Genomic DNA, 57,234 nt, shown 5'->3' on the forward strand with positions numbered 1-57,234 from the left:
TCCTAAGCAGGGTTTGGGGCAGGCACGCCCCAACAAGAAGCTGTCCCAAAAGGGCAAGAATTTTCAAGAATTGAAAATTTGTGGCCACGGGACGATTCTTGCTCTCACGAAAACCCATATTTTTTGAAAAAACGCTTTCCGCAGCCAAAGGAGGATGCACCATGAAAAAAGAGATCGAAGCCTTTGTCAACGCAGCCAACGAGCAGGAGTTGGAAGCCGCATGGAACAACCTCTCGGCAGAGGAACAGCGAGTTTTCGAGCAACTCATGGAGGAAGACTCACCCGAAGATGCACTGGCATTTTTCGCCCAGCTGTATGACGATGCCCCGAAAGAGCAGACCAGCGAGACTGTGAGCATCTCCGAAAATGAAATCTATTTCAAGCGGAAGCCCTTGACCGAAGAGCAGAAGAAACACGGCTCTTATGTGGACGAGAACGGCAACCTCCATGTCAAGAACCTGTCCGCTTTCTGGATTCCGGAACTGACCACCACGGAGAAAGTCGGCCACACCACCTACACCGTGACCGGCAGCTATGAGGGCAAGGAATCCTTTTTGAAGAAGCTGGAGCGCATTGTTGCCAAGAACGCCCAGCAAAAATTTGAAGATGAGGGTGCAGACGAATGACAACTGCGCCCAATTCTGCTATACTTGACCCGGTAACCAATCCTGTACTGACAGTTGCTCCACAGAGTAAGGAGGACACAACAATGTCTGGAGCAACGAATAAGATCACTGCACTTTACTGCCGGCTGTCGCAAGAGGACGCACGGCTCGGCGAAAGCCTGTCCATTGAGAACCAGAAGGCCATCCTTCTGGAATACGCCAAAAAGAACCACTTCCCGAACCCGGTATTCTTTGTGGATGATGGCTACTCCGGCACGAGCTATGACCGTCCCGGCTTCCAGAGTATGCTGACCGAGATCGAAGCAGGGCATATAGGAATCGTTATCACGAAGGATTTGTCCCGACTGGGACGCAATTCTGCCTTGACAGGTCTGTACACAAACTTCACTTTTCCCCAGTGTGGCGTTCGCTACATTGCCATTAACGACAACTACGACACCATTGACCCAAACAGCGTAAACAACGATTTTGCGGGCATTAAGAACTGGTTCAACGAGTTTTACGCCCGTGATACCAGCCGCAAGATTCGGGCTGTTCAGAAGGCCAAGGGAGAGCGTGGAGTACCGCTGACGGTCAATGTGCCGTACGGCTATGTGAAAGACCCGGAGAACCCGAAACATTGGCTTGTTGATCCGGAAGCGGCTGCGGTCGTGAAGCGCATCTTCTCCATGTGCATGGAAGGCCGTGGCCCGACCCAAATTGCAAACCAACTGTGGGTGGACAAAGTTCTGACTCCTACCGCCTACAAGTTGAGCCATGGCCGGAGTACAAACGCACCTGCCCCGGAAGACCCTTATCGCTGGGATAAAAGAGCAGTAAGTTTGATTCTGGAACGCCGGGAGTACACTGGCTGCACAGTCAACTTCAAGACCTATACTAACTCTATCTGGGATAAAAAGAAACATCTGAATCCTGTGAAAAATCAGGCTATCTTCTCGGATACACATGAGCGCATTATCGACGATGATGTGTTTGAAAAGGTTCAGAAGATTCGTAATCAGCGTCACCGCATGACCCGGACAGGCAAGAGCAGCATTTTCTCCGGTATGGTCTACTGTGCTGACTGCGGTTCCAAGATGCAATATGGTTCGTCCAATAACAGGGACTTCAGTCAAGACTTCTTTGATTGCTCTCTGCACAAGAAGAACGGGAGCAGGTGCAAGGGACACTTCATCCGGGTAAAGGTTCTGGAAGGCCGTGTGCTGAACCATATCCAGCAGGTGACAGACTACATCCTTTGCCATGAAGACTACTTCCGCAAGGTCATGGAGGAACAGCTTCGGGTGGAAAGCAGCGAAAAGCTGACTGTCCTGAAGAAGCAGCTTGCCCGAAATGAGAAGCGAATCGCAGATCTCAAACGGCTGTTCATGAAAATCTACGAGGACAACGCCAGTGGAAAGCTGAGCGATGCCCGCTTCGACATGATGAGCCAGAGTTACGATGCCGAGCAGAAGCAGCTGGAAGAGGACGGTCTCTCTATCCAACAGGAAATCGAAGTACAGGAACAGCAAATTGAGAATATTGAAAAGTTCGTCCAGAAAGCGCACAAGTACGTCCATATTGAAGAACTCACCCCCTATGCTCTCCGTGAACTGGTGTCGGCTATCTATGTGGATGCCCCGGATAAGTCCAGCGGAAAGCGGGTGCAGCACATCCATATCAAGTACGATGGGCTGGGGTACATCCCTCTGGATGAACTGGAAGCAAAAGAAAAGGCATGACCGAAGTCACGCCAAATCTTCCCCATTTAGGGAACTTTTGCAAATACTGTTTTATGGGAACTCTGCTGGTGGACGCGCCCTGTTTTTTTCTTGGAAAACTTTAAGACTTCTTCCGATTTTGCAGAGTGGTTGCCATAGCAACCGACAATCCTGTGGGAATCTGCTAAAATGCTCTGCGGTTAGTTATGCATAACTAACTACCAGAATTTTTTATTATTTTAAGGAGTTTCCCATGAAAAAGATTACACGTCGTTCTTTTCTCGCTGCTATGGCTGCTGTCAGCGCTGCCAGTGTCCTGACCGCCTGTGGTGGTTCCGGCAACGCAGCTTCTTCCACTGCCGCTTCCGAATCTGCCTCTGTTTCAAGCGAAGCAGTCTCTTCTGCGGCTTCTGCCGATGAGACCGGCACCCACACCGTCATCGACCACGGCGGCAATGAGGTCGAAGTCCCCAACAAGGTCGCTCGTGTGGTCATCGACCAGATCCCCATCCTGTCCACCTACATGGCCTATTTTGAGGGCAGCGCACCCTATATCGTGGGCTATTGCGGCTCCTTCAAGTCGGTCATTTCCGACACCGTGCTCAAGAACATCGCCCCGGAGCTGATGGAATCCAGCGACACGGTCTATGCGCAGAGTGACCTCAACATTGAGGAGATCATGAAGCTGAACCCGGATGTCATCCTGTACAATGCAGGCAATTCCTCCCACGCAGAGACCCTGAAGGCCAGCGGTATTCCCTCGATCGGCTTTGCCACCGTGGGTGCTTCCACCGAGGCTGACCCGCTGGAGCGCTATGAGGAGTGGCTGAAACTGCTGGAGGATATCTTTGGCGAACCGGGCAAGACCGAGGCCTTTGTGGCTGCCGGTGACGAGATCGTGGCCGATGTGGAAGCCCGCATTACGGATATTCCTGAGAGCGACCGCCCCAGCGCCCTGATCCTGTGGAAGTACTCGGACGGTGTGCCGCAGGTCTCCGGAAACGGCACTTTCGGTACCTACTGGATGAAGCATCTGGGCGTGACCGACAAAGCGCTGGAAGCCACCGGTTTTGCCCAGACCAGCATGGAACAGGTCTACAGCTGGGATCCGGACATCCTCTTCCTCGATGGCCCCGGCCTGCAGCCCCTGCGCACGGAGAATGTGCTTTCCGGCAACGTGGATGGTGCCGACTTCTCCACGCTGACCGCCGTGCAGAACGGCCGCGTGTACAACACCACCCTCGGTATGTGGAACTGGTTCACCCCGAACCCGGATGCCCCGCTGGTACTGGCATGGCTGGCCTGCAACACCTACCCGGACGCTTTCGCAGATTACCCGCTGGGCGATACCATCAAGGAATACTACAAGACCTGGTATGGCTATGATGTGACCGATGACGAGCTGGAGGAAATGCTGCTGTACTGATGAAGGACACCATCTGGATCAAAAAAGGCCGCTTTACCCCGCTGGCTATCCTGCTGATGCTGGCACTGCCGTTGACCACCTCAGTAATCTGCCTGTGCTTCGGACGCATGAATGTCCCGGTCGGGGAAGTGCTGACCGCCCTGCGCACAGCTCTGACCGGCGGCAGCGCGGCCAATGTGCAGAACTATTCCATCGTCATCAACCTGCGTCTGCCGCGCATCCTCATGGCCATCATCGTAGGTGCAGGACTGACCTGTGCGGGCAACACCTTTCAGTCCCTGTTTTCTAATCCGCTTGCCACGCCGGACATTTTGGGCGTGACCAGCGGCACCTGTGTGGGTGCAATTCTGGCCATCATTCTGTCGTGCAGTATTCTGGAAACACAGCTCATTGCGCTGGTGTTCGGTCTTGCGTCCGTCTGCTTTACCCTGAAAATTGCAGGCAAGAACGATGGCCGCTCCATGGTCTATCTGGTTCTGGCCGGAACCATTGCCTCCTCGCTGTTCAATGCAGTCGGGTCGCTGCTCAAATATACGGCTGATCCGCAGGATAAACTGCCGGAGATCACCTACTGGCTGATGGGCAGCTTTACCAGTGCCAGTTACCAGAAGATCCTCATCGGCTGCCCGCTCATCATCGCAGGCATCGCTGTCATTTACCTGCTGCGCTGGCGGCTGAACATCCTCTCCCTGAGCGATGACGAAGCCCGCGCCAGCGGCATCAACATCAAACAGACCCGGATGCTGTTCATTCTGGCTTCCACGCTGATTACCGCCTCGGCGGTATCAATGTGCGGACAGGTGGGCTGGATCGGGCTGCTGATCCCACACTGCGCCCGGATGCTGGTGGGCAGCAACAACCGCTATGTCGTGCCGGTGAGCCTGAGCCTTGGTGCCAGCTTCATGATCCTAATCGACACGCTGTCGCGCACCATCAGCATCATTGAGCTGCCGCTTTCCATCCTGACCGCCATCATCGGTGCGCCGGTGTTCATCTCTCTGCTGAATAAGACAAGGAGCAACCTGCGATGATCTTGCAAGTACAGAAAGGCTGTTTCGGCTACCCCGGACAGCCTGCCATACTGGAAAATATCGACCTGACACTGGAAGAGGGACACATTCTTGCCATCCTTGGACCCAACGGCATTGGCAAGACCACTTTGCTCAAATGTATGATCGGTCTGCTGCCGTGGCACAGCGGCAAGACCCTGCTCTATGATAAGGATATCCACACCCTGAAGCCGAAGGAAGTGTGGAGCACCATTTCCTACATCCCGCAGTCCCACGGGTTTGCCTTCTCCTATACTGGGCTGGAGATGGTCCTGCTGGGTCGCAGCGCCCATCTGGGTATGTTCCAGCAGCCCGGCAAAGAGGAACTGGAAATGGCCGAAGCCATGATGGAGCGGGTGGGCATCTCTCACCTTGCCAACAAGGACTGCAACCGGATGAGCGGCGGCGAACTGCAAATGGTGCTCATTGCCCGTGCCCTCATCAACGACCCCAAGCTCATTATTCTGGACGAGCCGGAAACCGGTCTGGACTTCCACAACCAGATCCTTGTCCTGAACATGGTGGAGCGGCTGGCGCATGAGGAAGGCATCAGCGCCATTATGAACACCCATTATCCCACCAACGCCATGAGCGTGGCAGACGAAGCACTGATGCTCAACCGCAAGGGTGAATTTTTCTACGGCCCGGCCGCCGCCATCCTGAACGAACAGAACATTTCCTATTCCTTTGATGTTCAGGTCATCGTGGACGAGTTGAATTATCAGGGACGCGCCGTGCGCAGCATTGTGCCAGTGGCCTTGCGAGGGAATGCCGTATGAAGATGCCATTTACGCTTTCCCAGCTGCGTCCCATCCGGGAAGCCATGACAGTTTCCCGCCCAGCAAAACTGGGCGAGAGTGTACCTGTTACCTGGTTCTCGCTGGGCGGCGGCACCTCAATCACCCCGGAGTATTACGACTGCACTACCCTGTATCTGTGCGGGGAAGGTGGCGGCATATTTCTTCTGGGTGGAGAGAGCCGCACTGTCCCGCTGCATCCCGGCCAGCTGCTGGCCGTTCCGCCCAAAACGCTCTGTGGCTGTCTGACCGACAGCGGCATGATCTATACTGAAATCATTCTGAAAAAGGAGAACTTCACCATGAACAACATTCTCAAAGCAGGCCAGCCCACCGAACTGAAAGATCTCATTTCTTACGAGGACGGCAGCATTGCAAACCTCGACCTCGTCCACGCCGACAACATGAAATTCGTGCTGATGGCCTTTGACGAGGGCACCGGCCTGACCCCGCACCGTGCACCCGGCAACGCCATCCTGACCGCGCTGGAAGGCAAGGCCATCATCGGCTACGAAGGACAGGACTATGAGCTGACCGCAGGCCAGAGCTTCCGTTTTGATAAAAATGGCCTGCACAGTGTCACCGCACAGGGCAAGTTCAAAATGAGCCTTCTGCTGGTGATCGAATAAGCGATTTTCTGTTTCATAACTGACGCAAAGAACCCGTCTAGACGTACCAGACGGGTTCTTTGCGTCTGCCAGATTCAGCAGTAGTAGAGGAACGAACGCAGGCGGCTCCATGCAGTTTCATCCCAGTCGTTATCAAGGGAAAGCTGGAACAGTGGGGCACTGCAGGCATCGTGCAGGCCGCGCATATCCAGAATCATAGCGGTATTTTCATACCGGGGTGCAAGGGTCAGCACTGCATTGGTACGGTCAGAAAGCTCCACGGCCTTGGCGTACCGATATCGACCGTTCCCGCCTGAAAAATTCGGCAAGGCAGAGTCCGCAATGAGGAACAGTGTTTCAGCGTCTTCCGCAAAGGCACTGTGCGCTCCAAGTTCATTCCCAAGGGTCTGCATCTGCCTCTGCATCTGGTCAAGCCAACCAGCCGATGGTTTGTTTTCATCCAAATTGTCTTTCCACAGAAACCAGAGTGCCTCGCTGAGCGGGGCGCGGAGCAGCTGGCTGCCTTCGGCTTCCAGCGCAGCAAGTACGCCGTTGTCCAGTTCTGTCAGGCAGAGCGGCGTACCCACGGCGGCAAGCCTGCGGCCCGTGGCGGGGCATCTGCCGATCTCTACCGCGGCCTTGTGGAGCTGTGCCCAGCCGGGCAGTGTATCCCATGCAGCAGCAATTCCGGCGCGCATCGCCGCCGGGGCGGCATACAGGATATCTCCGGCCAGCAGTGCACGGAACAGGGCATCCCGGTCCTGCGCCGTTGCAGGCAGGGTTTCCAGCATCGGGCTGACCAGCTTGGCGCTCTGGTTTCCTCTGCGGTCCAGTACTGCCCGGATGACGCGGGCATACTGACCATCCGCTTCTGCGCCCTGCGTCTGCGGGATCAGGAACTGTGCCGGTGCCGGTTCTACTTCCTGCTGTGCAAGGATGCCGCCCAGCAAAGCAGGGAAGGGCAGATATTCCTTTGCACTGGTCTCGGCACGTCCAAGGCTCAACGCATGAGCGCTGAGATGCGGCAGTGCATGGGCATCCACCCCCTGTGCACGGAAATATCCGGTCAACGATGCCGTGTATTCGCCCAGCGGCGGCAACCAGAGCGGAAAATCCTTTTCCGGCACCGCCGGGAGATGACAGGGGCGGATATCGACCTGCTCCAGCACAAAGTCCTTGGGCAGAACTTCCACCGGGCGGTGGTTCAGGCTGTTCAGGAAGGCTTCAATGCGGGTGATGACACCCACATTGGAAAAGTGCTCGTCCACTTCGATCTGCAAGTAGGGCTTATCCCCCATTTCCTGCTTGAACAGATGGGACAGCATGGTATCCGGGCCGCAGCCGTGGTTGGTCAGATACACCGCATACAGGTTCGGATGATGAGCGATGAGCTTTGCGCCGGACAGGATGTGCTGTCCGAACGGATAATACAGATTTTCGTATTCGTCCGCAATGTCCAGCGCATGGCCGGGCAGATGACTCAGGGTAATGACCTTGTATCCGCGTTCCAGCAGCAGTTCCGGGATACCCATGTTCAGGATGGGGTCGGAAACGCCATAATTCCGGGTGATGAGCACCAGAATTTTGTCCTCCGGTTTCAGGGTCGCCAGCAGTGCTTTGCCCTGCTTTTCCACTGCGGCAGTATGGCGGCGCACCGCCATGGCACCGCTGAGCAGTGCTTTTGCGCAAAGCGGCTTCGGGATACCTAGTACTTTGCCCAGCCCCAGCATGGCGGTGGCCATGGCTTCCTGCCCGAAGTCCAGATCAAATACCGGACTGAGCAGAGTGATGCCCTTGCTTTCGATGTCCATTGCCTTTGCGATGGACAACGCCGCCGTCTGCATATAGACGCAGCCGTAGTTGTGCTTCACCCGGCTCTTTTCGTGCTTCATGGTGTGGATGCTGGGCAGAAAGATATAATCCACCTTCTGGTCGATGAGCTGCTGTATGTGGCCGTAGATCAGCTTGACCGGGTAGCAGGTCTCGCTCTGTGCCAGCTGCTGGGAAAGCCGGATGGTTTCCTCGCTGGTCGGGTCGGTCAGGACTACGTTGAACCCCAGCGAGGTAAAGAATGCATTAGCCATGGGGAAGAACTTGTGGATCATCAGCACAAAGGGCACGCCCACCGTCTTTTTGCGAGGGTCGCGTTTCCCCGTGTAGCCTTCCAGAAGCAGGTTGTCGGCCTGCCGGTAAAAATCAATGTTTCTTTGGGTCTCGGCGCTGCGGCTGTCCTCTGCGGCCTGTGCCGGGCTGTCAAACCCGACGAACTGACTGGACGTATCGCCCACCGCTTCCTGCGCCAGCAGGGCCGCGCCGTATGCGCCGCTGATGGAGAACACCGGGCTGACCCGGACCCGGCTGCCATAGGCCGCCTGAAAAGCCGCCACGATGCCGGGATTGTAATCCACACCGCCCTGCAATACGATGTGCTGTCCGACCGGTTTGGAGCCGACCACTTTGTGCAGGTAGTTCTGCACGATGGCGTGGCACAGTCCGGCCGCAATATCTGCCTGTGGAACGCCTTCGGCAGCGGCAGAAGCAATGGCGGTTTCAATGAATACCGTGCAGCGCTCGCCCAATGCGGCCGGGTGCTCTGCGGACAACGCCAACTGGCCAAATTCAGCCAGCGGAATCCCCATGCGGGCGGCCTGTTCCTCTACAAAAGAACCGGTGCCCGCTGCGCAGATCTTGTTCATCTGGAAATCCACGACTTTGCCGTTTTTCAGGCTGATGTATTTGCTGTCCTGCCCGCCGATCTCAAAGACAGTATCCACCTCCGGCACCCAGTGCGCAGCGCCCTTTGCCTGCGCGGTGATCTCATCCCGTACGGCATCGGCACCGATGCGCTTGCCGACACGCTCCCGCCCGGAGCCAGTCACGCCCACCGCCGTAAAGCGCACCGCACCGAACCGTTCCCGGATGCTGGCCAGCCCCTTGCGGACAGCTCCTTCCGGGTCGCCTGCGGTGCGCAGATACTGGAAATCCACCAGTTCACCCTCCGGCCCCACCAGAACAAGGTCGGTGCTGGTGGAACCGATGTCGATGCCCAGCGCACAGCCCTTCTCCGGGAGGATACCGGTGGCCTTCGGCTCAGAAAGATCAGTGCCGGGCAACAGTTCCAGTCTGGGAAGCCCGGTTGTCGTGGAGCGTGTTGCCATTGCATCGTTCAACAACGCATCCAGCTGTGCCAGTGTAAATGCACCTTCTGCCTTGCATGCTGCACCGATGGCCGCTTCAAAACGCGCTTCTTCCGGGACGATCAGTTCCTCTTCGGTCAGGTCGAACACATCCCGGATAGCCCGTATCACGCCGGAGTTGCAGGTCACGCCGCCGCAGAATACCACTGGTTTGCAGACCGGCAGCCGCCGCACAATGGTCGCCTTGTAGTTATGGATCATTGCATAGCACAATCCCAGCAGGATATCCGGCGTGGAAACACCTTCCTGCTGGCGGTGAATGATATCCGTTTTGGCAAACACTGCGCAGCGTCCGGAAAGCCGCGGAATGCTCTGCGCCTGCTCAACCAGCGCAGAATAATCCTCCAGCTTGCAGCCCACACGGGACATCTGATCCTCAAAAAAGGAACCGGTGCCGCCTGCGCAATGCTCGTTGGCCGCAAACTGCGGGGTCCGGCTCTGGACTTCCGTGATGAACCGCGCACCCTGACTGCCGATTTCAATAATCGAACCGGCCTGCGGCACAAGCCTGCGTACACCTTCCACGATGGCAGGAATCTCTCCCAATTCTGATAGAACCGGACAGCGTTCCAGTAGTGCCCCGGCATTATCACCTGTCACACAAACGGCAAGTGTCTCGTCCCTGCCAATAGCAAGTTCCGACAAGCCCTGCCGCAGGCACAGAAGTGGTCTGCCGTGATGCACGGCAAGCCAGTACTTCTCCACTGTTCCGTTCTGCATCAGCACGATTTTGACCGTGGAGGTGCCAAGATCCATTCCCAAAGAATACATGGGACAGCTCCTTTCAAAAATCAACCCTGTTGCTTTGAGGGTTTGACATTTCAAACTTCATTCCGTATAATAGAGCTGTCGTAAATTAGACAGCTCTAACCAGAGTTTAACACAACTACCTCGATGTGTCCGTTGTTATGGCAACGGACGGAATGATTTTGGAGCATGGAAAAATATTATTCGATTTTACAGCAGTGCGGAATGTTCCACGGCATCCAGCCGCGCCGCTACCGGGATGTTCTGGACTGCCTGCACGCAAGCGTGCATCAATATCCCCGCAATACGCATCTTGTGGAACTGGGTGAGCAAAGCCACAATACAGGCATCCTGCTGGATGGCACAGTGGAAGAGTTTCTGTATGATGAAAATGGAAATCAGGTCAGCATCTGCCGGCTGGCAAGTGGGCAGATTTTCGGGGCCGAACTGGCCTGTACCGGCTGGAGTACCAGTCCGGTCTGCCTGCGGGCCGACTCAGACTGTACGGTGCTCCGGTTGGATTTCAGTGCGCTCATGTCCCAGCAGACCATGACCTGCCCCTGTCGGATGCAGGTGACCGCTAATCTGATGCAGGATATGGCGCAGCAGCTTCTGTTCTTCAATACAAAGGTGCGCATTCTTGCCCAGAAGCATCTGCGGGATCGGCTGAAAATTTATTTGCAGACGCTGACACCGGACAGCAAAGGGTGTTATCATCTGCTGTACAGCCGCACCGAACTTGCCGACTTCCTCTGTGTAGACCGCAGCGCGCTTTCCCGCGAATTGTGCCGGATGCGGGATGAGAAGGTTATTGAATTTTCCGGGGCAAAAATCAAGATCCTGGATCATGATTTTCTCCGTCACTGAGTTTCAAGCTGAAATAAAAGGAAGGCAGGGTGTTCTTTTGATGGAACACTCCGCCTTCCTTATCGTGTGTGGATTTTTTTAGGGTGCGTCCTTCGGAGCGCACCCTGTTTTTGCGTTTAATCCTCTAGTCTGTGGCTTCCTGCCACATTCCTCAGATACTCCTCCGGTTCACCGTTGAGAATCAGGTCTGCATACGCCAGAGGGTCGTTATAGATGAGATACTCTAACTCCGACCTCTGCGCCATGGTCACATCCAATTCATCCTCGACCCCAGTGCAGTCAATGGAGATTCTTCTCCCATCCCGGAGCAGCAGTTCCACGCAGCCGGTGTCCATGTTGAATTTGCAGGTTCTTTCATCGTACTTCATACTCGTGTCCTTTCTGCCTTACGACACTCTTACAGTGGTCTGTCGTGCTTTCTTATGATAAGGTCTAGGACGTTTTTCGATGGAAGCAAGGGATTCGTTCTGTTTTCCGAAGAATATAAAAAATCCGAACCCTTCCCCTATCGGAAAAAAGTTCGGATTTTGTTGTTGTGGTGCGGATAAGAGGACTTGAACCTCCACCGAGTTGCCCCGATTAGAACCTGAATCTAACGCGTCTGCCAATTCCGCCATATCCGCATATTCTGTTTTGTTCATGGGCCGTTCGGCTCGGAACATTAGTTATTATACCATGGAATCCGGAATTGTCAAGCGCAATTTCAAAAAAAGTTGTACTTTTCGGCAGAAAGCAGAAAAGTAACGAAAATACGCGCTAAAATTGGTCAGAAAAGCAAAAAATCAGACCGAAAACCTTTCGGCTTCCGGTCTGATTCCTAGCAGGGTGCCTTGTGGGACTCGAACCCACGGTCTCCAGATCCACAATCTGGCGCGTTAACCGACTACGCTAAAGGCACCACATAATATGCGCCCGAAGGGACTCGAACCCCCGGCCCACTGCTTAGAAGGCAGTTGCTCTATCCACCTGAGCTACGGGCGCACGTTGTTATCCCATGGGGTACTTATCTGGCGGCAGTGTGCGTTTGGCACACGCTGCGAGAAGTATAATACCATACGCATAGGCTTCTGTCAAGCGGAATTTCAAATTTTTTTGGATTTTCCGGCGCAGGGGGCATTCTGGGGTCACAGCAGCCACATTCCGGCGGCCCCAAGGGCAAAGCCGAGCAGAACACCGGCGGCCACATCCCGGACATAGTGCGCCCCGGCAAGCACCCGCAGGGCGCAGATGAGCAGGGCCACCACCACCATGCAGGCCCCGGCGGCGGGGTAGAAGTAGCACCACACAGCGGCCAGCACGGCGGCGCTCAGGGCGTGGCGGGAGGGGAAGGACTTGCCGTGGGTCTCCTTGGGCACCAGCGGCGTGAAGCCGGGCTGCTCATACGGGCGGGGAAAGTTCAGCCTGGCCCGCAGGAGCGTGCCGCCCAGAAAGACGAAGGCCGGCACAAAGACTGCCCGGGCGATGAGCTGCATAAAATCCAGAGCGGCGGCGCGGTTTGCGGAGAGCAGCCGGAACCACCGCACATTCAGCAGCACCAGCAGCAAAGGGTAGCAGGCAAAGGGCACGGCAGGCAGCCAGCGGTTCAGAGCGATCACCAGCTTTTTCAGGGCGGGGCGGGCCTCCAGCCAGCGCAGCAGGGCCTGGTAGCGTTCCGGAGTCATGGTATCCCTCCCTCAAAAACAGGTGTCCAGATAGTTTTCAACATCAAACGGCTCGGGTGTGGAATCTTTGCGCAGGTAGAGCGGGTGATGGGGATGGCCCTTTTTGCTCCGCTTGCCAAAGGTGACCCACGGGATGTCCCGCTCTCTTGTCAGGGCCACCATCTCCCGCATCAGGCCGGGCAGGTAGTCCCGCTTTTCGATCAGGGTGCCCCATGCGGCCCACATGGTGGGCTCGGTCTCGGCCAGAACGGCCCGCAGCCAGCGCAGGTTCTCGTCGCAGAGGGCGCGGTCCGGCACCCGGTCCATGTCGTTGGGGTCGGTGGCGCGCTGGGGATATACGTTGAACATGATCCAGCTGTCAAAGCCGTTGGCGTTGGCCAGCCGCTCCACACTTTTTAAGGTGGGGTCCAGCGCGCCGGGCTGGGCGGTGCTGGGGTTGATGCCGATGCACACCAGCGGGTGCCTGCCCACCCGGCCCAGCACATAGCGGTAGGGCAGGTAGGTGTGGGGCTCGTAGTACCAGATGCCGCCGGGGTATTCCCCCGCTTCCAGGCGGGGGAGCTGTTCAGTCTGCATGAAAATGTACCTCACAAATATGGTTTCCTATTTATCGTACCTGAAAAATTTCTGTAAATCAACACCTTTGCCGGAGAAAGTCTCCCATAAATCCGAATTTCATGCTATACTGTCCTTAGACCTGTGCCGCAAACACGGCGGCATGGGCCGGGAAAGGAAAACAGGAGCCATTGAAGAAGGGAGTTCTGCTATGGCCATGATAGAAGATTATAGAAGCGCCCTGCGCGCGGGCCAGCGTGCCTACCGCGCCTGCGTGGCACGCGGCCAGTCGCCGTACCTTGCGGTGCTGGATGATATCCTGAACGGGGTGAACATCGTTGCCCAGGAACCGCTGGGGCTGGTGGATATCCCCGCCGAGAGCATTGTGGGCACCAAGACCAGCGGACGGCACACAGCCTTTGCGGCCAACTTTATGCCCCTGCTGGAAGAGGACACCGAGTTTGCCATCAAGTGGTCGAATCTCTGCGAGGCCCATCTGGAGGAGGGCATCCACACCCCCATCATTGCCTACGAATACCTGAACAAGTTCTATGTGCAGGAGGGCAACAAGCGGGTATCTGTCCTCAAATACTACGAGGCGGTCACCATTCCGGGCACGGTCACCCGGCTTGTTCCGGCCCGGAACGACACGCTGGAAAACAAGATCTACTACGAGTTTCTTGATTTTTATAAGCTGAGCAAGATCAACAATGTTCAGTTCTCCCGGCTGGGCGGCTATGCAAAGCTGCAGACACTGGTCTGCAAGGCCGCCAGCGAGGTATGGTCGGATGACGACCGGCTGAACTTCTCGGCCCTGTATACCATGTTCAGCCAGCAGTTCTATGCGCTGGGCGGCTCCGCCCTGGGGCTGACCCCGGGCGACGCGCTGCTGGTGTACCTCTCGGTCTACCGGTATTCGGATGCCTGCCAGTCCACCCCCAGCCAGGTGCGGGAAAACCTGGCCAAGCTGTGGGATGAGATCAAGATCCTGACGGAGCCCCACGCCGTGGAGCTTTCGCTGGAGCCAAAGCCCGGCAGTGAGCCGCTGCTGAACAAGCTGAACATCTTCAGCAAGCCCAGCCAGCTCAAGGTGGTGTTCCTGCACGAGTACAATGCTAAAAATAGCGCCTGGGTGCGGGGCCACGAAAAGGGGATCGAGGCCCTGAAAAAGGAATTCCCGGACCGGCTCATCATCACCAACCGGGAAAATGTCTCCCCCGAGGTGGACGCGGAGCAGATCATGGAAGAGGTGGCCCACGACAACGCGGACGTGGTGTTCACCACCAGCATCCGGATGCGGCCCGCCTGCCTCAAGGTAGCGGCCCAGCACCCCAAGACCCGGTTCCTGAACTGCTGCCTGAACGCGCCCCATCCGCTGGTGCGCACCTATTACCCCCGCACCTATGAGGCCAACTACCTGCTGGGAATGCTGGCGGGTATCCTGAATCTGACCGACCGGGTGGGCTATGTGGCGGCCAACCCCGTTTATGGTGTGCCTGCGGCCGTCAACGCTTTTGCCCGGGGCCTGCGCACCGTGCGGCCCAACAGCCATATCCTGCTGCGCTGGGCCTGCCTGCAGGAGCCGGGAAAGCCGCTGGATTTCTCCGACTGCCCGGATATCGAGCTGTTCTACGCCTGCAGCCCCTTTGAGCCCACCGGCAGCGCCAGGGAATACGGCCTGTGCCGCCGGATGCCGGATGGCAGCATCCAGCCGGTGGCGCTGCCGGTCTGGAAGTGGGAAGTGTTCTATATCGGCATCATCCGCTCCATCTTCGAGGGCACCTGGGACAGCGGTTCCAGCGGCAAGGCCATCAACTACTGGTGGGGCTTCCACAGTGACGCGGAGCGGCTGGATTACTACGAGACCCTGCCCAAGGGCACGCAGCAGCTGCTCGATCTGCTGGAAAAGAACCTTGCGGCCAACGAGTTCCCCATCTTCCCGGCGGGCATCTTTGCGCAGGGGCATATCCCCAAGGCACCCACCGCAGACACCTATACCCCCAAGGAGCTGATGGAGATGGACTGGCTGGGCGAGTGCGTGGAAGGCAGCCTGCCCCGGTACGATCAGCTGGATGTCAGAACGCTGGGCCTGCTGGAGATCAACGGCCTGAGCAGCCTGAAAGAGACGACGCTGTAAAAAGCTCAACAGAACGGAGTGTTGCGGACGTGAAGATACTTGCAATTTCCGATACCCCCTCCAAGGCACTGTGGGACTACTGCTCCCGGGAACGCCTGGCCGGGGTCGATCTGATCCTCTCCTGCGGGGATCTGCCAAAAAAATACCTCGAATATCTGACAAATTTTACAGCGGCCCCCATTTTGTATGTCCACGGCAACCACGATGGCCGCTACCGCACGGAGGGCGAGCCGGGCGGCTGCATCTGCGTGGACGATCAGGTGTATGTCTGGAAAGGGCTGCGCATCATGGGGCTGGGCGGCAGCATCCGCTACAACCGCGAGGAGACCTTCCAGTACACGGAGCAGGAAATGCGCCGCCGGGTGCGGCGGCTCTGGTTCAAGGCCCACCGGGCGGGCGGCATCGACCTGCTGCTGACCCATTCCCCGGCGGCTGGCCTGAACGATGGCGACGACCGGGCCCACAAGGGCTTTGCCTGCTTCAACGACCTGCTGGAGGAGTACCAGCCCAAGTGGTTCGTGCACGGGCATGTCCACCTGAACTATGATGCCAACCTGCCCCGGGTGTGCACCCACGGCCAGACCACGGTCATCAATGCAACGGAGCGCTATACGTTTGAGATCCCGGACCCGGACCCGGTGGTCCGGAAGCGCTTTTTCTGGAATGACCCGGCATTTCCCACCAAAAACTGAAAAAGGAGAAACACTCAATGGAACAAAATGAGAAGCTGCGGGCGCTGGAGACCCTGCAGAAGAAGCTGTACGCCTACAACTGCGCCTCCAACAGCCTGTATCTGGACGCTGTGACCGTGGCCCCCAAGAACACGGCCGAGGGCCGGGGTGTGGCCCTGAGCATTCTGGCCGGTGAACTGCAGAAGCTGATGACCGCCCCCGAGACCCTTGCACTGGTGGAGGAACTCTATGCCCGGCGGGAGACGCTGGACACCCTCCACCGCCGCGAGGTGGAGGAGCTGCGCCGCAGCTGCCGGCAGCTCACCCGCATCCCCGCCGAGGAGTATATGGCATACAGCGAGCTGACCAACCGCGCCAGTGATGTCTGGCACAAGGCCAAGGAAGAAAACGACTTTGCCTCCTTCTGCCCCATCCTGCAGGAGCTGGTGGAGTATAACCGGAAGTTCGCGGGCTATTATGATGCGGAAAAAGCGCCCTATGATGCCCTACTGAACGAATATGAGCGGGGCGTGGACACTCAACAGCTGGACGTGTTCTTTGACACCCTGCGCAAGGGGCTGGTGCCCCTCATCCGGGCCATCAGCGAGAAGCCCCAGATCGATGACAGCTTCCTGCATCTGGAATATCCGGTCGAGCAGCAGAAGGCGTTTGCGGACTATCTCATGGAGGTCATGGGCCTTGACCGCGGCCACTGCGGTCTGGGTGAGACCGAACACCCCTTTACGCTGGAGTTCAATAACAAGGATGTCCGCATCACCACCAACTACGACCTGCACAATGTGGCCTCCTCGATGTATTCCGTTCTCCACGAGGGCGGCCATGCCCTGTATGAGCTGGGCATCCGGGATGACCTGCAGTACACCTGCCTGACCGGCGGTGTGTCCATGGGCGTGCACGAGAGCCAGTCCCGCTTCTACGAGAACCTCATCGGCCGTTCCCGCGCCTTTATCGGGGCCATCTATCCCAAGGTGCAGGAATTCTTCCCCGCACAGCTGGGAAATGTGACTGCAGAGCAGTTCTACCGCGCCGTGAACAAGGTGGAGCCCAGCCTCATCCGCACCGAGTCCGATGAGCTGACCTACTGCCTGCACGTCATGGTGCGGTACGAGATCGAGAAGCAGCTCATTGCGGGCACCCTGACGGCAAAGGAGGTCCCTGCCGCGTGGGCAGAGCTGTACAAGGAGTATCTGGGCGTGGAGGTTCCCAATGACCGCGAGGGCTGCCTGCAGGACAGCCACTGGTCGGGCGGCTCCTTCGGCTACTTTCCGTCTTATGCTCTGGGCAATGCCTACGGTGCCCAGATGCTCCACAATATGGAGCAGGAATTCGATGTGTACGGCGGCGTGGCTCACGGGGATCTCTCCGCCGTCACCGGCTGGCTGCGGGAAAAGGTGCACCAGTACGGCCACCTGCTGGAGCCTGCTGAAGTCGTCAGAAACGCCTGCGGCACCTTTGATGCACACTACTATCTGGATTATCTGACCCAAAAGTATACGGAACTGTACAACCTGTAATTAACCCGCACAAAACAAAGCCCTCCCGGCCAAATCGGCTGAGAGGGCTTTGTTTATATCTAATGCCGTCCGCCCATTACTGCTGTGCGAAGATCTTTACTTCATCCTTGTCCATAAAGGCGGCACCGGCGAAACCGGAAGCCTCCAGCTGGCCCAGCTGCTTGCCCAGCTTCTTGGCCTGAGGCAGAACGGTGACGTTGTAGGTGTCGCGCAGCTGTGCGGCTTTGGCCAGCACGGCGGGGAAGTCCACATCGCTGTTGTAGAGCAGGGCGATCTTCTGCTTGGCACCGGGGATCTGATAACCCTGCTCCAGCAGGATGCCGCAGACGCGCTCGAAGCCGATGGAGAAGCCCACGGCGGGCACCTTGGTGCCCAGGAACTTGCCGATCATGTTGTCGTAGCGGCCGCCGCCAGCCACTGCACCGCTGAACTGCGGGCAGGTGATCTCAAACACCATGCCGGTGTAGTAGCCCTGGCCGCGCACCAGGCTGGGGCAGTAGGCCACATCGAAGCGGCCGTTGGCCATGGCCTTTGCGGTAGCCAGCACATACTTCAGGTCATCGGCAATGGCGGGGTCGGCACAGCGGGAAGCTACGGACTCCAGTGTCACATCACCGGCGGCAATGAAATCGGCCAGCGCGTTGATGGCAGCTTCGGGCAGCTGCTTCTCGGTCAGCTCGGCCTTCACGCCCTCGGCACCGATCTTATCCATCTTGTCAAAGGTGATGCAGACAGAGTCCAGTGTGTCGGCGGCAAAGCCCATGCTCTCCAGCATTCCGCGCAGGATGCGGCGGTCATTGATGTTCACGGTGAAGCCGGTAAAGCCGATGCCCAGCAGGGCGCGGGCGGTCACGTCGATCAGCTCCACCTCTGCGTTGGGGCTCTCGTCGCCCAGAATGTCGATGTCGCACTGGACAAACTCGCGCAGGCGGCCCTTCTGGGGGCGCTCGGCGCGGAACACGCGGTCGGTCTGGATGACCTTGAAGGGGTGGGGGAGCTTGTCCTTGTTGGCAGCGTAGAAACGGCTCAGGGGCAGGGTCAGATCATAGCGCAGGCCCATGTCGGAGAGCTGCTTGGGGTCGCCGGATCCCAGCGCGCTGGTCAGCTTGTCTCCACGCTTCATCACCTTGAAGATGAGGTTCAGGTTGTCGCCGCCATCGGATTTGTCCAGGTTCTCCATATCCTCCAGCATGGGGGTGGAGATGCGCTCAAAGCCGGAAGCACGGTAGGTCTCCAGGATCTTGCCCTGGATGTAGTCGCGCAGGGTCTGCTCAGCGGGCAGCAGGTCCCGCATACCCTTCAATGCCTGTGTTTTCATAGTTGGTTCCTCTCTATCAAGTGCTCGCCCTCTCAGGCCGCTCCGCGTCCAGCTCTCCCAAAGGGAGAGCCCTTGGCAAAACCGTAAACTTTGTGTGGACTGCCAAAGCCTCCCACTTTGGGGGAGGTGGCATCGCGCAGCGATGACGGAGAGGGCGAGGCCGTGTTTAGTTGTTACTTTATCCATTATAAAGGAATCTGCCGTTTTGTCAATTGAAATGGGTACACTGTAAGGGAAAAACCATTCGGAGGGCAGGCAATGAAACAGCAATTTGCAGCAAAACACCCCTGGGCGATCCTGGCGGCGGGGGCGGCCATTCAGATCCTGACGGGCCTGCCTGCGGCGTGGGGCGTGTTCCAGCAGCCGGTGATGGACGAGTTCAGCCTGACCGAGGACGGCGCGGGCTATGCGTTCGGCATCCTGATCGCGGCGTTCGGGGTGGGCTGCGTCATCGGCGGTTTTTTGCAGGATAAAAAAGGCCCGCGCTGCGCGGCGCTGTGGGGCACCGGCCTGCTCTGCGGCGGGTTCTTTGCGGCGGCCCTCCTGCCCGGGGAGAAGGGGGTATGGTTCTGGGCAGTGTTCAGCATTCCGGCGGGACTGGGCACGGCGTTTCTCTACCCGTCCATCCAGTCCTGCGCCCAGAAATGGTACGCCGGGCGCAAGGGCCTTGCCACGGGGGTCATTGGCGGCGCGGTGGGCCTGAGCGGTGCGTTCCTGACCGGATTCGTCCGCACGGCGCTGAAGGGCTTTGGCCCGGTGCAGGGGATCCGGGGAGCGTTCTGGGCGCTGGGGGCGCTCACGCTGCCGGTCTGCCTTATGGGCAGTGCCCTGCTCACCGACCCGCCCCCGGCAAAGCAGAAGCCCGAAGAGCAGGGCAGGGGAAAGGGCACCCCGGCCCTCGACCTTGCCCCGCTGCAGATGCTCAGAACAAAACAGTACTGGCTCTGCGCCGGGGCGGTCTGCTGTTCCACCCCGGCGGTGCTGCTGTTCAGCCCCATCATCTTAAAGCTGGGCATGGAGCGGGGCCTGGACGAGGGCGCTGCCCTGTGGAGTGTGGTGCTGGGCAGCGTGGGCAGCGCGGCGGGCCGCTTACTGATGCCCCTGCTCAGCGACCGGATCGGCCGCCGCCCCACTGACCTGATCCTGTTCGGCGTGTCGCTGGGGCTTTCAGCGGCCTTCCTGTTCGCACAGGGCTGGCTCGTTGTGGCTGTGTACGCAGGGCTCACCTTCTGTTATTCGGCGCTGGCGGCGGTGCTGCCTTCCCTCTCCACCGACCTGTTCGGCCTGCCCCACGCCGGGGTGAACTACGGCTTTCTGGCGCTGGGACAGAGCGTGGGCAGCCTTGCCTTTCCCTTTGCGGCGAACCTCTGGGGCCTTGCCACCGGACGGCACTGGCTGGCCATGGCAGGCGCGGCGGCGGGCTTTGTGTGTATCTGGGCGCTCCGGCCTGTCAGGGCCCAACAGCCGCCCAGAAAAAACTGAACCGGACAGCGCAAGATATTCCTTTTGACAAATATGATAGAAATGTGACGAACTGGGCAGTGAAAGCGGTGAAAGTGCTAGTTAGCTACGAATAACCGTTAAAAATGCTTGTGAAAAAATCCGCAAAACGTCTTGCAAATTCCGCCAAGGTTCTCTATAATAAAACTATGCGTGGTAGTACCGGCGTGGCCGGTCAATGCAAACGGCAGGACACCCCCTGCCAATGGCATCAATTTGTCAAAAGGAGAGTATGATTATGACCTATTCGCAGCAAGTACAGAATATGTGCCCGATCACCAAAGGTCCTAAGCATGGTCCGGCTCCCATCCCCGAAGAGGGCGCATGGGTCAAGGCCTATGAGATCAAGGACGTCAGCGGCTACACCCATGGTGTGGGCTGGTGTGCACCCCAGCAGGGCACCTGCAAGCTGTCTCTGAACATCAAGAACGGTGTCATCGAGGAGGCTCTGGTGGAGACCATCGGCTGCTCCGGCATGACCCATTCCGCTGCTATGGCTGGCGAGATCCTGCCCGGCAAGACCATTCTGGAAGCTCTGAACACCGACCTGGTGTGCGATGCCATCAACGTGGCAATGCGCGAGCTGTTCCTGCAGATCGTCTACGGCCGCAGCCAGACCGCTTTCTCTGAGGACGGTCTGCCCATCGGCGCAGGTCTGGATGACCTGGGCAAGGGCCTGCGCTCCATGACCGGCACCATCTTCTCCACCAAGGCCAAGGGTGTCCGTTACCTGGAGCTGACCGAGGGCTACATCAACAAGCTGGCTCTGGATGCCAACGATGAGGTCATCGGCTATCAGTTCGTCAAGCTGGGCAAGATGATGGAGGATATCCGTCACGGCAAGACCCCCAACGAGGCTTACGAGAAGAACGTGGGTACTTACGGCCGCTTCAGCAAGGAGCAGGGCGCTGTCAAGTACATTGACCCGCGTGAGGAATAAGAGAGGAGGAACAACTCATGGCAACTTTTGAATCTATGGATCGCCGTATGCCGAAAATTGAGGCATGCCTGAAGGCCAACGGCCTGGAGTCTCTGGACGCTTGCAACGAGATGCTCCTCGCTAAGGGCATCGACTGCGACAAGATCGTCCGCGGCGTGCAGCCCATCTGCTTTGACAACGCTGTCTGGGCATACACCCTGGGCACCGCCATCGCCGTCAAGCGCGGCCTGACCGACGCTGCCGAGTGCGCTGCTGCCATCGGCGAAGGTCTGGAAGCTTTCACCATCCCCGGCTCTGTTGCTGAGCAGCGTCAGGTCGGTCTGGGCCACGGCAACCTGGGCGCTCGTCTGCTGAGCGAGGACACCACCTGCTTCGCTTTCCTGGCAGGCCACGAGTCCTTTGCTGCTGCTGAGGGTGCTATCGGTATCGCACGCACCGCAAACAAGGTCCGCAAGACCCCCCTGCGTGTTATCCTGAACGGCCTGGGCAAGGATGCCGCTTACATCATTTCCCGTATCAACGGCTTCACCTATGTGCAGACCGAGTACGATATCCCCACCCAGACCCTGAAGGTCGTCAAGGAGATCCCCTTCTCCGAGGGTGAGCGCGCTGCTGTCAAGTGCTACGGCGCTAACGACGTTATGGAAGGCGTTGCCATTATGAAGAAGGAGGACGTTCAGTGCTCCATCACCGGCAACTCCACCAACCCCGTCCGCTTCCAGCACCTGGTTGCAGGTACCTATAAGAAGTGGGCCATCGAGAACGGCAAGAAGTACTTCTCCGTTGCTTCCGGCGGCGGCACGGGCCGTACCCTGCACCCCGATAACGTGGCTGCAGGCCCCGCAAGCTATGGCCTGACCGACTCTCTGGGCCGCGTCCATGGTGATGCTCAGTTCGCAGGTTCCTCCTCCGTGCCCGCACACGTTGAGATGATGGGCCTGATCGGCATGGGCAACAACCCCATGGTCGGCGCTACCGTTGCCTGCGCTGTTGCTGCTGCACAGGCCAACGCCTGATCTTTTCCTAGTTCGGCAAAGGGGGCTGCCTTCCGAATGGGCAGCCCCCTTTTTATGCTGAAATATGTTCGCGCAGGCTAACTGCCTGCAACATTGGTTCAACTGAGAAGGAAAAAGAAGAAACCATGAAAAACACGAAGATGAAACAGAGCATTGCAGCGCTGGCCATGGCTGCTGTCGTTGCAGTGAGCCTGCTGGGCTACGGCTGCGGCAGCAAGCCCGCCTCCACCACCGGCGCGGGTGCTACCGGCGATTTTACCGGCACTGCCAAGGGCTTTGGCGGCGATGTTACCGTTACCCTGACCCTGACCGACGGCAAGATCACCGGCTGCACCGCTGAGGGTGCCGATGAGACCAAGGGCGTTGGCTCCAAGGCAATCGAGCAGCTGCCCGCTGCCATTGCCGAGAGCGGCAGCATTGCCGTGGACGGCGTGTCCACCGCAACCATTACCTCCAATGCCATCAAGGAGGCAGCCGCTGCTGCCATCACCGCTGCTGGTCTGAAGCCTGAGGATTTCCAGACCGCTGTGGAGAACAACGCTGAGCCTGCTGAGGATTCTACCGTTGATACCGATATCGTCATCGTGGGCGCAGGCGGCGCAGGCATGACCGCTGCCCTGACTGCCACCAGCGAGGGCAAGAGCGTTGTCATCGTGGAGAGCCAGCCCGTGGTGGGCGGCAACTCCGTGCGCGCTACCGGCGGCATGAACGCCGGCAAGACCGTGTATCAGGATGAGAACGAGTTTGCCGAAGGCGCAGGTGTCGAAAAGACCCTGAAGACCGCTGCTGAAAAGTATGCTGACAACGAGACCATCACCGCTCTGGCAAAGACCGTCTCCGAGCAGTGGGCTGCCTACCAGGCCAACCCCACCGGCTACTTTGACAGCGTTGAGCTGATGGAGCTGGATACCATGATCGGCGGCAAGGGTGTCAATGACCCTGCTCTGGTGGAGACCCTGTGCGCTAACAGCGCTGACGCCATCGACTGGCTGGACGAGCAGGGCATCACCCTGCACAGCGTTTCCAGCTTCGGCGGCGCATCCGTCAAGCGCATCCATCGCCCTGTGAACGCAGAGGGCAAGACCGTTTCCGTCGGTTCCTACATGATCCCCCTGCTGGAGGAAAATTGTGAGAAGGCTGGTGTCCAGATGATGCTGAACACCACCGCCACCGAGATCCTGACCGATGACAACGGCGCTGCTGTTGGCATCAAGGCCACCGGTGCTTCCGGTGAGACCATCACCATCAATGCCAAGGCTGTAGTGCTGACCACCGGCGGTTTCGGCGCAAATCTCGATATGGTCGTTGAGTACAAACCCGAGCTGAAGGGCTTTATGACCACCAACGCCCCCGGCATCCTGGGCCAGGGCATCAAGATGGCACAGGCCATCGGTGCTGACACCGTGGATATGGATCAGATCCAGATCCACCCCACCGTGGAGGCTAACACCGCTGCCCTGATCACCGAGGGCCTGCGCGGCGATGGCGCTGTTCTGATCAATGCCGAGGGCAAGCGCTTCATTGACGAAGTCGGTACCCGTGATGTGGTTTCCGCTGCCGAGATCGCTCAGACCGGCAGCTATAGCTGGCTGGTGGTGGATCAGGCTATGGCCGATGCTTCCAGTGTCATTCAGGGCTACATCAAGAAGGGCTACACCGTGACCGGTGAGACCTATGAGGAACTGGGCAAGGCAATGGGCGTTGATGAGGCTGCTTTTGCCGAGACCATGAACACCTGGAACGGCTATGTTGAGGCCAAGAACGACCCCGACTTTGGCCGCACCAGCTTTGCAAACAAGCTGGATACCGCTCCCTACTATGCCATCAAGGTCACCGCAGGTGTGCATCACACCATGGGCGGCCTGAAGATCAACACCAACACCGAAGTCCTGAACGAGAACGGCGAGGTCATCCCCGGCCTGTTCGCAGCAGGTGAGGTGACCGGTGGTGTCCACGGTGCAAACCGCCTGGGCGGCAACGCCGTGGCTGACTTCACCGTCTTTGGCCGCATTGCCGGTGCTGCTGCAAGCAAGTACGCTGCATGAAACGCCTGAAAAGCTGGCAGAAAAATCTGATCTTTGCGGCCGTGGTGCTGGCCGCGGCAGCACTCCTGTTCGTGCTGTACCGCGCCAACGCCCCCAAAGCGGAGCCGCTGGTGGCCGTAGTCGATTTCGGCGACGGCATTACCGAGACGATCCCGCTGGACGAGGACCACGATTATCTGTATGATGTGGGCGATTATATCGTACATCTGCAGGTAAAGGATGGGGCCATCGCCTTCCTCGACAGTCAGTGCCCGGACCATGTGTGCGAGCAATTCGGCTGGCTGAGCGAGCAGGATGCCTGGGCCGCCTGTGTCCCCGCTGGGGTCTATGTAACGGTGCAGGCCGCAGAAACAGAATAAAACAAACAGGCCGCCGTGCAGGATCATCTCCTGCACGGCGGCCTGTTGTATCGGGGGAAATGTTATTTCACGTATTTGCCTTCGCAGATATTCTTGCAGCAGGCGCTGATGGGGAACCAGCAGCAGTCCCGGCAGATATCGGCCAGCATCTCGGGGGTGGCTTTGGCATCGATCTCCCGGATGAGGGCCTGGTAGTCGTATTCCTTTTCCTCCAGCCCGAAATACTCCACGGTCTTGCGGTCGTACCGCTTGACCTTTTCCTGTGTGTCGCACAGGTCGGTGCCCAGCTTGTTGGGGCAGCAGGAACAGAGGGTGTCGGTGGAGAAGGTGAGCTGGATCTTCGTCCCGGGCACCTCCCGCAGCTGATGGACGATATCGTTCATGTGCTCCACAAAGGCTTCGCTGTAGCCATGGCCGGAGTAGCCCTGGGTGCAGAGCAGGTGATGCGGGCGCAGTACGATGCTCATGCCTTTTTTACCCCCGGGATCCGCTTCCGGATGTTCAGGCCCAGCACGCAGGCCAGCACAGCTTTGATGATGGCGGTGGGGATGAAGGGAAGAACGCAGGCAGAAACAGCCACGGACACGGTGCTGTGGGCGACGATCACGAACAGGATGACACCCACGATATAGTTGACCACGGTGCCCACGACAACCGCCACGGGGAAAGCACCCTTGAAGGCATCCCTGTGCTCCACGCCCAGGCCGATGATGTAGGCCATGATGGGGAAGGAAATCAGGAAGCCGCCGGTGGGGCCGACAAACTTGTCGATGCCGCCGGAGAAGTTGGCCAGCACGGGCACACCCACAGCGCCCAGCAGCAGGTAAACGAGCGTGGCAATGGCGGACAGCTTGGAGCCCAGCACCACAGCCGCCAGCGTGATGGCGAAGGTCTGCATGGTCATGGGCACGCCCAGCGGCATGGGGATGGAGATCTGTGCCATCACGGCGATGACGGCGGCAAACAGGCCCGCGTAGCAGATATCGCGCACCGAGAACTTACTGGTCTGATTCATGGTAAAAAATCCTCCTCTGATTTGGTACAAACAACGTCCCGATTAAACCAGAAAGCGGCAGGCAGGTCAACTTGCGATTTGCACAAAGGTTTACAATCTGTGAAAATTTGCTGAAAAGCGTGCAAACGAAATTTGGACGCTTGTGTATCCGGGCAAAATGCGATACACTACACCTATACATAGGAAAGGAATCTGACAGGCCGCCCTCCGGCGGGCCTGAATCTGATAGGAGGAACATGATGATCTGGAACAAGAAGAAGGACGGCGCGGAGAACCCGGGTGCGGAAACGCCTGCGGCACAGACAACCAAGGCCCCGGTGCTGTTTTTGCAGAAGAACTGGAAATGGCTCGTGCCGGTGGTCTGTGTGGCGATCGCGGGCGGTGTGTTTTTGCTCAAGCCCAAGAGCGCCAGCACCACAGCCGTGGATCCCAGCTATCTGGAGACCAGCCCTGAAGTGCGGGATGTCACCAACACCCTGAGCGGCACCGGCACCCTGAACCCTGCCAACACCTACACCGTGAAATCTCTGGTGGAGGGCAAGGTGCTCACCGGCGAGTTTGAGGAGGGCGACGTGCTGGATGAGGGGAGCATCCTCTACACGCTGGACAGCTCGGATGCTTCCACCAATTTTGAAAAGGCCGAGATCGCCATGCAGCAGGCACAGCGCAGCTATGACAAGGTGGTGGACCGCCAGTATGTGCGTGCCGAAGTGGATGGCACCGTGAGCACCCTGAAGGTCGCCAAGGGCGACGAGGTGACCAGCGGGCAGGAGGTCGCCATCATCCGCGACAGCTCCAAAATGCTGCTGACGCTGGAATTCCCCGCCGCTGATGCCGCCAATTTCAGCGTGGGCCAGACCGCCCAGGTGACGCTGGACGGCACCTTTGAGCAGTTGGACGGCACCGTGACCAGCGTGACCGGAACGGATGCCCTGAGTACCGGCAACCTGCTCACCCGCACCGTGACCATTGCCGTGCGGAATGCAGGTGGCCTGACCACCGCGCAGGCGGCTACCGCCTCCATCAACGGGGTCAGCTCCATCGGCTCTGCCACCTTTGGCTATCAGGCAGAGCGTACCCTGACCGCACAGGCCGCAGGCACCGTGACCTCCATCCATGTGCAGGAGGGTCAGACCGTTGCCAAGGACGATATCCTGATCGAGCTGAGCGGCGATGACCTGACCGAGAGCATCCAGTCGGCCTCTGAGACCCTGCGCAGCGCTGAGATCTCCCTGCAGAACCTGCAGGATACCATGGCCAACTATACCGTAACCTCTCCCATCAGCGGCACCATCATTGAAAAGGATGCCAAGGTGGGCGACGCGGTCAAATCCGGCGATACACTCTGCGTCATCTATGACCTGAGCTATCTGGAAATGGTCATCAATGTGGACGAGCTGCAGATCAGCTCCCTGACTGTGGGCCAGAAGGTGCAGATCACAGCCGATGCCGTGCAGGATAAGAACTATGTGGGCACTGTGACCCGCGTCTCCATGAAGGGCACTTCCAACGGCGGCACCACCACCTACCCGGTGACCATCCGCATTGACGAGACCGACGGCCTGCGCCCCGGCATGAACGCCAATGCCGAGATTGTGGTGGCCGAGGCTGCCAATGCCCTGACCGTGCCCAATGCGGCCATCGTCCGGGGCGGCTATGTGCTGGTGACCCAGGATTCCCCCAGCGCCTCCAAGGCGGATACCACCATGGAGGCACCCGAGGGCTTTGTCTATGTGGCCGTCAAGATCGGTGTCAGCGATGATGATTACACCCAGATCGTCAGCGGCATCCAGGAGGGGGACACCATTGGTTACGACCCCAACTCGGTCAGCAGCGACAGCTACTATGACGATGGCAGCGGCATGATGATCTTCTGATGGGAGGATGGAATGAGTGCTCTGATCGAATTTGATGCGGTCTGCAAGTATTACCAGATGGGCGACACCACGGTAAAAGCCGCCGACCACATCACCATGAAAATAGAAAAAGGCGAGTTTGTTGCCATTGTGGGCCAGTCCGGCTCCGGCAAGTCCACCTGCATGAACATCATCGGCTGCCTGGATGTGCCCACGGCGGGCACCTACCGGCTGAACGGCCGGGATGTGGGCAAGATGAGCCGGAACGAGTTGGCCTCCATCCGCAACGAGATGCTGGGGTTCATCTTCCAGCAGTATAATCTTCTGCCCAAATTAAACCTGCTGGAAAACGTGGAGGTGCCGCTGGTCTATGCGGGCATCCCCCGCGCCGAGCGCCACCGCCGGGCCCGCGAGGTGCTGGAGCAGGTGGGGCTGGGCGATAAGCTGAAAAACAAGCCCAACCAGCTTTCGGGCGGCCAGCAGCAGCGCGTATCCATCGCGCGGGCGCTGGTGCGCAACCCGGCGATCATTCTGGCTGATGAGCCCACCGGCGCGCTGGACAGCCACACCGGCCGCGAGGTGCTGGGAATGCTGCAGGACCTGCATGGGCAGGGCCATACGGTGGTGCTTATCACCCATGACAACTCCATTGCCGTGCAGGCCGACCGCATCATCCGTCTGGAGGATGGTCAGGTGGTCTACGATGGCGACTCCCGCGCGCCGGAAGCCATCGTCCAGCCGACGCTGAACTTTGAACCGGCAGAACAGGAGGGGAACAAATGATCATTGAGACCTTCCGTCAGGCCCTCCAGAATGTGTGGAGCAACAAGCTCCGCACCTTTTTGACCATGCTGGGCATCATCATCGGTGTCATGGCGGTCATCGTCATCGTGGGTCTGGGCAACGGCATGACCCAGAGCATGCGGGACAGCTTTTCAGCGCTGGGCACGAATGCCCTGTCCATTCAGGTCTGGGGCTACGGCTCCCGCACCGCCTCGGTGGAGGATGTGTATAAGATCGCGGATAAGAACAAGGAGCTCATCTCCGCAGTCTCGCCCCAGATCGATTTCAGCAACAACACCCCCAAGGTGGGCACCACGACCTATCGCTACGGCACCCGCGTTTACGGTGTGGACGAGCACTACGCCGAGATGAAAAACTATACCCTCGCCCAGGGGCGCGGCCTGCAGTACATGGACATCAAGGACAACAAGCAGGTCTGCATCATCGGCGATTACCTCAACCGGGCGGCCTACGGCGGCAACGCGGTGGGCCAGACCATCAAGCTGGGGGCCTACAAGTTCCGGATCGTGGGCGTGCTGAACGCCAAGGTGACGGACAAGAACCTGCAGCAGGGCTCCGACGATGACTGCATCTATCTGCCCTACACTACGGCCATGCGGCTCTCCAGCCAGTCCAGCGCCAAGAACTTTGTTGCGATCATGAAGGACGAGAGCCGCGCCAACGAGGCCAAGGCGGTGGTGGAAAGCGGTCTGCACGACCTGCTCAAGAGCGACAACGCTTACTACATCTACAGCGCCAGCGAGTGGCTGGAGGAGATGAACGAGATGATCAACATGGTCATCATCATCCTTACCGGCATTGCCAGCATCTCGCTGCTGGTGGGCGGCATCGGCATTATGAACATCATGCTGGTGTCGGTGACCGAGCGCACCCGGGAGATCGGCATCCGCAAGGCACTGGGTGCCAAGGAGCGGGTGATCCTGTCGCAGTTTGTGGTGGAAGCTGCCACCACCTCCGCACTGGGCGGCGTGCTGGGCATCGTCCTTGGCTATATCGTGTCCATGGCGGCAAACCGCATCCTGCCCATGATCTCCAGCGACATTGATGTGACCGTCAGCCCCTCGTTCAACTCCATCGTGGTGGCCTTTGGCATCTCGGTGGGCATCGGCGTGCTGTTCGGCTATCTGCCCGCCAAGCGTGCCGCAAGGCTGAACCCCATTGAAGCGCTGAGATATGATTAAACCTCTTACCGCTTCGGTCTGGCTTTGCCAGCGCCTTGCGGAGCTCCCCTAATAGGGGCAACAACGACGACCGCCGCCAGTGGCGGATGAAGGGAGGAGTTGTTGGGGCCGCGGCCAGCAGGATGCAAGTGCAAGGCTTTGCACGAAGCAGACGCTGGGAGCCGCAACCCGGAATACATTAGAAACTATTTTAAGGAGGATCTTCCATGAAAAAGCGAATCCTTGCATTTCTGCTGGCGGTGAGCATTGCCTTGTCGATGCTGGTGCTGCCGGCATCGGCAGCGGGCAACGCCAACACGGCGGTCCAGCTGTCCATCACGCTGAACGCGATGGACAGCAGCCAGCAGGCTGCCCTGAACGCTGTGGTCACCCGCGGTGCACTGGCCCGGATGCTGGTGTCCTACTCCACCTACCGCGAGAGCGTGGGCTCTCAGGGCACAGTGGGCACCCTGTTCACCGACCTGCCCGGCACTTCGCCCTATGCACCCTATGTCCGCATTGCGGTGCAGAACGGCTGGATGAACGGCTACACCGACGGCTCTTTCCGGCCCGACAATGCCGTGACGCTGGAAGAAGCGGTCACGGCCATCCTCAAGCTGATGGGCTATAAGATGACCGATCTGAGCGGCTCCTTCCCCAACGCACAGCTGAACAAGGCCAGTGAGCTGGGCCTGCGCAATCAGGTGGACCGCAGCCAGGGCGAGGCGCTCAACTACGAGGAGTGCGCCCTGCTGTTCTACAACGCCCTGACAGCCAACGCTGCCAGCGGCAGTGCCTACGGCAGCAGTCTGGGCTTCACGGTCTCCAATGGCCAGGTGGATACCTCCAGCGTCATGCTCAAGAGCCTGAAGGGCCCCTTTGTGGCGGGCGATACGGTCCAGCTGCCCTTTGTTCCCAAGATGGTCTACCGCAACGATAAAGCGTCGGAATCTGCGGAACTGAACAAATACGACGTGTATTATTACAGTGAAAGTTTACAGACATTGTGGGTCTATACCCGCCGGGCCGCTGGCCGCATCACGGCAGTTTCGCCCAGTGCCAGTGCCCCCACCAGTGTAACGGTGGCAGGCACCAGCTATACGCTGGGCTCCTCTGCTGTGGCCTCTCAGGTGTCCTCCCTCAACGGCGGCGGCGTGGGCGAAGTCGTCACCCTGCTGCTGGGCATGAACAATGAGGCTGCCGGGATCGTGACCGGCGAGGAAGCCGACAGTGTGTTCTACGGTGTCGTGCAGACCGCCACCCGCAGTCTGGTGGAAGAGAACGGCGCGGATGTTCTGCAGAAAGTCTCCGTCATGTGCACCGATGGCATTGCCCGCACCGTGAACGTGGACAAGAGCCTGAACTTTCCGCAGGGGTGGCTGGTAGAGATCAAGGTCACCCCGGAGGGCGAGAGCGTGGAGCACATCGATGACCGCCGCGTCAACGGCACCATCAATACCAATGCCACTGCGCTGGGCGCTGCCGCCCTGGCCGACGATGTAGAGATTCTGGATACAACTTCGGAGGGTGTGGCTGGGACGGTTCGTCCCAGCCGCCTATCGGGGGTAACACTGAGTGACCTCGATGTCCGCTACTATACCGTCAACGATGCCGGACAGATCGACCGGCTCATCCTGAACGATGTGACCGGCGACCTGTGGAGCTACGGCGTGCTGGACGATGTGAAAAATCTGGCCATGAATTATTCTGACCTGAAGAGCCTCGTCACCGGCATTGTGGCGGGAGATTCCGCTTCCGGCACCACGACCACGACAGGCACCACCACCGGAGCGGCCACGGGCGGCACCGACGGCTCTGGCTCTACCTCGGATACCACCACCACTGTGACCGGTGCCACGGCGGCAGACCGCCTGTCCAACCTGCTGGTGCCCACCACCAGCGAGATCCTGTGGGGCATCGTCTCGGGCGATATCCTGAGCACGGCCTGGCAGAAGCTGACCAGCAACACCGGCTCCCTGATGAGCATTGGCTTCCAGCAGATCGCGGAGATCACGGGCACCCCCTTCAAGCAGATCTTCAATTACATCGGCGGCGGGGCGACCTATATCTGCTACGTCAACGGCGCGGCGGCCAGCTACACCACGGCCATCAAGTATCCGGTGCTGGCGGGCGGCATTGCCGTGCGGCGGGAGACCACCGGCTCTGTCAAGGCCATGATGCAGCTGATGCCCCTGAAGATCGACAAGGTCGGCGCGGCCTCGGTGCTCTCGGGCAGTGAACGCTACGAGATGGCAGACAATGTGCAGGTCTACCTGTGGTACAAGGGCCAGTATTACCCCACCAAGCTGGCTCAGGTGGATGCGGACGGCTACCAGCTGACCGGCTGGTACGATAATTTCGGCTGCGCTGCCGGAAAAAAGGTCCGCGTCATCATTGCGGTCAAGAGCGACTGATGCTTTATTACAGCGGCCTGAGCCGCACACTGCGGCAGCTGCGCTGGGTGCTTTACCCGCGCCGCTGCCCTTTTTGTGACCGGGTGCTGGGGAACCAGCCTGCCTGCCCGGACTGCGCCGATGGGCTGGCAGAGCTGCGCCGTGCACCCTCCATGCGGCTGCGCGGCTCCGAGCACTACCTGGGGCGGCTGGATGGGGCAGCCGCGCCCTACCGATACACCGGCCTTGTCCGCCGCGCGGTGCTGCGGGCGAAATATCAGGGCGCGCCCTGGGCAGCTGTGGAGCTGGGCGTGGAGATGGCCCGCCTGCTCTTTGGCAGCGAGATCAGAATGTGCGGCTCTGAGCCCCTGCCCGAACCGGTACCGGGCCTTGACAGGGGTTACGACTGCATCCTTCCGGTACCGGCCTCCAGCAAAAAGCGCGGCTACAATGTGCCGGAGCGGATGGCACAGCCCCTTGCCCGGGCGGTGGGCGTTCCGGTGGTCACGGACGCGCTGACCCGTGCCCGCTCCACCCGGCGGCAGGAGGGGCTCTCCCTTGACGAGCGGCTGGCCAATGTGGCGGGTGCCTTCCGGGTGGCCCGGCCGGAGGCTGTGGAGGGAAAGCGCATCCTTCTGGTGGACGATGTCCTGACCACCGGAGCCACGGCCTCGGCCTGCGCGCAGGCTCTGCTGGATGCCGGTGCGCAGAGCGTGTTCGCTGTGGCGCTGGCTACGGTAGAGTTTCCGCAGCCGGTGGGCAGCACAACGGCCATTGCCGAAAATGAAGAAGAAATTTGAAAATAGTGCTTGACAAAACACCATTCTTCGGGTATACTGATTGAGCTGTGAGCGACAAGCTCGATCAGGTGTCCGGGTGTAGCGCAGTTTTGGTAGCGCGCTTGAATGGGGTTCAAGAGGCCGTGAGTTCGATTCTCGCCACTCGGATTGGAACAAGACCGACGATTTCAGAAGAGATCGTCGGTCTTGATTTTTTATTCAGCTGTTTTCGGTGCACTGTCCCGGAGGGGCGGGCACCGCTGCAAGGAGGTGGGGGCTATGAATGCTGCACTGCGCCGGGATGCGGATGTGATCCTTCGTTCCAGCCTGAACGCTGTTCTGCCGGATGAGGCGGTGCGCCGCGCGCTGCGGGATCTCCGGCCCGGGAAGGGCCGGGTGCTTCTGGTGGCGACGGGCAAGGCGGCCTGGCAGATGGCACACGCGGCGGTTGAAACGCTGGGCCGGGTGGATGGCGGCGTGGTCGTGACCAAGTACGGCCATGTGAAAGGTGAGATCCCCGGGGTGACCTGCTATGAGGCGGGCCATCCGGTGCCGGATGCAAACGGTTTTGCGGCCACCCAAAAGGCGCTGGAGCTGGTGCAGGGGCTGACCGCCGGGGATACGGTGCTGTTCCTGCTTTCCGGCGGCGGCAGTGCGCTGTTCGAGCAGCCGCTCGTTCCCGGGGCAGAGCTGCAGGAGATCACGAGCCGGCTGCTGGCCAGCGGGGCCGACATTGTGGAGATGAATACCATCCGCAAGCGGCTTTCCGGTGTGAAGGGCGGGCGGTTCGCGCAGCACTGTGCCCCTGCGCAGGTGTTCAGCATCGTGCTGAGCGACATTCTGGGGGACCCGCTGGATATGATCGCCAGCGGCCCGGCGGTGCCGGATACCTCCACCTGCGCCCAGGCGCTTGCCGCTGCCGAAAAGTATCATCTGGCACTCTCAGCACAGGCCCGGGCCCTGCTGGCGCAGGAAACGCCCAAAACGCTGGACAATGTGACCACCCGGATCACCGGCAGCGTGCGGGAGCTTTGCCGTGCCGCGGCCAGTGCCTGCCGGAATCTGGGATATGAACCGGTTCTCCTGACCGACCAACTCTGCTGCGAAGCACGGGAAGCAGGCAGCTTTCTTGGCTCCATTGTCCGCACCCAGGCAGGGCAGGGGAAAAAGCTGGCCTACATCGCGGGCGGCGAGACCATCGTTCACCTGACCGGAAAAGGGCTTGGCGGAAGAAATCAGGAGCTGGCCCTTGCGGCCGCGCCCGCCATTGCCGGGCTGAACGCGGCGGTGTTCTCTGTGGGCAGCGATGGCACAGACGGCCCCACCGATGCCGCCGGCGGCTATGTGGATGGGGATACCCTTGCCGCGCTGGAGGCCGGGGGCTGGAGCGGATACGCTGCTTTGCAGAACAACGATTCCTACCACGCCCTGAAAGCAGTGGATGGCCTGATCATCACCGGGGCAACGGGCACCAATGTCAACGATGTGGCGGTGGCCCTGATCGGGGAAAAACACCGCCTGTGAGCCCGGAAGTTTCCCCGGAGTGGTGATTGCATTCCTCCGTTGAGTATGTTATACTGAACAGCGAACTGAATAGAAAACAGCAGGTGCGTACCGCCCGCGGCTCTGGCCGGGGGCAGGCACGTTAAAAGGGAAGCGGGTGCAAATCCCGCACGATCTCGTCACTGTGATAAGGGAGTTTACCGCCAGGGTGCAGCTGCACCGGTCACTGGAACGTATGTTCCGGGAAGGCGGCGGTGGATGTTGAGCTTTCAGCCAGGAAACCTGCCCGCTGTTGGTACGGGGGCGCAAGCCCCAGATCACGAGGAATTGGTTGTACCCAAAAAGCCTGAAAAAACTGAAAAGGGCCTTTTTGCTTTGCCGTCCCGCAAGCAGAAAGGCCCCTTTTGTTTTGCCGGGCACTCTTTCCTGTACCTTCTGTTCAGCAAAAATCATGTTCAAAAACAGGAAAGGAACGAACAAAAATGAGAAAACGCACCATCCACAAAGCAGCGGCCGCTCTGACCGCTCTGGCCCTCTGCGCCGGTGTACTGACCGGCTGCGGCGGTGCCGCAAGCAGCACCACTGCTTCCAGCACGGCAGGATCTGCTGCCAGCAGCGAGGTTTCCGGCGAGGAGGCTGACGAATTGGCCGCAAAGAACGTTGCAGACCTGATCGATGCCATCTATGTGCAGGAGCGCACCGATGACACCGATGCCCAGTGTGAGGCCGCCAAGGCCGCATGGGATGCCCTGACCGATGCCCAGAAGGAGCTGGTCGAGGGCGAAGAGGCTGACCCTGACTACTTTGGCCGCGACACCGGCGATGCTTCCAAGGACGACAGCCGCAATCAGGACGACATCGGCGAGAATGAGCTGCTGGTGGTCTCCTTCGGCACCTCCTTCAACGACAGCCGAGTGAAGGATATCAAGGGCATCGAGGATGCGCTGCAGGCCGCTTATCCCGATTGGTCTGTCCGCCGCGCCTTCACCGCACAGATCATCATCAACCATGTTCAGGCCCGCGACGGCGAGAAGATCGACAACATGCAGCAGGCGCTGGACCGCGCTGTGGCCAACGGCGTGAAGAATCTGGTCGTCCAGCCCACCCACCTGATGCACGGTGCAGAGTACGACGAGATGATGGAGATGATCGACGAGTACAAGGACAAGTTCGAGAGAGTCGCCGTTGCCGAGCCCCTGCTGGGCGAGGTTGGTGCCGACGCTGCCGTCATCAACGCCGACAAGGAGGCTGTTGCCAAGGCCGTTACCGCTGCCGCTGTGAAGGATGCGGGTTTCGACAGCCTGGAGGCTGCTGCTGAGGAGAAGGTCGCCTTTGTCTTTATGGGCCACGGCACCTCCCACACCGCAAAGGTGAGCTACAGCCAGATGCAGACCGCCATGCAGACCCTGGGCTACAGCAACGTGTTCATCGGCACGGTGGAGGGTGAGCCCGAGGAGACCGCCTGCGAGAACGTCATCGAGGCTGTCAAGGCCGCCGGTTACACCAAGGTCATCCTGCGCCCCCTGATGGTCGTTGCCGGTGACCACGCCAACAACGATATGGCCGGTGCGGATGACGATTCCTGGCTGAGCCAGTTCCAGGCCTCCGGTGACTTCGCGTCCGTGGAGTGCCAGATCGCCGGTCTGGGTGAGATCGAGGACATCCAGCAGCGCTACATTGAGCACACCAAAGCCGCCATTGATTCCCTGAACGGCTAATATTTCGCATTCCAATGCCCGAAGGGAGAGATCTTTTCGGGCATTTTTCATGGAGAGCTTCCCCGCATGAGGAGAAACACTCCCATTTCAAATTCTGAATTTTTGAGGTATTTTGTTTATGCACTGCAAACAGTTTGTTTCCCTGTCCGTTGCTTCTCTGATGCTGGCCGCCGCGCTCACCGGCTGCGGCGGGGCTTCTTCCACTGCTTCCTCTGCTGTCAGCTCGGAAGCTGCTTCTGCCGTGAGCGCTGCCGCATCCGAGCCTGCCGAGGCCGCCCTGCCGGACGGCGTGTACACGGCTGAGTTCGACACCGACAGCGGCATGTTCCACGCCAACGAAGCCTGCAATGGCATGGGCACCCTGACCGTGGAGAACGGGCAGATGACCTTCCATGTCAGTCTGGCCTCCAAGAAGATCGTCAACCTGTATGTTGGCATGGCCGCCGATGCCGAGGCCAACAAGGCAGACTGGCTGCTGCCTACCACCGATACCGTCACCTACTCTGATGGCACCTCGGAGGAAGTCTACGGCTATGATATCCCCGTGGCCGCTGTGGACCAGGACTTCCAGCTGGCACTCCTCGGGACCAAGGGCAAGTGGTATGACCACACCGTGAGCATCCGCAATGCACAACCCAAGGCTGAGGAAGCTGCCGAGATCCCTGCGGACGGTGAATACAGCGTGAATGTGACCCTGGAGGGCGGCTCTGGCCGTGCCACCGTGGAAAGCCCTGCCGCCCTGACCGTGGCGGACGGAAAAATGACCGCTGTCATCCTGTGGAGCAGCCCCAATTATGATTACATGATCGTGGACGGCGAGAAGTATCTGCCCACCAACACCGAGGGCAACTCCACCTTTGAGATCCCTGTTTCTGCACTGGGCACCCCGCTGGCTGTCACTGCTGATACCGTAGCCATGAGCACCCCCCATGAGATCGAGTATACGCTGACCTTTGCGCTGAACGGATGAAACTGACGAGACAACAATTCCTGCGCGTTCTGCCTGCTACAGTACTGGCCCTGTCGGGCTGCGCCGCCTCCGAGACAGCGCCCGCCAGCACAGAAGAACTGGTCTTTGACCATGCCTGCCCGCTGGATTACGCCACACAGTTTACTGCCGATTGCTATGAGGGCGGCTATACCATGCTGACCCTGACCGAATCGGGGGAGCAGTTCCTTGTGACCCCGGAGGATGCCGCTGCGGTGGAAGGCCTGCCCGAGAGCGTGACGGTGCTGCGTCAGCCCGTCCGGAACATCTACCTTGTCTCCACCTCGGTGATGGACCTGTTCCTCGCGCTGGATGGGCTGGACAGCGTGACCCTTTCCGGCACCCAGGCGGAGGGCTGGTATCTGGATGAGGCCAGAGCCGCCATGGAGGCCGGGCGCATTGCCTATGCGGGCAAGTACAGCGCCCCGGACTACGAAAAGATCCTTGCGGCCAACTGCGGCCTTGCCATCGAGAACACCATGATCTACCACACCCCGGAGGTCAAGGAGCAGCTGGAACGGTTCGGCATCCCGGTGCTGGTAGAGCGCTCCAGCTATGAGAGCGGCCCGCTGGCCCGGCTGGAATGGCTCAAGTTCTGGGGCATCCTGCTGGGGAAAGAGGAGCTGGCGGAACAGGAGTTTGCCCGGCAGGTGGAGCGCCTTGCACCGCTGACCGGGCAGGCTTCCACCGGCAAGCGCTGTGCCTTTTTCTCCATCACAGCCAACAACCTTGCCAATGTGCGCAAGGGCGGCGACTATGTGGCCCAGATGATCGAAATGGCGGGCGGTGATTATGTTTTTGCGGACCTGACCGACAACGGCAACAACCTTTCCACCATGAACCTGCCGCTGGAGGATTTTTACGCCGGTGCAAAGGATGCGGATGTGCTCCTTTACAACAGCACCATTGAGGGCGTGGTGCATACCACGGAGGAACTGGTGGCAAAATGCCCCCTGCTGGCTGAGTTCAAGGCTGTGCAGAGCGGCAGTGTCTGGTGCACCACCCAGAGCTTTTTCCAGCAGAGTACGGCGCTGGTCGATTTTGTGCTCGACCTGCACCGTGTCTTTACGGAGGATGACCCCGCCGACCTGCAATTTCTGAGGAAAGTAGAGTAACCTATGACCAGCAAAAAGCGCCTGATCTTCTCTTACGGCATCCTTGCCCTGCTGCTGGCGGTGCTGTTTGCCGCCAACCTGTTCTGGGGCAGTGTGTCCCTGACACCGGGGGCAGTGCTGGCGGCCCTGACCGGCCGCGGGCAGGATGCTCTGAGCGTGGGCATCATCACCCAGCTGCGCCTGCCCCGGGCCGTGATGGTGGTGCTGCTGGGGGCGGCGCTCTCGGCGGCGGGTTACCTGCTGCAGACCTTTTTTGCCAACCCCATTGCAGGGCCCTTTGTCATGGGCATTTCCAGCGGGGCCAAGCTGGCCGTGGCACTGGTCATGGTGACTTTTCTGAACCAGGGCCTGCTCACCAGCTCCCTTACCCTGATCACAGCCGCCTTTGCAGGGGCCATGGCCTCCATGGCCTTTGTGCTGGCGGTCTCCCGGCGGGTGCAGCGGATGAGCATCCTTGTTATCTGCGGCGTAATGATCGGCTACATCTGCTCAGCCGTCACGGAGTTTGTGGTGGCCTTTGCCCAGGACAGCAACATCGTCAACCTCCACAACTGGTCTCAGGGCAGCTTTTCCGGCATGACCTGGGGCAATGTGCGGGCGGCGGCGCTGGTGGTGCTGCCCGCTCTGGCGGCGGCGTTCTGCCTTTCCAAGCCCATGGCCGCCTACCAGATGGGGGAGGCCTACGCCCGGAGCGTGGGCATCAATGTCAAAGCCTTTTCCCGGCTGCTGGTGCTGCTTTCCAGCCTGCTGGCCGCCTGTGTCACGGCCTTTGCGGGGCCCATTTCCTTTGTGGGCATCGCGGTGCCCCATCTGGTCAAGCAGCTGTTCGGCAGTGCAAGGCCGCTGGTGGTGCTGCCCGGGTGCTGCCTGGGCGGGGCCGCCTTCTGCCTGCTGTGCGACCTCATCGCCCGCAGTATGTTTGCCCCCACTGAGCTTTCGATCAGCGCCGTAACGGCAGTGTTTGGCGCACCGGTGGTCATCTGGCTGCTGGTGCGCCGGGGTCAGGAGGGTGTGCGATGAAATACCTCTGTGAAACGAAAGAGCTGGCCATCGGCTATGGCAGTGCGCCCCTTGCTTCCGGCATCACGCTGGGGGCGGTGTCGGGGCAGATCCTGGCCCTCATCGGGCCAAACGGCGCGGGCAAATCCACCCTGCTCAAAACGCTGGCGGGCCAGCTGGCCCCCCTGGGCGGGGCTGTCCTGCTGGATGGCCGCAGCCTGACCGATTACACCGGCACAGCCCGGGCCCGGAAGCTGGCCCTGATGCTGCCCCATACCCGCCGCACCGAGCTGACTTCCTGCTTTGAGTTTGCCGCCGCCGGGCGCATCCCCTATACCGGGCGGCTGGGCATCCTGTCCGATACTGACCGGCAGGCCGTGCGGGACGCGCTGGAACTGGTGGGGGCTTCCCCTCTGGCGGGCCGGGATTTCAACTGCATCAGCGACGGCCAGCGCCAGCGCGTTCTGCTGGCCCGCGCCATCTGCCAGCAGCCCGGAGTTCTGCTGCTGGACGAGCCGACCTCTTTTCTGGATGTCAAGGGAAAGATCGAGCTGCTGACCATCCTGCAGAAACTGGCCCATGAGCAGGGGCTGGCCGTGATCGTCAGCCTGCACGAGCTGGACATGGCGCAGAAGATCGCGGATGCGGTGGTCTGCGTGTTCCCGCACAGCGTTTCGGGGGCGCTGACCCCAAAGGAGGCCTTTGCCCCGGAGAACATCCGGGCGCTGTACAGCCTGACCAAGGAGCAGTACGAGGCCGTGTTCGGCCCGGAAAAGCCTGCCGGGCCAAAGTTTGAACATTACGTCCGCAGTGGGCAGAAGCTGCTCCGCTGCGGGTACACCACCGGCACCTGCGCGGCGCTGGGTGCGGCGGGGGCCGCGCGGCTCCTGCTCACCGGCCATGCCCCGGAGAGCGTTGCCCTGCGCACGCCGAAGGGCATCGTGGTGGAGGTGGCCCCGCTGTACTGCCGCCCCGCCGGAGCCGGTGCCGAATGCGCCATTGAGAAGGACGGCGGGGATGATGTGGATGTGACCACCGGCCTGCCCGTGATCGCCGCCGTAGAATTGCTGCCCGATACCACCGAGATCCGCATCTCCGGCGGCAAGGGCGTGGGCCGGGTGACCAAGGCCGGGCTGGACCAGCCGGTGGGGGAAGCCGCCATCAACCATGTGCCCCGGCAGATGATCGCCGAGGCCCTGCAAAGGGAAGCCGAGAGCGCCTGCTACACCGGCGGCTTTGCCGTGACCATCTCCATCGAGGGCGGGGAAGAGGTGGCAAAGCGCACCTTCAACCCCCACATCGGGGTCGAGGGCGGGCTTTCGGTGCTGGGAACCAGCGGCATTGTGGAGCCTATGAGCCAGCAGGCGATCCTGGATACCATCCAGCTGGAAATGAATCAGGCCGCTCTCCGGGCGGGCAGCCCCAGGCGGCTCATCCTGGCCCCCGGCAATTACGGGCTGGACTATCTGCACGAAAGATACCCGGAGTTTCACGCTGTTCCGGTGGTGAAAACCTCGAACTTTATTGGAGACACGCTGGATATGGCTGCTGCGGCCCGCTTTGAAGAGGTGCTTCTGGTGGGCCATGTGGGCAAGCTTGTCAAGGTGGCGGGTGGCATTATGAACACCCATTCCCACACTGCCGACTGCCGCACCGAGCTGTTCTGCACCCATGCGGCGCTCTGCGGCGCTTCCCGGGAAGTCTGCGCCGCCCTGATGAACGCTGCCACCACCGATGCCTGTCTGGAACTCCTGGACAGCGCCGGTCTGCGGGCTCCGGTGCTGGAAAGCCTGCTGCGGGCAGTCCAGCTCCACCTTGACCGGCGGGCCTGCGGGGCGTTCCGGGTGGGGGCTGTGCTGTTTTCCAACCAGCACGGCCCGCTGGGAGCCACCGACACTGCCGCACAACTGCTGAACGAATGGAAGGAGCATTGAGATGGTACATTTTGTGGGCGCAGGCCCCGGCGCACCCGATCTCATCACCCGGCGGGGCGCGGCCCTGCTGCAGGAAGCCGACTGCATCATTTATGCGGGCAGTCTGGTCAACCCGGCTCTGCTGGGGCTGGCGAAGCCGGAGTGCGCCGTTTACAACAGCGCCGAGATGACGCTGGAACAGGTGCTGGACGTGATGCACCGGGTGGATGCCGCAGGCGGGACCACTGTGCGGCTCCACACCGGCGACCCCTGCCTGTATGGGGCCATCCGGGAGCAGATGGACGCACTGGATGCGGACGGCATCCCCTACGATGATACCCCCGGCGTGTCCAGCTTTTGCGGGGCGGCGGCGGCGCTGAACGCCGAGTACACCCTGCCCACCATCAGCCAGACCGTGATCATCACCCGGATGGAGGGGCGCACCCCGGTGCCGGAAAAGGAGCAGCTGGCCAGCCTTGCCGCCCATGGGGCGACCATGGTGATCTTCCTCTCCATCGGCCTCATCGACAAGGTGCAGCAGGCCCTGCTGGCGGGCGGAGCCTACACGCCGGAGACTCCTGCCGCCGTGGTCTACAAGGCAAGCTGGCCGGAACAAAAAGTGGTGCGCTGCACCGTGGGCACGCTGGCCGGGAGCACCCGCGCCAACGGCATCACCAAAACAGCGCTCATCGTGGTGGGGGAATTTCTGGGCACCCGGTATGAGCGGAGCAAGCTCTACGACCCAACCTTTACGACGGAGTTCCGCAAGGGGGCAGACCAGTGACCCGCGCCTATCTCGCCTTTACGGAAAAAGGGCTGGCGCTGGCCCAAAAGCTGGCCGGTGCCCTGCCCGGCACCGTGGCCCGCTGCGGCCATGGCGGGCCCGGCCTTGCCGATTGGGCTGCGGAGCAGTTCGCCCATGGGGATGCCCTGATCTTTGTGGGGGCTGTGGGCATAGCGGTGCGGGCCATTGCGCCCCACTGCCGGAACAAGGCGGTGGACCCTGCCGTGGTGGTGCTGGACGAGTGCGGCCATTTTGCGGTGCCGATCCTTTCGGGCCATTTGGGCGGGGCCAACGATCTGGCCCGGGCGCTGGCGGCGGTCTGCGGTGCGGTGCCGGTCATTACCACGGCAACCGATGCCAACGGTGTGTTTGCCGTGGATGCGTGGGCCAGGCACCAGAACTGCGCCGTGCTGGAGCCGGAGCGCATCAAGCGCGTCAGCAGCAGGCTGCTGGCGGGCGGGCCGGTGCGGTACCGCTCGGAATTCCCCATCGCCGGGCAGGCCCCTGCCGGGGTGGTCCCGGCGGGGGAGGCAGAGCGCGCCGACTTTGTCCTGAACCTTTTCCCGGCGGGCGATGCGCTGCACCTGATCCCGAAGATCGGTGTGCTGGGCATCGGGTGCAGGCGGGGGACCAGCGCCGCACAGCTGGAAGCAGCCTTTGCACAGTTCTGCGCGGCCCACGGCCTTGCGGCAGCGTGCATCACGGCGGCAGCCAGCATCGACCTGAAAGCCCATGAGCCGGGCCTGCTGGAATTTTGCAGAGCCCACGGCTGGCCGGTGCAGTTCTATTCTGCCGCACAGCTGCAGAACGCCCCCGGGCAGTTCACACCTTCGGCCTTTGTCCGGAGCGTGACCGGTGTGGACAATGTCTGCGAGCGGGCGGCGGTGCTGGCGGCAGGCGGCACGATCATTCTTCCCAAACAGGCGGGCGGCGGCGTGACCTTTGCGCTGGCGCTTCGTCCCTTTGCCCCGGATTGGAGGTGGCAGGATGCCTAATGTTGTTTTTGTTGTCGGGCTTGGGCCCGGGGATCCCCGGTTTCTGACCGCACAGGCGCAGAGCGCCTTAACGCAAGCCGAGGTGCTGTGCGGCTATACGGTCTATCTGGATCTGGTGCGCCCCTACTTCCCGGACAAGCTCTATTATTCCACCGGCATGACCAAGGAGATCGACCGCTGTCGCTGGGCGCTGGAAACGGCCCGGAGCGGCAGGGCGGTGGCGCTGGTCTGCTCGGGAGATGCCGGGGTCTACGGCATGGCAAGCCCTCTGCTGGAGCTGGCCGAGCACTTCCCGGACGTGACGGTGGAGGTGGTGCCCGGCCTGACCGCCGCCCTGAGCGGCGGTGCGGTGCTGGGTGCTCCGCTGGCCCACGATTTCTGCGTGCTCTCCCTCTCTGACCGGCTCACGCCGTGGGAGGTCATCGAGCGGCGGCTGGCGGCAGCGGCCATGGGGGATTTCTGCATCGCGCTGTACAACCCCTCCTCCAAGGGGCGGCCGGACTATCTGGCGCGGGCGGTGCGCATCCTGCTGGCAAACGGCAAAGCACCCGGAACGGTCTGCGGCATTGTGCGGAACATTGGCCGGGAGGGGCAGGAAAGCCGCGTTCTGACTCTGGCTGCGCTGGAAACCACCCCGGTGGATATGTTCACCACCGTGTTTGTCGGCAACGCCCAGACCCGCCAGCTGAGCGGGCGGATGGTCACGCCGCGGGGGTACCGCGCATGAGGGCCGTGGTATTCAGCGGCACCACCGAGGGCCGTGTGTTTTCGAAGCAGCTGGCCGCACTGGGGGCCGAGGTACTGGTCAGCGTGGCCACCCCGCTGGGGGCCGAGGAACAGGGCGAAAGGCCCGGCATCACCGTCCACTGCGGGCGGCTGACCCCGGAGGAGATGGCCGCCCTGCTGCAGGGGGCTGACCTCTGCGTGGATGCGACCCATCCGTATGCGGTGGAGGCCACCCGGAACATCCGGGCAGCCTGCAAAACAGCAGGCACGGAGTACCGCCGCCTGCTCCGGCCCGAAAGCCCGCTGCCTGCCGGGAGCATGGTGTTTGCCTCTGCGGCCCATGCGGCGGGATTTCTGGCCCGGACGCAGGGAAATGTCCTGCTTGCCACCGGGGCCAAGGAGCTTTCTGCCTTTGCTGTGCTGGAACCGGCACGGCTTTTTCCCCGTGTCCTGCCCACCCGGGAGGGCATTGCCGCCTGCGAGGGGGCAGATATCCCCCATAAGAACATCATCGCCATGCAGGGGCCGTTCTCCTATGCGCTGAACCGGGCGCTGATGGAGCAGTTTGCCATCCGCTTCCTCGTTACCAAAGACGGCGGCGCGGCGGGCGGCTTTGAAGAAAAAGCCCGGGCAGCGCAGGACACCGGGGCACAGCTCATCGTCATCCGCCGCCCGGCCGAGCAGGGCGAAACGGCGGAACAGATCCTGACACATTGTAAGGAGATGCTGCAATGATCACACTCATCGGGATGGGGTCGGGCACGCCGGAAAGCCTGACCGCGCAGGGCCTTGCCGCCCTGCAGAACGCCGGACTGATCCTGGGGGCAAAGCGCCTGCTGGAACAGCTGCCGCAGGGCTGCACGGAACACCGGAAGGCCCTGTATCAGCCTGAGGATGTCCTTGCCGCGCTGGCGGCTGACCCGGAGGTGGATGCTGCCCTTGTGTACAGCGGCGACACCGGGTTTTACTCCGGTGCGGCCCAGCTGCTGCCGATGCTGCGGGCCTTTGGCATCTCCTGCCGGGTGCTGCCGGGGCTTTCCAGCGTTCAGCTGCTGGCCGCTGCGGTGGGCCGCTCCTGGCAGGAGTGGAAGCTGGTCTCGGCCCACGGCTGTGCCTGCGACCCGGTGGCCGAGTGCCTGACAGCCGGGGGAAAGCCTGTGTTTTTCCTGACCGGCGGGGCAGAAACGCCCGCCTCCCTCTGCGGCCGGCTGGCTGCTGCCGGGCTGGGCGATGCCCATGTGCTGGTGGGCGAAGAGCTGGGCAGGAAAGAGGAGAAGATCCTGTTCGGCACGGCGCAGGAGTTTGCGCAAAAGCAGTTTGCAAGCCTGAGCGTTCTGCTTGTGGAGCATCTTCCTCAGCCGCCCCGGCGGGTGCCCGGCTTCCCGGATGAAGCCTTCCACAGGGGAGAGGTGCCCATGACCAAGCAGGAGGTGCGGGCGGCGGCGCTGGCCAAGCTGGCCGTGCAGCCTGCCGATACCCTGTGGGATGTGGGGGCGGGCACCGGCAGCGTGAGCGTGGAGCTGGCGCTGGCCGCACCCCGGGGGTATGTGTATGCCGTGGAGTGTGACCCGGAGGCCTGCGGGCTCATCCGGCAGAACCGGGAAACGTTCCACGCCTGCAACCTGACACTGGTGGAGGGCCGCGCCCCCGCCGCGCTGGCTGACCTGCCCGCCCCGGATGCCGTGTTCATCGGCGGGACCAAGGGGGGTATGGAGGCTGTGGTGGACACGGTGCTTGCCCGGAATCCGAACGCCCGCATCTGCATCTCTGCCATTGCGCTGGAAACGCTGAGCGCCGCCGTAGCCGCACTGACTGCCCACGGTTTGGACGCGGAGGTGACGCAGGTCGCGGTCAGCCGCACCCGGCCTGCGGGCAGGCTCCACCTGCTGATGGCCAATAACCCCATCTTCCTTATCACAGGAGAACGTAAATGATCCAATTTCTTGTGGCCGCGCCCTGTTCCGGCAGCGGCAAAACCACACTGACCTGCGCTCTGCTGGCGGCGCTCAAGCGGCGGGGGCAGGACCCCTGCTCCTTCAAGAGCGGGCCGGACTATATCGACCCCATGTTTCACCGGGCCGTGCTGGGGGTGGAGAGCCACAACCTCGACCTGTTTTTCTCCGCGCCGGAGACGGTGCGCGTGCTCTATGCGCAGGCCGCCGCCGGGCACGGGGCAGCCGTGTGCGAGGGTGCCATGGGCTTTTACGATGGACTGGGCGGCGTGAGTGATACCGCCAGTGCCTGGCATCTGGCCGATACGCTGGGCCTGCCGGTGCTGCTGGTGGTCCAGCCCAGAGGGGCCAGCCTGACGCTGGCGGCCCAGATCAACGGGCTGAAACAGTTCCGCACCCCCAGCCATCTGGCGGGCATCCTGCTCAATGACTGCGTCCCCCATTTATATGCTCTGCTGGCTCCCATGCTGGAACGGGAGACCGGCCTGCCGGTGCTGGGCTATCTGCCCCACCTGCCGGATGCCGCCCTTGAGAGCCGCCACTTAGGCCTGAAAACGGCCGGGGAGATTGCGGACTTACAGCAGAAGATCAGCCGGATGGCCGATGCGCTGGTGATGGATTGGGAAAAGCTTTTTGCCCTGACTGAGTGCGCAGCGCCTTTGGTGCACACAGATCGGCTCCCCCTTGCGGGAGAGCTGCTGCCCCAGGGAGCAGCGGAACAGCGCCCCCGCGTTCCCATTGCCGTTGCAAGGGATGCGGCGTTTTGCTTCACCTACGCCGAAACGCTGGAAGCGATGGAGCGGGCGGGGGCGGAGCTCTGCTGGTTCAGCCCCCTGCAGGACTCCGCCCTGCCGGAGCAGATCGGCGGGCTCTATCTGCCCGGCGGCTACCCGGAGCTGTATGCCGGGCAGTTGAGCGCGAATCGCTCCATGCTGGCCTCTGTGCGCCGGGCTGTGGAGCGCGGTCTGCCCACGGTGGCCGAGTGCGGGGGCTTTCTCTATCTGGGCCAGAGCCTGGAGGATGCCAGCGGGGAGCGCTGGCCCATGGCAGGCGTTCTGCCGGGGCAGGGCTTCCGGGTGGGGCGGCTGGTGCGGTTTGGATACGCGGCATTGACTGCCCACGCCGACAGTATGCTGTTCCGCGCCGGGGAGCGTCTGCCGGTGCACGAGTTCCACCACTGGGATTCCACAGACAACGGCACCGGCTTTACCGCCGCAAAGCCAAACGGGAAACAATGGGACTGCGGCTTTGCAAACGAGCATTTCTATGCGGGCTTCCCGCATTTGTATTGGGCGGGCACGGCCCTGCCCCGGCGGTTCGTGGATGCCGCCGCACACTATCATCAAGAGGAACAGGATCAATGACAGAGCTTGAACTGAAACAGCTTCTTTCCAGGATCACCCGGCCGGACGAGACCGCACGCACCGCCGCCCACGCCCACTGGGCCAGCCTGGCAAAGCCGCTGGGCGGGCTGGGCAGGCTGGAGACCATGCTGGAGGATGCCGCCGCCCTGACCGGCACGGCAGAGCTGGCGTTTTCCCGCCGGGCCGTGCTGGTGCTCTGCGCCGACAACGGCGTGGTGGCGCAGGGCGTGAGCCAGACGGACCAGAGCGTGACCCGGGCCGTGGCCGAGAACCTTGCCGCCCGGCGCACCAGTGTCTGCCAGATGGCAAAAACGGCCCGCTGCGAAGTGGTGCCTGTGGACCTTGGCATGGCCGGGGAGCCGGTGCCCGGGGTGCAGAACTGCCGCATTGCCGCCGGGACGGCGGATTTCACCACCGGCCCTGCCATGACCCGCCAGCAGGCGGTGGATGCCATTGCGGCGGGCATGGGGCTTGTCCGGGCGCAGAAGGCGGCGGGGGTGCAGCTGCTGGCCACGGGGGAGATGGGCATCGGCAACACCACCACCTCCAGCGCCGTGGCCGCTGTTCTGCTGGGTCAGCCCGTGGAGCGGATGACAGGCCGGGGCGCGGGCCTTTCGGATGCAGGGCTTGCCCGCAAGCTGGATGCCATCCGGCGGGGCATTGCGCGGAATCAGCCCGATGCCGCTGACCCTCTGGACGTGCTTTCCAAGCTGGGCGGGTTCGACATCGCCGGGCTGTGCGGTGTTTTTCTGGGCGGCGCGCTGGAAGGCCTGCCCGTGCTGATGGATGGCTTCATCAGCGGGGTGGCGGCTCTGTGCGCGGTGCGGCTCTGCCCCGCCGCGGAAAAGGCCGTGTTTGCCAGCCACTGCTCCACCGAACCGGCAGCAAGGCTGGTGCTGGAAGCGCTGGGCAAAGCGCCCCTGCTCACCGCCGGGCTCCATCTCGGCGAGGGCACCGGAGCGGTGGCAAGCATCCCGCTGTGGGATATGGCACTGGCCGTTTACCGCGATTGCTATTCCTTCACGGAGGGCGGCATTACGCCGTACACCCCCCAATGCTGACGCTGGTATTGGGCGGTGCCGCCAGCGGCAAGAGCGGGTATGCCGAGAGCCTGGTGTTGAAAACCGCGCTTCCGCGCTATTACATCGCCACCATGCAGGTGTGGGATGCCGAGTGTGCCGCCCGGGTGGAAAAGCACCGGAAGATGCGGGCGGCAAAGCAGTTTGAGACCGTGGAGTGCCCCCTGCATCTGGAAAACATCCGTCTGCCTGCCCGGGGAACTGCGCTGTTGGAGGATCTGGGCAACCTGACCGCCAACGAGCTCTACGACCCCGCCGGGGCGGGAGAAAATGCGGCTTCGGCCATTTTGGAAGGACTGGACCAATTGGCCGGACAATGCGCGCACCTTATCGTGGTCTCCAACGAGGTGTTCAGCGGCGGTGCAGACTATGCAGGCGACACCGGGCGCTACCTGAAAGCGCTGGCGCAGGTGAACAATGCCCTTGCCGCCCGGGCTGACCATGTGGTGCGGGTGGTGTGCGGCATCCCGGTCTATTATAAAGGAGTGGAAAAATGATTGGATTGCAGACCATTGCAGTGGCCTTTGCCATGTTTTCGGCCCTGCCGGTGCCGCAGTTCGCGTGGAACCAGAAAAACATGCGGTATGCCATGTGTGCCTTCCCGCTCATCGGGGTGGTCATTGGCGGGCTGTGGTGCCTGTGCGGCGCTCTGCCCCTGCCGATGCCCGCAAAAGCGGCGGGGTTCTGCCTGATCCCGGTCTGGGTCACGGGCGGCATCCATCTGGATGGCTATGCCGACACCTGCGATGCCCTTTCCAGCTATGGCGACCGGGAAAAGAAGCTGGAGATCCTCAAAGATCCCCACTGCGGTGCCTTTGCGGTGATCCGGCTGTGCAGTTATTTTGCGGCTTACCTTGCCCTTTGCGCCTGCGTGAACTTTACGCCCCGGGTGGGCCTGTGCTGGACACTGGCCCTTGTGCTGGAACGGGCCCTCTCGGGCCTGGCCGTGGCATCGTTCCCGATGGCAAAGAACACAGGCCTTGCCCACACCTTTGCCACGGCGGCGGATCGAACTACTGTCCGCCGGGTGCTGATGGTGCTGGCCGCTCTGCTCAGCGCCGCCCTGCTGGCACTGGGCGGCTGGGCGCTGGTGCTGGCGGCGTTTCTTGTGTTTGCACGCTATCATGTTGTTTCAAACAAGCAGTTTGGCGGCATCACCGGCGATTTGGCCGGGTGGTTTTTGCAGAAAGCCGAGCTGTGGATGCTGGCGGTGCTGTGTGCCTGCCAGTGGGGAGGACTGTTATGATCTTTATCACCGGGCCGCTGTACAGCGGCAAGCGCACCTTTGCCCAGCGCCTGCCCGGCACCCGCATTGCGGAGGTGCAGGCCCTGGCCGCAGAGGCCGAGGATCTGGAAAAGCTTGCGGAGGAGCTCTCCGCTTATGATATCGTGATGGCCACCGAGGTGGGCGGCGGCGTGGTGCCCGTGGACGCAGGGGAGCGGGCCGCACGGGAAGCCGCCGGACGGCTGGCCTGCCTGCTGGCGGCCCGGGCCAGGTGCGTGGTGCAGATGTTCTGCGGTATCCCCACCGTATTGAAAGGAGAACTGCCCCCATGCTGATCTATCTTCTGCGCCACGGCCTGACGGCCTACAACGCCGAAAAGCGCTATCAGGGCCAGCGGGATATCCCCCTGTGCCCCGCGGGCCGCGCCCGGCTGCGGCAGGCGGACCTCCGGCCGGAGACGGTCTATATCACCCCGCTCTGCCGCACCCGGCAGACCGCTGAGGTGCTCTTCCCGGGTGCAAGGCTCGTGGAGGTGAAGGACCTGCAGGAGATGTGCTTCGGCAGCTTTGAGGGCCGCAATTTCATTGAGATGGAGCACGACCCGGATTATCTGGCCTGGGTGAATGCCAACTGCGAAAGCCCCTGCCCGGACGGCGAGACCAAGGCTGTCTTTTCGGAGCGGGTGTGCAGGGCCTTTGCCGCACTGGTGGACAAGGCCCTTGCCGATGGGGAAGAGACACTGGTCATTCTGGCCCACGGCGGCACCCAGATGGCTGCCATGGAGCGCTACGCCCTGCCACATGCGGATTATTACCACTGGTGCGCCCCCAATGCGGGCGGCTACATTCTGGATGCAGGAGACTGGGCGGAGCAGCGGGTGCTGCACCTGCTGAAGACTGTGCAGTACACAAAGGAGGATGCCCGATGATCGAATACGCAGTACTCGGCGGTTTTGTGCTGGACTGCCTCTTTGGCGACCCGGCCTGGCTGCCCCACCCGGTGGTGTACATGGGCAAGGCCATCTCGGCGCTGGAAAAGCGCCTGCGGGCCCGCCTGCCAAAAACGCCTCAGGGGGAACTGCTGGGCGGTGCCATTGTGGCCTTCTGCCTGCCGGTGGGCACCTTTCTGCTGACGAGCCTTGTCTGCCTGGGAGCTGCCCGCATCAGCCCGTGGCTGGGGCTGGCCGTCCAGATGTTCTGGTGCGGGCAGGCACTGGCCGCAAAGGGGCTGGCGCAGGAGAGCACCAATGTCTACCGGGAACTGGTCAAGCCCGACCTGCCTGCTGCCCGCAGGGCGGTCAGCCGCATCGTGGGGCGGGACACCCAGGATCTGACGCTGGAAGGTGTGACCAGGGCCGCTGTGGAGACGGTGGCCGAAAACGCCAGCGACGGCGTGATCGCACCCCTGCTCTATATGCTCATCGGCGGGGCACCGCTGGCCCTGACCTACAAGGCCATCAACACGATGGACAGTATGCTGGGCTACAAAAACGAAAAATATCTCTACTTTGGCCGCATCCCGGCCAAACTGGACGATGCGGCAAATTACCTTCCCAGCCGCCTTGCCGCCCTGCTGTGGGTGGCTGCTGCGGCCTTTACGCACAATGACGCAAAAGGGGCGTGGAAGATCTGGCGGAGGGACCGCCGGAACCACGCCAGCCCCAACAGCGCCCAGACCGAGAGCGCCTGCGCCGGTGCGCTGGGGGTGCAGCTGGCCGGGCCCGCCTATTACTTTGGCGAATACTACGCCAAGCCCACCATCGGCGATCCGCTGCGCCCCATTGAACCGGAGGATATCCTGCGTGCCAACCGGATGATGTACGTGGCAAGCGCCTTTGCACTGGCGTGGGGCGTGGCAATACGGGCTGTTTTGTAACGACCTCGCCCTCTCAGTCATGCCTTGCATGACAGCTCCCCCAAAGGGGGAACCAGGAACTGATATCCATAACCATCCGGGAAAAGGAGAACGAACATGCAACTAGTACATGGCGGCGATTGGGCCGGGTATCGGGCCGAGTTCGGGCGGGACGCGCTGGATTTTTCGGCCAACGTCAGCCCGCTGGGCCTGCCGGAAGGGGTGGCCCGGGCCATCACGGCGGCATTGCCCACGGCGGACCGCTACCCCGATCCCCTGTGCCGGGAGCTGCGGGCAAGGCTGGCGCTCCATGAGGGCGTGCCGGCAGAGCAGATCCTCTGCGGCAATGGGGCGGCCGACCTTATCTTCCGGCTGGTCTGGGCCCAAAAGCCCCGCCGGGCGCTGGTCACCGCACCCACCTTTGCGGAGTATGCCACTGCATTGGAAAGCATCGGCTGCACGGTGGAACGCTTCTTTTTGCGGGAGCAGGAGGACTTTGCGGTCACGGATGCGTTCTGTGCGGCCATCCGCCCGGGGGTGGACATGGTGTTTCTCTGCCAGCCCAACAACCCCACCGGCCAGCTGACGGCCCTGCCGCTGGTGGAGCAGATCCTCCGCCGCTGTGCGGCGTGCGGCACCCTGCTGGTGGTGGACGAATGCTTCCTCGATTTCCTGCCGGACCATGCCCTGCACACGGCAAAAGGCCTGCTGGGAGAGGGAGAACTGGTCATCCTGAAAGCCTTTACTAAGCTTTACGGCATGGCGGGCGTGCGGCTGGGCTATGCCCTGAGTGCCGACACAGCGCTGCTGGAACAGATGCAGGCCTGCGGCCAGCCCTGGGGCGTGTCCAGTCTGGCGCAGGCGGCGGGCCTTGCCGCACTGGAGGAGACAGCGTATGTGGAAAATGTCCGGGCCCTCATTGCCGAACAGCGGCCCCGCCTGGCGGCCGGGCTGCGGGCGCTGGGCCTGCGGGTGCTGGACGGCAGAGCAAATTACCTGCTGTTTCAGGCCCCGGAGACGCTGGGAGAAGCTCTGCGGCAAAGGGGCGCTGTGCTGCGCAGCTGTGCGAACTACCCCGGGCTGGGCCCCGGCTGGTACCGCACCGCCGTGCGCACCGGGCCTGAAAACGAACAGCTTTTGAAACTTCTTGCGGAGGTGCTGGAATGAGCAAGGCAAAGTGCATCATGGTGCAGGGAACCATGAGCGGTGCAGGCAAAAGCCTGCTGTGCGCCGCCCTCTGCCGCATTTTTGCGCAGGACGGTTACCGCGTGGCTCCCTTCAAGAGCCAGAACATGGCGCTGAACAGCTTTGTCACCCGGGATGGGCTGGAAATGGGCCGGGCACAGGTGGTGCAGGCGCAGGCCGCAGGCATCGAGCCGGATGTGCGGATGAACCCCATCCTGCTCAAGCCCAGCAGTGACGTGGGCAGTCAGGTCATCGTGAACGGCGAGGTGCGGGGCCAGATGCCCGCCGCCGCCTACTTCAAAATGAAAAGAGCGCTCATCCCGGAGATCCTCTCGGCCTACAACAGTCTGGCCGAAACCGTGGACATCATCGTCATTGAGGGGGCCGGAAGCCCGGCGGAGATCAACCTGAAGGCGGATGATATCGTCAACATGGGCCTTGCCCGGCTGGTGGATGCCCCCGTTCTGCTGGCGGGCGATATCGACCGGGGCGGTGTGTTTGCCCAGCTGTACGGCACGGTGGCGCTGTTGGAGCCGGAGGAGCGCGCCCGCATCAAGGGGCTGCTCATCAATAAATTCCGCGGCGATGTGGAGATCCTGCGCCCCGGCCTTGCGATGCTGGAAGAGAAAACGCAGCTGCCGGTGCTGGGGGTCGTGCCCTACCTGAAGGTGGACATTGAGGACGAGGACTCCCTTTCCACCCGGCTGGATGCGGGCAGAACGGTCCACCCGCTGGATGCGGCCATCCTCCGCCTGCCGCACATCTCTAACTTTACCGATTTTATGCCGCTGGAGCAGCACCCGCTGCTGGGCGTGCGGTATGTGCAGAATACCCGCCAGCTGGGCACACCGGATCTCATCATCCTGCCCGGCACCAAGAACACGGTGGATGACCTGCTCTGGCTGCGGCAGTCCGGGCTGGAAGTAGCCCTGTTGAAGCTGGCGGCCGGCGGCACGCCGGTGCTGGGGGTCTGCGGCGGGTATCAGATGCTGGGCGAGACGCTGGCCGACCCTGAGGGCACGGAGAGCGGTACGGTGCAGACCGTGCGGGGGCTGGGGCTGCTGCCCACCCGCACGGTCTTTACCGGCCAGAAGCACCGCACCCAGGACACTGCCGCCGTGACCGCCGCCCCCTTTGCGGGTGCGGCCCTGACCGGATATCAGATCCACACCGGCCGCACTGAGGTGCAGGGTGTGCCCTTCTGCACACTGGCAGACGGCACACCCGAGGGCTGCGTGCAGGACAATGTGTTCGGCACCTACCTGCACGGCCTGTTTGATACCGGGGAACTCACCGAGAAGCTGGTGGCCCTGCTCTGCCGGCGCAAGGGCATTGCGCCGGACAGTGCCGCCCTCATCCCGATGGAGCAGTACCGCCAGCAGCAGTTTGACCTGCTGGCCGATGGCGTGCGCGGCGCGCTGGATCTGGATGCCGTTTACGCGGCCATGGGGTTGGAGAACCCGCGGAGGAATGCACAATGATCCCACAACATCATCTGCCCGCCGACATTGAGCGGACAAGCCTTTCCATCATCACGGCAGAGCTGGAAGCGCAGGGCCTGACCCCGCCGCCCGAGACTGCCGCTGTGGTCAAGCGGGTCATCCACACCACCGCCGACTTTGACTATGCAAAAAATCTGCGCTTCACGCCGGGGGCTGTGGCAGCAGGTGTGGCCGCCCTGCGGGCCGGGACCCCTATCATCACCGACACCAACATGGCACTTTCGGGCATTTCCAAGCCTGCCCTTGCCCGGCTGGGCGGCAGTGCCCTCTGCTATATGGCGGACCCTGAGGTGGCGCGGATCGCAGCCGAGACCGGAACCACCCGGGCAGTGGCCTCCATGCACCGCGCGGCGCAGGAGCACCCCGGGGCCATTCTCGCGGTGGGCAATGCCCCCACCGCCCTGCTGACCATTGCGGAAGAGATCGAGGCCGGGCTGCGGCCTGCCCTGGTCATTGCCGTGCCGGTGGGGTTTGTGAACGTGGTGGAAAGCAAGGAAGCGCTGTTTGCCGCCTGTGCAGCCCACGACGTGCCTGCCATCGCAGCCATGGGCCGCAAGGGCGGCAGCACCGTGGCCGCTGCAGTCTGCAACGCCCTGGTCTACTCTGCCGCCGAGATGCAGGACCCAGCGGCAAGAGGGTGGAAATAGGGTGGAAATAGGGTGGAACCGGTACAAACGCCCCTTTTTACGCTTTTGCTTGACTTTTTGGCAGAAACAAGGTATCGTTTATCTGTATGACGATTGATATATGAGTTGAAGCTTTGCGTGAAAAAGGAAGCATTATGGCACAGACGATTTTAGAAGAAAAGAAAAAATCACGGCTGATGACAGAGGGCAGCATCTGGAAGAGCATCCTGCTCTTCTCGGTGCCGCTGATCCTGGGCAACATGCTGCAGCAGCTGTACAACACCGCCGATTCCATCATCGTGGGCAACTTTGTGGGCAGCAACGCGCTGGCAGCCGTCGGCTCCAGCGGCTCGCCCATCTTCCTGCTCATCGGGTTCAGCCAGGGCATTGCCGTGGGTGCCGGTGTCGTGGTGTCCCAGTTTCTGGGAGCCAAGGACAGGGAGGGCGCGCACACTGCAGTTCACACCTCGCTGGCCCTTTCGGCCATTCTGGGTGCGATCCTGACTGTGTGCGGCATTGCCGTCAGCCGGGCCCTGCTCACCGCCATGAACACCCCCGCAGAGGTGCTGGAGGATGCGGTGCTCTATATACGGCTCTATTTTGGCGGCGTGCTGTTCAGCGTGGTGTATAACATGGCGGCCGGTATCCTGAACGCCGCCGGCAACTCCAAGCGGAGCCTGCTCTACCTGGGCGTTGCCTCCATCACCAACATCGTCCTCGACCTTGTCCTGATCGCCGGATGCAAGATGGGCGTGGCCGGTGCGGCCATTGCCACCGATATCAGCCAGCTGGTGTCCTGTGTGCTCTCCCTGCGCTTTCTGATGCGGGTGGAGGACGATTACCGCGTGACGGCAAAGGAAGTGCGCGTGCACAAAAAGATGGCGGTCCGCATCATCAAGGTGGGCCTGCCCACCGGTATCCAGAATATGGTCATCTCCCTTTCCAATGTGCTGGTGCAGGTCAGCGTCAACGGCTATGGTGCCGCTGCCATGGCAGGCTTTGCCGCCTATATGAAGGTGGATGGCTTCAACATTCTGCCTGTGCTGAGCTTCGGCATGGCAGCCACCACCTTTGTGGGCCAGAACTTTGGTGCGGGCAAGATCGACCGTGTCAAAAAGGGCACCTTTGTCACCCTGGGCATGTGCATCGTTTACACCATCCTGACCGGTATCCTGCTGCTCGCCTTCCAGGACCCCATCATGCACCTGTTCACCGGCGATGAAATGGTCATTGCCTACGGAAAGATCTGTATGATCTATTTCTGTCCCTTCTACTGGATGCTGGGCATCCTGCAGGGCCTTGCCGGTACGGTGCGCGGCACCGGCAAGAGCGTGCCGCCCATGGTGGTGCTGCTGATCTCCCTGTGCCTGTTCCGCATCGTCTGGATCCAGTTTGCCCTGCCCCTGTTTGCGGGCATCGAGGGTGTGCTGCTGGTCTACCCGGTGTCCTGGGCTGTGGGTGCAGTGTTGATGGTGCTCTACGCCTGGAAGGGCAAATGGATGCAGCTGCCGGAAGCAATTTCATAAATCAAGCGCACCCGATCCCCCGGTGGAAGTGCATTTTATACAAAAAGTAACGTATGAATGCATAAAATATTCGGGGGGGGGGGGCTAAAAAATCTGCGAAAATCAGTTGATTTTTGCCGAAAAATGCCGTATACTGAATTATAGTTTCAAATCGAACGACAGACTTCGACAAAAGGGGCTGATGAGATGGAGTGCACGCAGGCAGAGGCCTTTGAACAGTATATTCGGAATCTGCGCGTTGTGCGCTCGATCTCCCGGCCCAGCTTTCCGGAGGGCAAGGCTCCCGCTGCCGTGCTGGAAGAGATCCAGACCAACGCGCTGAGATGCAACGCCCTGATGCGGCAGAATGAGGCACTGCTGGCGCAGTTTGTCTACGACCGCGACCCTGCCTCCCTGACCGAAACGGATATCCAGGGACTGAGTGCCTTTGCGGGCAGGCTGTTCAACTATGCGAACAGTGAGGATATGGGCGTGGCGTTCAAGGTGCATCAGCTGCTGCTGGCAGCGGCCCGCAGCCGGAAAGACGTGCCCATGATCGTCAGGGAGCTGTACTACACAGGCATCACCCTGCATTATATGAACGTCCGGGATGAGGGAACTGGCATCAACCTGTTGGGAGATGCGATCCAGGTCTATTTTACGGAAGCTGCTGAATCCATGTCACAGTATGAACAGCTGGACAGGAATACCCGGCAGTATCTCATCCGCTGTGTGGGCAACACCCGGCTGGGGATGTCCCGCGGCACCCACGAGGAAAGCCGCCGGTATCTGGAGCGGTTCCGCCGCGCAATGGACATCATCCAGTCTGCGCATTACCATGCACTGGACCCGGAGTTCCCCTGGGAAAGCTATATCTATTCCATGCACATGGACCGCATGACCCTGCTGATCCACCTGCGGCAGGAGGAAGATCCCGAGGTGGCGCGGCAGGTGCTGGAATCGGCGGAATACATCTGGACGCACAAGAAGAAACACAAGGGCCCGGATGCACGCCTGCAGAACTGGCGGGTGCCCTATTTTTACGCCGCTGCCCGCTACCATGCCGGGGTGGGCAGCCTGGAAGACGTGGTCAAGATCCTTCTGGAATCGGCGGGAAATGTGGCGCAGGATGATTATTCTGCCGAGGCCATCAACCGGAAGCTGATTCTGGCGGCCTATCTTTCGGTCTATGCAGAACGTCTGGACGAGACGGGAGCACAGAGGTATCGTGCAACCGTGGAGCAGGTACGCCGTTCTGCGTATCAGTATCTGGAACAGATGCCGGCCAGTCAGTATCCCCGTGTGGTAAGCTCTGCCGCCTGGGAGTTGAGCAAGATCAGTTCCAGCTCAGATGAAACGGCGAACCGCCGGATGCTGGGCAGTATCCTGGCCGGGCACAAGCCGACCTATGTCCACTCGCTGATGGTGGCAGAGCTGACC

At 61.0% G+C, this 57,234-nt stretch carries 51 protein-coding genes, 4 tRNA genes and 1 riboswitch (1 of these 56 only partly in view); of the genes, 45 read left to right on the forward strand and 10 right to left on the reverse strand.

What is annotated here, in order from left to right; translation table 11 throughout:
- Positions 1-161 precede the first annotated feature (161 nt).
- From D3F01_RS11060 to D3F01_RS11085, 6 genes are all read left to right on the forward strand, one after another.
- Positions 162-626, forward strand: coding sequence for a hypothetical protein (locus D3F01_RS11060; RefSeq protein WP_097774989.1), 465 nt, complete (start codon positions 162-164; stop codon positions 624-626).
- Positions 627-709: 83 nt separating this feature from the next.
- A complete protein-coding gene (locus D3F01_RS11065) occupies positions 710-2,347 on the forward strand; it encodes a recombinase family protein (RefSeq protein WP_242888710.1) in 1,638 nt (545 codons plus the stop codon).
- A 232-nt stretch (positions 2,348-2,579) separates the two neighbouring features.
- Entirely contained in the window at positions 2,580-3,752 is a 1,173-nt protein-coding gene (locus D3F01_RS11070; RefSeq protein ID WP_242888712.1) for an ABC transporter substrate-binding protein, read from the forward strand.
- Positions 3,752-4,783 carry an iron ABC transporter permease gene (locus tag D3F01_RS11075; RefSeq protein WP_242888714.1) on the forward strand — a complete coding sequence of 344 codons (1,032 nt, stop codon included), beginning with the start codon at positions 3,752-3,754 and terminating at the stop codon, positions 4,781-4,783. The genes D3F01_RS11070 and D3F01_RS11075 overlap by 1 nt, the downstream gene beginning before the upstream one ends.
- The gene (locus tag D3F01_RS11080; RefSeq protein WP_186851286.1) at positions 4,780-5,580 is read left to right on the forward strand and encodes an ABC transporter ATP-binding protein; all 801 of its coding nucleotides are present in this window, start codon (positions 4,780-4,782) and stop codon (positions 5,578-5,580) included. The genes D3F01_RS11075 and D3F01_RS11080 overlap by 4 nt, the downstream gene beginning before the upstream one ends.
- Complete coding sequence (locus D3F01_RS11085) at positions 5,577-6,227, forward strand: cupin domain-containing protein (RefSeq protein ID WP_242888717.1); 651 nt, start codon at positions 5,577-5,579, stop codon at positions 6,225-6,227. The genes D3F01_RS11080 and D3F01_RS11085 overlap by 4 nt, the downstream gene beginning before the upstream one ends.
- A 74-nt stretch (positions 6,228-6,301) precedes the next feature.
- On the opposite strand, the gene D3F01_RS11090 is transcribed toward D3F01_RS11085, so the two are convergent.
- The gene (locus D3F01_RS11090; protein WP_242888732.1) at positions 6,302-10,174 is read right to left on the reverse strand and encodes an acyl-CoA dehydratase activase; all 3,873 of its coding nucleotides are present in this window, start codon (positions 10,172-10,174) and stop codon (positions 6,302-6,304) included.
- 165 nt (positions 10,175-10,339) lie between these two features.
- Between D3F01_RS11090 and D3F01_RS11095 the strand changes: the two genes are divergently transcribed.
- Positions 10,340-11,017: a Crp/Fnr family transcriptional regulator gene (locus tag D3F01_RS11095; protein WP_242888735.1), complete on the forward strand. Its 678-nt coding sequence runs from the start codon at positions 10,340-10,342 to the stop codon at positions 11,015-11,017.
- A gap of 116 nt (positions 11,018-11,133) precedes the next feature.
- Here D3F01_RS11095 and D3F01_RS11100 read toward each other — a convergent pair whose 3' ends face one another.
- The 6 genes from D3F01_RS11100 to D3F01_RS11125 all read right to left on the reverse strand — a co-directional run bounded on the left by D3F01_RS11100 (position 11,134) and on the right by D3F01_RS11125 (position 13,254).
- Complete coding sequence (locus D3F01_RS11100) at positions 11,134-11,385, reverse strand: DUF6061 family protein (RefSeq protein ID WP_242888738.1); 252 nt, start codon at positions 11,383-11,385, stop codon at positions 11,134-11,136.
- Between the two features lie 168 nt (positions 11,386-11,553).
- Positions 11,554-11,640, reverse strand: a tRNA-Leu gene (locus D3F01_RS11105).
- A gap of 201 nt (positions 11,641-11,841) precedes the next feature.
- A tRNA-His gene (locus tag D3F01_RS11110) sits at positions 11,842-11,915 on the reverse strand.
- 9 nt (positions 11,916-11,924) lie between these two features.
- Positions 11,925-11,998, reverse strand: a tRNA-Arg gene (locus tag D3F01_RS11115).
- A 143-nt stretch (positions 11,999-12,141) separates the two neighbouring features.
- Positions 12,142-12,678 carry a phosphatase PAP2 family protein gene (locus tag D3F01_RS11120; protein WP_242888741.1) on the reverse strand — a complete coding sequence of 179 codons (537 nt, stop codon included), beginning with the start codon at positions 12,676-12,678 and terminating at the stop codon, positions 12,142-12,144.
- A 12-nt stretch (positions 12,679-12,690) separates the two neighbouring features.
- Positions 12,691-13,254 (reverse strand): DUF1643 domain-containing protein, encoded by a 564-nt coding sequence (locus tag D3F01_RS11125; protein ID WP_005935043.1) that lies wholly within the window; start codon positions 13,252-13,254, stop codon positions 12,691-12,693.
- Between the two features lie 190 nt (positions 13,255-13,444).
- On the opposite strand from D3F01_RS11125, the gene D3F01_RS11130 reads away from it, so the two are divergent.
- From D3F01_RS11130 to D3F01_RS11140, 3 genes are read left to right on the forward strand one after another with little or no spacing between them, the layout of a single operon-like run.
- Positions 13,445-15,370 carry a BMP family ABC transporter substrate-binding protein gene (locus tag D3F01_RS11130; RefSeq protein WP_242888745.1) on the forward strand — a complete coding sequence of 642 codons (1,926 nt, stop codon included), beginning with the start codon at positions 13,445-13,447 and terminating at the stop codon, positions 15,368-15,370.
- Positions 15,371-15,399: 29 nt separating this feature from the next.
- Entirely contained in the window at positions 15,400-16,062 is a 663-nt protein-coding gene (locus D3F01_RS11135) for a metallophosphoesterase (protein ID WP_223455125.1), read from the forward strand.
- 17 nt (positions 16,063-16,079) lie between these two features.
- Positions 16,080-17,576 (forward strand): carboxypeptidase M32, encoded by a 1,497-nt coding sequence (locus tag D3F01_RS11140; protein WP_242888748.1) that lies wholly within the window; start codon positions 16,080-16,082, stop codon positions 17,574-17,576.
- A gap of 76 nt (positions 17,577-17,652) precedes the next feature.
- Here D3F01_RS11140 and hisS read toward each other — a convergent pair whose 3' ends face one another.
- Entirely contained in the window at positions 17,653-18,894 is a 1,242-nt protein-coding gene (hisS, locus tag D3F01_RS11145) for a histidine--tRNA ligase (RefSeq protein WP_242888750.1), read from the reverse strand.
- Between the two features lie 258 nt (positions 18,895-19,152).
- Between hisS and D3F01_RS11150 the strand changes: the two genes are divergently transcribed.
- The 5 genes from D3F01_RS11150 to D3F01_RS11170 all read left to right on the forward strand — a co-directional run bounded on the left by D3F01_RS11150 (position 19,153) and on the right by D3F01_RS11170 (position 24,754).
- Positions 19,153-20,376 carry an MFS transporter gene (locus D3F01_RS11150; RefSeq protein ID WP_242888753.1) on the forward strand — a complete coding sequence of 408 codons (1,224 nt, stop codon included), beginning with the start codon at positions 19,153-19,155 and terminating at the stop codon, positions 20,374-20,376.
- A gap of 256 nt (positions 20,377-20,632) precedes the next feature.
- Positions 20,633-21,334, forward strand: a complete 702-nt coding sequence (locus D3F01_RS11155; RefSeq protein ID WP_242888756.1) for a hypothetical protein — start codon at positions 20,633-20,635, stop codon at positions 21,332-21,334.
- Between the two features lie 17 nt (positions 21,335-21,351).
- Entirely contained in the window at positions 21,352-22,350 is a 999-nt protein-coding gene (locus D3F01_RS11160) for a GGGtGRT protein (RefSeq protein WP_097778332.1), read from the forward strand.
- Between the two features lie 125 nt (positions 22,351-22,475).
- Positions 22,476-24,395 carry a flavocytochrome c gene (locus tag D3F01_RS11165; RefSeq protein ID WP_242888759.1) on the forward strand — a complete coding sequence of 640 codons (1,920 nt, stop codon included), beginning with the start codon at positions 22,476-22,478 and terminating at the stop codon, positions 24,393-24,395.
- Positions 24,392-24,754 (forward strand): NusG domain II-containing protein, encoded by a 363-nt coding sequence (locus D3F01_RS11170; RefSeq protein WP_005935033.1) that lies wholly within the window; start codon positions 24,392-24,394, stop codon positions 24,752-24,754. Before D3F01_RS11165 ends, D3F01_RS11170 begins: the two co-directional genes overlap by 4 nt.
- Positions 24,755-24,816: 62 nt before the next feature.
- Here the strand turns inward: D3F01_RS11170 and D3F01_RS11175 are convergent, their stop codons facing one another.
- Complete coding sequence (locus D3F01_RS11175) at positions 24,817-25,221, reverse strand: DUF1284 domain-containing protein (protein ID WP_242888762.1); 405 nt, start codon at positions 25,219-25,221, stop codon at positions 24,817-24,819.
- Complete coding sequence (locus tag D3F01_RS11180) at positions 25,218-25,769, reverse strand: biotin transporter BioY (protein ID WP_035394764.1); 552 nt, start codon at positions 25,767-25,769, stop codon at positions 25,218-25,220. Before D3F01_RS11180 ends, D3F01_RS11175 begins: the two co-directional genes overlap by 4 nt.
- Positions 25,770-26,005: 236 nt before the next feature.
- On the opposite strand from D3F01_RS11180, the gene D3F01_RS11185 reads away from it, so the two are divergent.
- From D3F01_RS11185 to D3F01_RS11330, 30 genes are all read left to right on the forward strand, one after another.
- The gene (locus D3F01_RS11185) at positions 26,006-27,646 is read left to right on the forward strand and encodes an HlyD family efflux transporter periplasmic adaptor subunit (RefSeq protein ID WP_242888764.1); all 1,641 of its coding nucleotides are present in this window, start codon (positions 26,006-26,008) and stop codon (positions 27,644-27,646) included.
- Positions 27,647-27,658: 12 nt separating this feature from the next.
- Positions 27,659-28,408 carry an ABC transporter ATP-binding protein gene (locus D3F01_RS11190; RefSeq protein ID WP_005935028.1) on the forward strand — a complete coding sequence of 250 codons (750 nt, stop codon included), beginning with the start codon at positions 27,659-27,661 and terminating at the stop codon, positions 28,406-28,408.
- Positions 28,405-29,610 carry an ABC transporter permease gene (locus tag D3F01_RS11195; protein WP_242888766.1) on the forward strand — a complete coding sequence of 402 codons (1,206 nt, stop codon included), beginning with the start codon at positions 28,405-28,407 and terminating at the stop codon, positions 29,608-29,610. The genes D3F01_RS11190 and D3F01_RS11195 overlap by 4 nt, the downstream gene beginning before the upstream one ends.
- A 206-nt stretch (positions 29,611-29,816) precedes the next feature.
- Positions 29,817-32,003 carry an S-layer homology domain-containing protein gene (locus D3F01_RS11200; RefSeq protein ID WP_242888773.1) on the forward strand — a complete coding sequence of 729 codons (2,187 nt, stop codon included), beginning with the start codon at positions 29,817-29,819 and terminating at the stop codon, positions 32,001-32,003.
- A complete protein-coding gene (locus tag D3F01_RS11205) occupies positions 32,003-32,782 on the forward strand; it encodes a ComF family protein (protein ID WP_005935022.1) in 780 nt (259 codons plus the stop codon). The genes D3F01_RS11200 and D3F01_RS11205 overlap by 1 nt, the downstream gene beginning before the upstream one ends.
- Positions 32,783-32,854: 72 nt before the next feature.
- Positions 32,855-32,929 (forward strand) — tRNA-Pro (locus D3F01_RS11210).
- A 111-nt stretch (positions 32,930-33,040) separates the two neighbouring features.
- A complete protein-coding gene (locus tag D3F01_RS11215; RefSeq protein WP_242888775.1) occupies positions 33,041-34,285 on the forward strand; it encodes a glycerate kinase in 1,245 nt (414 codons plus the stop codon).
- Positions 34,286-34,349: 64 nt separating this feature from the next.
- Positions 34,350-34,569: riboswitch (cobalamin riboswitch) on the forward strand.
- Positions 34,526-34,750, forward strand: a complete 225-nt coding sequence (locus D3F01_RS11220; RefSeq protein WP_156066495.1) for a hypothetical protein — start codon at positions 34,526-34,528, stop codon at positions 34,748-34,750. (Overlaps the previous riboswitch by 44 nt.)
- Positions 34,747-35,982: a sirohydrochlorin cobaltochelatase gene (locus D3F01_RS11225; RefSeq protein ID WP_242888777.1), complete on the forward strand. Its 1,236-nt coding sequence runs from the start codon at positions 34,747-34,749 to the stop codon at positions 35,980-35,982. The genes D3F01_RS11220 and D3F01_RS11225 overlap by 4 nt, the downstream gene beginning before the upstream one ends.
- A 118-nt stretch (positions 35,983-36,100) precedes the next feature.
- Complete coding sequence (locus D3F01_RS11230) at positions 36,101-36,952, forward strand: iron transporter (protein WP_242888779.1); 852 nt, start codon at positions 36,101-36,103, stop codon at positions 36,950-36,952.
- Positions 36,949-38,085 (forward strand): ABC transporter substrate-binding protein, encoded by a 1,137-nt coding sequence (locus D3F01_RS11235; protein WP_242888781.1) that lies wholly within the window; start codon positions 36,949-36,951, stop codon positions 38,083-38,085. Before D3F01_RS11230 ends, D3F01_RS11235 begins: the two co-directional genes overlap by 4 nt.
- A gap of 3 nt (positions 38,086-38,088) precedes the next feature.
- Positions 38,089-39,105 (forward strand): iron ABC transporter permease, encoded by a 1,017-nt coding sequence (locus D3F01_RS11240; RefSeq protein ID WP_242888783.1) that lies wholly within the window; start codon positions 38,089-38,091, stop codon positions 39,103-39,105.
- Positions 39,102-41,018, forward strand: a complete 1,917-nt coding sequence (cbiD, locus tag D3F01_RS11245; protein ID WP_242888784.1) for a cobalt-precorrin-5B (C(1))-methyltransferase CbiD — start codon at positions 39,102-39,104, stop codon at positions 41,016-41,018. Before D3F01_RS11240 ends, cbiD begins: the two co-directional genes overlap by 4 nt.
- A gap of 1 nt (position 41,019) precedes the next feature.
- Positions 41,020-41,781: a precorrin-4 C(11)-methyltransferase gene (gene cobM, locus D3F01_RS11250; protein ID WP_227612723.1), complete on the forward strand. Its 762-nt coding sequence runs from the start codon at positions 41,020-41,022 to the stop codon at positions 41,779-41,781.
- On the forward strand, positions 41,778-42,776 hold the full coding sequence (locus D3F01_RS11255; RefSeq protein ID WP_242888785.1) for a cobalamin biosynthesis protein: 999 nt from the start codon (positions 41,778-41,780) through the stop codon (positions 42,774-42,776). Before cobM ends, D3F01_RS11255 begins: the two co-directional genes overlap by 4 nt.
- Positions 42,769-43,503, forward strand: a complete 735-nt coding sequence (gene cobJ, locus D3F01_RS11260) for a precorrin-3B C(17)-methyltransferase (protein ID WP_005935001.1) — start codon at positions 42,769-42,771, stop codon at positions 43,501-43,503. Before D3F01_RS11255 ends, cobJ begins: the two co-directional genes overlap by 8 nt.
- Positions 43,500-44,237: a precorrin-6A reductase gene (gene cobK, locus D3F01_RS11265; protein ID WP_242888786.1), complete on the forward strand. Its 738-nt coding sequence runs from the start codon at positions 43,500-43,502 to the stop codon at positions 44,235-44,237. Before cobJ ends, cobK begins: the two co-directional genes overlap by 4 nt.
- The gene (gene cbiE / locus D3F01_RS11270) at positions 44,234-45,436 is read left to right on the forward strand and encodes a precorrin-6y C5,15-methyltransferase (decarboxylating) subunit CbiE (protein WP_242888787.1); all 1,203 of its coding nucleotides are present in this window, start codon (positions 44,234-44,236) and stop codon (positions 45,434-45,436) included. Before cobK ends, cbiE begins: the two co-directional genes overlap by 4 nt.
- Positions 45,433-46,818, forward strand: coding sequence for a cobyrinate a,c-diamide synthase (locus D3F01_RS11275; protein WP_242888793.1), 1,386 nt, complete (start codon positions 45,433-45,435; stop codon positions 46,816-46,818). Before cbiE ends, D3F01_RS11275 begins: the two co-directional genes overlap by 4 nt.
- A complete protein-coding gene (cobT, locus tag D3F01_RS11280) occupies positions 46,815-47,879 on the forward strand; it encodes a nicotinate-nucleotide--dimethylbenzimidazole phosphoribosyltransferase (protein WP_242888795.1) in 1,065 nt (354 codons plus the stop codon). The genes D3F01_RS11275 and cobT overlap by 4 nt, the downstream gene beginning before the upstream one ends.
- Positions 47,873-48,394 (forward strand): bifunctional adenosylcobinamide kinase/adenosylcobinamide-phosphate guanylyltransferase, encoded by a 522-nt coding sequence (locus tag D3F01_RS11285; protein ID WP_117505892.1) that lies wholly within the window; start codon positions 47,873-47,875, stop codon positions 48,392-48,394. Before cobT ends, D3F01_RS11285 begins: the two co-directional genes overlap by 7 nt.
- A complete protein-coding gene (locus tag D3F01_RS11290) occupies positions 48,391-49,143 on the forward strand; it encodes an adenosylcobinamide-GDP ribazoletransferase (RefSeq protein WP_242888797.1) in 753 nt (250 codons plus the stop codon). Before D3F01_RS11285 ends, D3F01_RS11290 begins: the two co-directional genes overlap by 4 nt.
- Positions 49,140-49,457 (forward strand): bifunctional adenosylcobinamide kinase/adenosylcobinamide-phosphate guanylyltransferase, encoded by a 318-nt coding sequence (locus tag D3F01_RS11295; RefSeq protein WP_242888799.1) that lies wholly within the window; start codon positions 49,140-49,142, stop codon positions 49,455-49,457. The genes D3F01_RS11290 and D3F01_RS11295 overlap by 4 nt, the downstream gene beginning before the upstream one ends.
- The gene (locus D3F01_RS11300) at positions 49,451-50,050 is read left to right on the forward strand and encodes a histidine phosphatase family protein (RefSeq protein ID WP_242888801.1); all 600 of its coding nucleotides are present in this window, start codon (positions 49,451-49,453) and stop codon (positions 50,048-50,050) included. The genes D3F01_RS11295 and D3F01_RS11300 overlap by 7 nt, the downstream gene beginning before the upstream one ends.
- The gene (gene cbiB, locus D3F01_RS11305; protein WP_242888804.1) at positions 50,047-50,997 is read left to right on the forward strand and encodes an adenosylcobinamide-phosphate synthase CbiB; all 951 of its coding nucleotides are present in this window, start codon (positions 50,047-50,049) and stop codon (positions 50,995-50,997) included. Before D3F01_RS11300 ends, cbiB begins: the two co-directional genes overlap by 4 nt.
- 96 nt (positions 50,998-51,093) lie before the next feature.
- Complete coding sequence (locus tag D3F01_RS11310) at positions 51,094-52,143, forward strand: aminotransferase class I/II-fold pyridoxal phosphate-dependent enzyme (protein ID WP_242888806.1); 1,050 nt, start codon at positions 51,094-51,096, stop codon at positions 52,141-52,143.
- Positions 52,140-53,642 carry a cobyric acid synthase gene (locus D3F01_RS11315; RefSeq protein WP_242888808.1) on the forward strand — a complete coding sequence of 501 codons (1,503 nt, stop codon included), beginning with the start codon at positions 52,140-52,142 and terminating at the stop codon, positions 53,640-53,642. Before D3F01_RS11310 ends, D3F01_RS11315 begins: the two co-directional genes overlap by 4 nt.
- On the forward strand, positions 53,639-54,310 hold the full coding sequence (locus D3F01_RS11320; RefSeq protein WP_242888810.1) for a precorrin-8X methylmutase: 672 nt from the start codon (positions 53,639-53,641) through the stop codon (positions 54,308-54,310). Before D3F01_RS11315 ends, D3F01_RS11320 begins: the two co-directional genes overlap by 4 nt.
- 134 nt (positions 54,311-54,444) lie before the next feature.
- Entirely contained in the window at positions 54,445-55,815 is a 1,371-nt protein-coding gene (locus D3F01_RS11325) for an MATE family efflux transporter (RefSeq protein WP_242888812.1), read from the forward strand.
- A gap of 186 nt (positions 55,816-56,001) precedes the next feature.
- Positions 56,002-57,234 carry the 5' portion of an HD domain-containing protein gene (locus tag D3F01_RS11330; RefSeq protein WP_242888814.1) on the forward strand. The gene runs 615 nt beyond the window's last position, so only the first 1,233 of its 1,848 coding nucleotides appear in the window; its start codon is at positions 56,002-56,004; its stop codon lies beyond the right edge, outside the window.

Origin of the sequence: Faecalibacterium sp. BCRC 81149, from assembly GCF_022750605.1 — a bacterium.
Classification (GTDB): Bacteria; Bacillota; Clostridia; order Oscillospirales; family Ruminococcaceae; genus Faecalibacterium; species Faecalibacterium duncaniae.

Bases quoted from the DNA above. Each gene is read 5' to 3' on its own strand.
- D3F01_RS11120 (WP_242888741.1), bottom strand. From the start codon at position 12,678: ATGACTCCGGAACGCTACCAGGCCCTGCTGCGCTGGCTGGAGGCCCGC.
- D3F01_RS11310 (WP_242888806.1), top strand. From the start codon at position 51,094: ATGCAACTAGTACATGGCGGCGATTGGGCCGGGTATCGGGCCGAGTTC.
- D3F01_RS11290 (WP_242888797.1), top strand. From the start codon at position 48,391: ATGATTGGATTGCAGACCATTGCAGTGGCCTTTGCCATGTTTTCGGCC.
- cobT (WP_242888795.1), top strand. From the start codon at position 46,815: ATGACAGAGCTTGAACTGAAACAGCTTCTTTCCAGGATCACCCGGCCG.
- D3F01_RS11065 (WP_242888710.1), top strand. From the start codon at position 710: ATGTCTGGAGCAACGAATAAGATCACTGCACTTTACTGCCGGCTGTCG.
- D3F01_RS11140 (WP_242888748.1), top strand. From the start codon at position 16,080: ATGGAACAAAATGAGAAGCTGCGGGCGCTGGAGACCCTGCAGAAGAAG.
- D3F01_RS11225 (WP_242888777.1), top strand. From the start codon at position 34,747: ATGAGAAAACGCACCATCCACAAAGCAGCGGCCGCTCTGACCGCTCTG.
- D3F01_RS11155 (WP_242888756.1), top strand. From the start codon at position 20,633: ATGACCTATTCGCAGCAAGTACAGAATATGTGCCCGATCACCAAAGGT.
- D3F01_RS11325 (WP_242888812.1), top strand. From the start codon at position 54,445: ATGGCACAGACGATTTTAGAAGAAAAGAAAAAATCACGGCTGATGACA.
- D3F01_RS11165 (WP_242888759.1), top strand. From the start codon at position 22,476: ATGAAAAACACGAAGATGAAACAGAGCATTGCAGCGCTGGCCATGGCT.
- D3F01_RS11170 (WP_005935033.1), top strand. From the start codon at position 24,392: ATGAAACGCCTGAAAAGCTGGCAGAAAAATCTGATCTTTGCGGCCGTG.
- D3F01_RS11230 (WP_242888779.1), top strand. From the start codon at position 36,101: ATGCACTGCAAACAGTTTGTTTCCCTGTCCGTTGCTTCTCTGATGCTG.
- D3F01_RS11090 (WP_242888732.1), bottom strand. From the start codon at position 10,174: ATGTATTCTTTGGGAATGGATCTTGGCACCTCCACGGTCAAAATCGTG.
- D3F01_RS11070 (WP_242888712.1), top strand. From the start codon at position 2,580: ATGAAAAAGATTACACGTCGTTCTTTTCTCGCTGCTATGGCTGCTGTC.
- D3F01_RS11160 (WP_097778332.1), top strand. From the start codon at position 21,352: ATGGCAACTTTTGAATCTATGGATCGCCGTATGCCGAAAATTGAGGCA.
- D3F01_RS11315 (WP_242888808.1), top strand. From the start codon at position 52,140: ATGAGCAAGGCAAAGTGCATCATGGTGCAGGGAACCATGAGCGGTGCA.
- D3F01_RS11095 (WP_242888735.1), top strand. From the start codon at position 10,340: ATGGAAAAATATTATTCGATTTTACAGCAGTGCGGAATGTTCCACGGC.
- D3F01_RS11130 (WP_242888745.1), top strand. From the start codon at position 13,445: ATGGCCATGATAGAAGATTATAGAAGCGCCCTGCGCGCGGGCCAGCGT.
- hisS (WP_242888750.1), bottom strand. From the start codon at position 18,894: ATGAAAACACAGGCATTGAAGGGTATGCGGGACCTGCTGCCCGCTGAG.
- D3F01_RS11185 (WP_242888764.1), top strand. From the start codon at position 26,006: ATGATGATCTGGAACAAGAAGAAGGACGGCGCGGAGAACCCGGGTGCG.
- D3F01_RS11100 (WP_242888738.1), bottom strand. From the start codon at position 11,385: ATGAAGTACGATGAAAGAACCTGCAAATTCAACATGGACACCGGCTGC.
- D3F01_RS11285 (WP_117505892.1), top strand. From the start codon at position 47,873: ATGCTGACGCTGGTATTGGGCGGTGCCGCCAGCGGCAAGAGCGGGTAT.
- D3F01_RS11175 (WP_242888762.1), bottom strand. From the start codon at position 25,221: ATGAGCATCGTACTGCGCCCGCATCACCTGCTCTGCACCCAGGGCTAC.
- D3F01_RS11235 (WP_242888781.1), top strand. From the start codon at position 36,949: ATGAAACTGACGAGACAACAATTCCTGCGCGTTCTGCCTGCTACAGTA.
- D3F01_RS11205 (WP_005935022.1), top strand. From the start codon at position 32,003: ATGCTTTATTACAGCGGCCTGAGCCGCACACTGCGGCAGCTGCGCTGG.
- cobJ (WP_005935001.1), top strand. From the start codon at position 42,769: ATGCCTAATGTTGTTTTTGTTGTCGGGCTTGGGCCCGGGGATCCCCGG.
- cbiE (WP_242888787.1), top strand. From the start codon at position 44,234: ATGATCACACTCATCGGGATGGGGTCGGGCACGCCGGAAAGCCTGACC.
- D3F01_RS11295 (WP_242888799.1), top strand. From the start codon at position 49,140: ATGATCTTTATCACCGGGCCGCTGTACAGCGGCAAGCGCACCTTTGCC.
- cbiD (WP_242888784.1), top strand. From the start codon at position 39,102: ATGAAATACCTCTGTGAAACGAAAGAGCTGGCCATCGGCTATGGCAGT.
- D3F01_RS11180 (WP_035394764.1), bottom strand. From the start codon at position 25,769: ATGAATCAGACCAGTAAGTTCTCGGTGCGCGATATCTGCTACGCGGGC.
- D3F01_RS11215 (WP_242888775.1), top strand. From the start codon at position 33,041: ATGAATGCTGCACTGCGCCGGGATGCGGATGTGATCCTTCGTTCCAGC.
- D3F01_RS11320 (WP_242888810.1), top strand. From the start codon at position 53,639: ATGATCCCACAACATCATCTGCCCGCCGACATTGAGCGGACAAGCCTT.
- cobK (WP_242888786.1), top strand. From the start codon at position 43,500: ATGAGGGCCGTGGTATTCAGCGGCACCACCGAGGGCCGTGTGTTTTCG.
- D3F01_RS11080 (WP_186851286.1), top strand. From the start codon at position 4,780: ATGATCTTGCAAGTACAGAAAGGCTGTTTCGGCTACCCCGGACAGCCT.
- D3F01_RS11200 (WP_242888773.1), top strand. From the start codon at position 29,817: ATGAAAAAGCGAATCCTTGCATTTCTGCTGGCGGTGAGCATTGCCTTG.
- D3F01_RS11085 (WP_242888717.1), top strand. From the start codon at position 5,577: ATGAAGATGCCATTTACGCTTTCCCAGCTGCGTCCCATCCGGGAAGCC.
- D3F01_RS11125 (WP_005935043.1), bottom strand. From the start codon at position 13,254: ATGCAGACTGAACAGCTCCCCCGCCTGGAAGCGGGGGAATACCCCGGC.
- D3F01_RS11075 (WP_242888714.1), top strand. From the start codon at position 3,752: ATGAAGGACACCATCTGGATCAAAAAAGGCCGCTTTACCCCGCTGGCT.
- D3F01_RS11275 (WP_242888793.1), top strand. From the start codon at position 45,433: ATGATCCAATTTCTTGTGGCCGCGCCCTGTTCCGGCAGCGGCAAAACC.
- cobM (WP_227612723.1), top strand. From the start codon at position 41,020: ATGGTACATTTTGTGGGCGCAGGCCCCGGCGCACCCGATCTCATCACC.
- D3F01_RS11060 (WP_097774989.1), top strand. From the start codon at position 162: ATGAAAAAAGAGATCGAAGCCTTTGTCAACGCAGCCAACGAGCAGGAG.
- cbiB (WP_242888804.1), top strand. From the start codon at position 50,047: ATGATCGAATACGCAGTACTCGGCGGTTTTGTGCTGGACTGCCTCTTT.
- D3F01_RS11300 (WP_242888801.1), top strand. From the start codon at position 49,451: ATGCTGATCTATCTTCTGCGCCACGGCCTGACGGCCTACAACGCCGAA.
- D3F01_RS11240 (WP_242888783.1), top strand. From the start codon at position 38,089: ATGACCAGCAAAAAGCGCCTGATCTTCTCTTACGGCATCCTTGCCCTG.
- D3F01_RS11190 (WP_005935028.1), top strand. From the start codon at position 27,659: ATGAGTGCTCTGATCGAATTTGATGCGGTCTGCAAGTATTACCAGATG.
- D3F01_RS11195 (WP_242888766.1), top strand. From the start codon at position 28,405: ATGATCATTGAGACCTTCCGTCAGGCCCTCCAGAATGTGTGGAGCAAC.
- D3F01_RS11150 (WP_242888753.1), top strand. From the start codon at position 19,153: ATGAAACAGCAATTTGCAGCAAAACACCCCTGGGCGATCCTGGCGGCG.